Source organism: Pseudomonas sp. P105 (assembly GCF_032614175.1).
Classification (GTDB): domain Bacteria; phylum Pseudomonadota; class Gammaproteobacteria; order Pseudomonadales; family Pseudomonadaceae; genus Aquipseudomonas; species Aquipseudomonas rhizophila.
Genome location: NZ_CP126693.1, coordinates 4,148,844 through 4,206,093 on the forward strand (window position 1 = coordinate 4,148,844; position 57,250 = coordinate 4,206,093).

Below are 57,250 nucleotides of genomic sequence, written 5' to 3' on the forward strand. Positions count from 1 at the left end.
CTGGCCACCAATTTCGCTGGCCGAATCGAACAGCGTCACCTGATGACCCCGTTCGGCCGCCACGGTAGCAGCGGACAAACCGGCCGGACCGGCACCGACCACAGCGATTTTTTTCACCTGGGTGACCGGCAAGTAATTGAGCTCGGTTTCATGGCACGCCCGCGGGTTCACCAGGCAACTGGTGAGCTTGCCGCCAAAGGTATGGTCCAGACAGGCCTGGTTGCATCCGATGCAGGTATTGATTTCATCCGCGCGCCCGGCGGCAGCCTTGTTGACGAATTCCGGATCAGCGAGGAAAGGCCGCGCCATGGACACCATATCGGCGTCGCCTTCGGCCAGGATCTGCTCGGCCACTTCCGGGGTGTTGATGCGGTTGGTGGTGATCAGCGGAATACTCACTGAGCCGCGCAGTTTGGCTGTGACCTTGCTGAACGCCGCCCGCGGAACCTTGGTGGCGATGGTAGGAATCCGCGCCTCGTGCCAGCCGATACCGGTGTTGATGATCGTCGCCCCGGCCTGCTCGATGGCTTTGGCCAACTGAACGATTTCATCCCAACTGCTGCCACCTTCCACCAGGTCGAGCATCGACAGGCGAAAGATAATGATGAAGTTGGGGCCGACCGCCTCACGCACCCGACGCACGATTTCCACCGGCAGGCGCATGCGGTTTTCATAGCTGCCGCCCCAGCGATCGGTGCGGTGGTTGGTATGGGCCGCCAGGAACTGGTTAATGAAATAACCTTCCGAGCCCATGATCTCGACACCGTCGTACTCGGCTTTCTGGGCCAGGACCGAACAGGTGACAAAATCACTGATCTGCTTTTCGATGCCCTCTTCGTCCAGCTCCTTGGGCTTGAACGGGTTGATCGGTGCCTGGATCGCGCTCGGCGCCACCTGCTTGGGGCTGTAGGCATAGCGCCCGGCGTGGAGAATCTGCATGCAGATCTTGCCGCCGGCCTCATGTACGGCACGGGTCACAATCTGGTGCTTGAGGGCTTCTTCCTCGGTGGTCAGCTTGGCCGCGCCGGAGTAAACGCCGCCCTCGTCATTCGGCCCGATTCCGCCGGTGACCATCAGCCCCACGCCGCCACGCGCGCGCTCGGCAAAATACGCCGCCATGCGCTCGAAACCACCGGGCTTTTCTTCAAGACCCGTGTGCATCGACCCCATCAGGGTGCGATTGCGCAACGTGGTAAAACCCAGGTCCAGCGGGGCCAGCAGGTGCGGGTAATGAGGGGTGGTCATCGATAACTCCACAACGGGCGATCACGGAAAAAATGCGGAGGCTCTGCGGCTTCCATCAGTCATGCCAGACAGCCTAAGAGCGGGAAGCTGCGTGCTCAATGGCCGTAACTGACAACTTAATGATCCAAATGCGCAACGCCCCTTGGCAACACCCCATCGTGGGCCCTACCCTAGTCAGCGAATCCGCACACGGCCGCTGACTGTTCCCCATGCGCAAATTTCTGTACCTGCTGTTGTCACTGGCTTTGATTGCCGCCCTGATCACCTACGCACTGTGGACGGTGGATCGTCCGGCGGGTCATTACCTGTCAGACCTTCGCATCAACCTGGCGGTGAACCAGGGCACCCCTGCCGATCAAGGCAACTTACTGGGCATCCAGCCCGAACTGTTCCCCACCGACTACCAGAGCCCCGAACGCCTGCACCGCAAACTGGCGGCCTATCTGCAAACCGCTCGTGACCTGGGCTTGCTCAATGACAAAACCGTGGTGGTCTTGCCCGAGCACATTGGCACCTGGTTGATGGTCGCCGGGGAAAAAGACGAGTTGTATCAGGCCGCCACGTTGAAGGAAGCGATGAACTGGCTGGCGGTCAGCAACCCGCTGGCGTTCATCCAGGCGCTGGTCAGCGCAAAAGGTGACAACCGGCTGGACGATGCTTACCTGCGCATGAAAGCCGACACCATGGCCCGTGACTACCAGGCACTGTTCGGCGGACTCGCCAAGGAGTTCGGCGTGACGCTGGTGGCCGGCTCCATCGTGCTGCCCGAGCCAAGCGTCAGCGATGGCCAACTGAAAGTGGGCCGGGGCCCGTTGTACAACAGTAGCGTGGTGTTCGGCCGCGACGGTCGGCCGCTGGGCCAGCCACAGCGCCAACAGCACCCCATGTTCGAGCAACAGGGCGTGCTGGGGCCAGACCATCCGGACACAATCAGCGTCGTCGACACCCCTGCCGGTCGCCTGGGCGTGCTGATCGGCAGCGACAGTTGGTACCCGGTTCATTATCGGCAGTTGAATGAACAGGGGGCGCAATTGGTGGCAGTGCCGGCCTTTGTCAACGGTCGCCATACCTGGGAAAAACCCTGGGGTGGCTATAGGGGCCTGTCCACACCGAGCGAAGTCAGCCTCAAGCCTGGGGAAGTGAGTGAAGGCCAGGCCTGGCATCGCCTGACACTGACCAGCCAGCCGCCCAGCAGCCAGGCCAGGGGCGGCGTCAGTGTCTTCCTGCGCGGTCAGTTCTGGGACAACGGTAGCGCCGGGCAGAGTTTCATCAGCCATGACGGCGAGCATTTTCCCGACGGTGAAGCTCGTGGCGCCCGTCTGCTGAACCTGTGGCTGTAACACCATGAAACCGCAACCGATGCGACTGGGAGACTTGTCAGTCAGCTTCGTCCATAGCCTGGCCGATGCGGTTGCCAGCCATGGCCACGATCCCCAGCCTTTGCTTGAACAATACGGTCTGGATGCGGCACGCCTGGCCGAGCCCGGTGCTCGTCTGTCGATCCCGCGCTACATGCGCCTGGGGCACGCCGCCATCCAACAGACCCAGGACCCTGCCTTGGGTTTGCGCATGGGCCAACTTAGCCGCTTGAGCCAGGCCGGGCTGGCAGGCGTGACGGCGGCCCAGGCACCGACGGTGCGCGAAGCCGCGCGGTGCATGATCCGCTTCGAGCCGCTGTACGGCTCCAACTATCGCGGTCAGTCGAGTTTTCATGAAGATGCCCGAGGCGCGTGGCTGCGGTTCTATTCCATCAGCCCCTATAACGCCTACAACCGCTTCGTCGTGGATTCGATCATCGCCGGCTGGCTGGCGCAGCTGTCCTGCGTGAGTGCTGTCGCGTTGAGGGCTGAACGGGTGGAAATCGAGTTCGAAGCACCGGCATACCTGGAGGCCTATCGCGCGCTCGGTGACTGCCCGATCCAGTTCGGTGCCGAACACAATCAGCTACGCCTGGGACTCGACAGTCTCGCCCAACGCAACCCCCAACATTGCCCCGGCACCTGGCGACACCTGGTTCAGCTGTGTGAACGGGAGCTGGAGCAATTGACGCGCACCCGCAGCCTGCGCGAGCGCATCATCCAACTGCTGGGGCCCTTGCTCAACGGTGGTCGGGAACCCGACCTGGAAGAAGTGGCGGCGCGTCTGAAGCTGCCGACCTGGACACTGCGTCGCAAACTGGCCGAAGAAGGCACGCAATTTCGCGCAATCCTCAACGACACTCGCCGCGACCTGGCCATGACCTACATTCGCGACACTGAACTGGCGTTTGGTGAAATCGCGTACCTGCTGGGGTTCGCCTCAGCGGAAGCCTTTCAACGCGCCTTCAAGCGCTGGAACAATCAGACTCCGGGCGAGTTTCGGCGCAGTCGTAGAAGCAGTTAGGCTGCAAACCTGCCGCTGATAACGTGACGTTTTTAGCGGATTTACAGCTCTGTCGCATCCTCGGCGGGTTCCAGGGGATCAAGCTCATACGCCTGATATTCCAGCAGCTCTTCCTGATAATCATCCATCTTGAATCCTTCCCATAACGTAACGTTGAAACCGATGCCTGATGGCGCTGGAATCAGCATAAAGCCGCTTTATGAACAAAACATGAAGCAAAAGCTTCATGAATTAAACGTAGCACAGCGCTGGGAAATTACTGCGTGCAGGTGTGGCAAGGGATTTCCACCCTTGCCACTGAGCATCAAGAGGCGGGAAGCGGCTGGATCGGCTCGGAGGGGGCCGGCAAGGCGCTGGAGGGTGGCGGTGTAATGGCTTGCGTCGACGACTCCGGCTCTGATAGTTGAGGCTCGCTGGGTGCGATGGGCGCGGGCTCTGCCGGCGGCGCGACCGGCTCCGAACTGGCCGGAGAAGTCTCGGCAGGCGCGGGCGTGGCCTCCTCCACCGGCGCGACTGGCGCTGGTGCCGGTTCGGGAGCCGATTCGGGAGCCGGCTCCGGCTCTGGAGCAAGAGCAGGTACAGGAATCGGTGCCGGCTCTGGTGCAGGAACAGGCATCGGTGTCGGCTCTGGAGTAGAAACCGGTGACAACGCCGTCGGCTCGACCTGGGGTTCCGGAACGCCAAGCTCAGCCTTGGGTTTTTCGGTTTCTTCCACGGGTTTCTTCGCCTCGGGAGGCAGGAACAACTCCACGAGGGCAAAGAAACGCTCATAGAACTTCGCCGACGACACGGTTTCGCTGGCGACCTTGACCATCGAATCATCGGACGAGCCGATCGGCATCGACACCGATCCCAGCACCCCCACGCCCAAGCTGGCGGAGTTGTTGGTTTTCTTCAGCGCATAACGGTCCTGCAAGGCGTTGGCAAACATGGTCGCACGGTGTCCGGGACCACTGTCTTGCGCACAGACCAGATTGAAGCTGATCTCCATATGGGTTTCGCCGGTCTGCTGAAAACTCTTGTGACCGCTGACCAGCTTCGGATCGCTGCTGGTAATGATGTAGCCCTGGCTGAGCAATGCCCGGCGCCCGGCTTCGCAGGTCGCCGCATCATTCACTGAATAGGAACGCGAGAACGTACCAGAGTCATCGAAGTTTTCATGCTCGTAGATAGCGGTTTTCTTCGACGAGCAACCGGCTGCAGCGGCCAGCACCAGTGCCAGCCCGACGGTGCGCATAGGGAATGATTTGAACATTGAACATCCTGAGGAAAACGATCCGGGGCGTATTGTGCAACAGAACGCTGCCAGGCCGCGTGGCTAATCTTGTCTCAAACGGGTTACAAGTCTACTGGGGGTTATTTGCGGGAAAAAGACGCGAATTCGGTGGAACGACGAAGATACTGCCCGATGCAACAAGCAGACACAAAAAACCCGGCCTTTCGGCCGGGTCGTTGTGGGGCAAACATCAGAGCACTTAGAAGCGCTCGATGTCCGCCTCACTCTCCAACTGCTTGCGATAGGCAGCGAAGTCCTGCTGGCCGACACGAGAAGCGAGATAACGGCGGTATTGCGCCTTCTCCTCATCGCTCGGCGCCGCCGCTTCGTTTACGCCGTTCAAACGCACGATTACCAGACTGCCGTCGGGCAACGTCACACTGCTGAACGTCGGCTTGTCTTTCGATTCGGGCTTAGGCATCCGGAACAATGCCTGCAACACCGCCGGATCAATCCCTTCCTGGCTTCGAGTCGCCGCTTCGATGACCTTCCAGTTCTGACCGTCGACAGGTTGATCCAGGGCCGTCTTGCCGTCGCGCAAACCGGCAATCAACTCCTCGGCCCGGGTCTTGGCCGCCGCACTGGCATGTTCCTTCGCCAGCTGAGCGCGAATGGCCCCGTCCACGCTTTCCAGTGGCATTTGCTCAGGTTTGCGGTGCTCCTTGGCACGCAACACCACCACGGTTTCCGGGTCCAGTTCTATGGCGGTGCTGTTTGCACCCTCATCCAGTACCTCCGGGCTGAACGCGGCGGTCACCACGGCGCGGTTGGCCGCGATCCCCTCCCCACCCTCACGGCCGAACGGCGCCGAAGTGTGGACGGTCAGTTTCAGGTCCTGAGCCGGCTGTGCCAGGTCGGAGGCTTCGAAAGAGGCATCCTCCAGTTGCTTGGTCGCCTCCACGAAACGCTGCTCAACCTGCTGGGTTTTCAGCTCGCGAACAAGCTTGTCCTTGAGGCTGGCAAACGTTGGCACTTCAGGCGCTTCGACTCCCAACAACTTGATCAGGTGAAAACCGAAATCGGTACGCACCGGTGCCGATACCTGATCCTTGCTCAACGCATACAGAGCCTTTTCGAACTCCGGATCATAGACACCCGGACCGGCATAACCGAGATCGCCGCCGCTGTTCGCCGAACCTGGGTCCTGGGAGAACTCCTTGGCCAATGCTTCAAACGATTCGCCTTTGGCCAAACGAGCCTGAATCTCTTCGATCTTCGCCTTGGCCTGGGCTTCGGTGACCTTGTCGTTCACTTCGATCAGGATGTGCGCAGCACGACGCTGTTCGGACAGGTTCGCGATTTCTTTCTGATAGGCCGCTTGCAGGTCTTCATCCTTGACGCTGACCTGATCGAAGAAAGAAGCCTTCTTCAGCTCAAGGTAGTCGATGACCACCTGGTCGGGCGTCATGAATTCCTTGGCATGCTTATCGTAGTAAGCCTTGACCTCATCATCGGTCAGTTTGACCGTCGACGAGTCGGCCTGGATATTCAAGGTGGCGAAATCCCGGGTCTGTTTTTCCAGACGGGCGAAGGCCAACACTTGGGCGTCGGTGACAAAACCACTCCCCGCCAGACCTGCGCGCAACTGGCCGATCAGCATCTCCTGAGCCAGCATCTGACGAAATTGCATGCGGCTGTAACCCAGCTGGCGGATCACCTGATCGAAACGCTCGGCGCTGAATTTGCCATCGACCTGAAACTCAGGCGTTTGCAGGATCACTTGATCCAGCGCGGCTTCGGAGAAGGCGAATTTCGAATCTTGCGCGCCTTGCAGCAACAGCTTGCGATCGATCAGGCCTTTGAGCGCTGAGTCGCGCAGCATTTTTTCGTCCAGCAACGAAGCGTCGAAATCCTTGCCCAGCTGTTGCATGAGCTGGCGGCGTTGCATGTCGACCGCCTGGCTCAGCTCGTTCTGGCTGATCTCTTCGCCGTTGACCTTGGCTGCGTCATTACTGTTGGTGGTAGCTTGAAAAATGGCATCGAAACCGGTCAACGCCATCAATACGACGATGACCCCGATGATGGTTTTGGCAATCCAGCCTTGTGAATTGTCCCTGATATTCTGCAGCATGCGTCCCCCAGAAACGGTTGAACTTCAAATTTAGGCAACCGTGGAGCGTGGGTAGAATCCGGATAGAAGAAAGGCGCATCCGAGGATGCGCCTTCTCGTAACTGGCGGAGCGGACCGGACTCAAACCCGCGAGTCCTGGCGTGACACACCGGCTACAAACCGGCTGTATGACCGCTCCGCTGCCAAGCCAGGCATGACCCCGACCCGGATAAACTCGGTGAAACCTTAGTCGTTAACAGCTTCTTTCAATGCCTTGCCAGCTTTGAAACCAGGCTTTTTGGCAGCAGGGATTTCCAGCGTTTGGCCGGTCTGCGGGTTGCGGCCTGTACGCGCTGGGCGATCAGTCACGGAGAAGGTGCCGAAACCAACCAGAACTACGGAGTCGCCGGCCTTGAGAGCGCCAGTGACGGATTCGATTACAGCGTCCAGCGCACGGCCAGCAGCAGCTTTCGGGATATCAGCGGATGCAGCGATAGCATCAATCAGTTCCGACTTGTTCACTCTAAGTCCCCTTATATCTATTTGAGATGATTCTAAGTTTTTTTGGTGAAAGCAAAAACGAGTGCTGAATGGCCTACAGACACTTAAGAGCCGCTTTATAACAAGGGCTCTAAAAAACTGTCAAGGAAGCCCCCCAGGCAAATGCGTATTAATGCGTGCTAATTCTTTCCTTAGAGTCAGACTCTCGCTTGTCTTCCTTCGCGACTATCTCCGGAGCCACATCCGGCAAGGGCTCCGGCGCGTATTGCAGCGCAATTTGCAGGACCTCGTCAATCCATTTAACCGGTTTGATCTGAAGATCCTGCTTAATGTTGTCGGGAATCTCCTTCAGATCGCGGACATTCTCCTCGGGAATGATCACGATCTTGATCCCGCCACGGTGAGCCGCCAGCAGTTTTTCCTTCAGACCGCCGATGGCCAATACCTGGCCACGCAGGGTGATTTCACCCGTCATGGCGACGTCGGCGCGCACAGGAATGCCGGTCAGCGCGGATACCAGGGCCGTGCACATGCCTACGCCGGCGCTCGGGCCGTCCTTGGGCGTAGCCCCTTCAGGCATGTGGATATGGGTGTCGCGCTTCTCGTGGAAGTCCAGGGGGATGCCCAGGCTCCGGGCGCGGCTGCGCACGACCGTCAGCGCTGCGGTGATCGACTCGACCATCACATCGCCCAGCGAACCGGTCTTGATCAGTTGACCCTTGCCCGGTACTACGGCCGCTTCGATAGTCAGCAACTCGCCACCGACCTGAGTCCACGCAAGGCCAGTCACCTGACCAATCTGATCCTGCTGCTCGGCGAGGCCGTAGCGGAATTTGCGAACACCCAGGAAGTGCTCCAGCAGGTCCGAAGTAACCTTGACCGCGAAGCGTTTTTCCAGCGCATGCTCTTTGACCGCCTTGCGGCAGACCTTGGCAATTTGCCGCTCCAGACCACGCACACCCGCCTCGCGAGTGTAGTAGCGGATAATGTCGCGAATCGCTTCCTCGTCAAATTCCAGCTCGCCTTTTTTCAGGCCGTTGGCCTGGATCTGCTTGGGCGAAAGGTATTTGACGGCGATGTTGATCTTCTCGTCTTCGGTGTAGCCCGGCAGACGGATCACCTCCATCCGGTCCAGCAGTGCTGGCGGAATGTTCATGGAGTTGGAGGTGCAGAGGAACATCACGTCCGACAGGTCGTAGTCGACCTCCAGATAGTGATCGTTGAAATTGTGATTCTGCTCCGGATCGAGCACTTCGAGCAGCGCAGAAGCGGGATCGCCGCGCATATCGCTGCCCATCTTGTCGATTTCATCCAAAAGAAACAGCGGATTGCGCACGCCAACCTTAGTCATCTTTTGAATCAATCTTCCTGGCATCGACCCGATATAAGTGCGGCGATGCCCCCGAATTTCCGCTTCATCGCGCACGCCACCGAGGGCCATGCGCACGAATTTACGATTGGTCGCGTGGGCAATCGACTCTGCCAGCGATGTTTTACCGACCCCGGGAGGCCCCACCAGGCACAGTACCGGCCCGCGAATTTTCTTCACGCGTTTTTGCACGGCGAGGTATTCGAGGATACGTTCCTTGACCTCTTCCAGACCGTAATGGTCGGCATCGAGAATATCTTCGGCGCGGGCCAGGTCCAGACGGACCTTGCTTTGCGCCTTCCAAGGCACCTGAACCAGCCAGTCGATATAGGAGCGCACCACAGTGGCTTCGGCAGACATAGGCGACATTTGCTTGAGCTTGTTCAGCTCGGCCTGGGCCTTGGCAAGTGCATCCTTGGGCAGGCCGGCGGCATCGATGCGCTTTTTCAGCTCTTCGATTTCGTTGTGCCCTTCGTCACCATCGCCAAGTTCCTTCTGAATGGCCTTCATCTGCTCATTCAGGTAGTACTCGCGCTGGCTACGCTCCATCTGCTTCTTGACGCGACCACGAATGCGCTTCTCGACCTGCAGTAGGTCGATTTCGCCATCCAGCAGTGCCAGCACATGTTCGACACGGGCAGACAAATCGATGATTTCGAGAATTTCCTGCTTCTGCTCGATCTTGAGGGCCATGTGGGCCGCCATCGTATCGACCAGCCGTCCAGGTTCGTCGATGCTGTTAAGCGACGACAGGACCTCAGCAGGCACCTTCTTGCCCAACTGCACGTATTGTTCGAACTGCGACAGAAGACTGCGGACAAACACCTCAGACTCACGCTCGGGCGCGTCCACTTCGTCGATCAGCGACACTTCGGCCCGGCAATGGCCGTCCACTTCGCTGAAACGCTCGACCGTGCCACGCTGCTCACCTTCGACTAGGACCTTGACGGTGCCGTCGGGCAACTTGAGCAGCTGCAGAACTGTTGCAATTGTGCCTACGCGATAAAGTGCGTCTTCGCCGGGATCATCGTCAGCAGGATTTCTCTGCGCCAACAGAAGAATCTGCTTGTCACCCGTCATCGCAGCCTCGAGGGCTTCGATAGACTTCTCGCGCCCCACGAACAGCGGGATAACCATGTGCGGATAAACCACGACATCACGCAATGGCAGGAGAGGCAATTCGATGGTTGTCTTCATGATTTCGCCTCTACGGCGGCCACAAGGCCGGAAACAGATGGAAGTAAGCTTGAAACCAAGATGGGGGCAGCCTTGAAAAAAAACAAGCGCAAAGACACGTCTAAAACGCGCAAAAAGCAAAGGGGCCCGAAGGCCCCTTCTTTATTCCGGCACCGGGACGCTTAAGCGTCCGGCGCGGCCTTGGCAGCCGGCTCTTTGTTTTCGTAGATATACAAAGGCTTGGACTTACCTTCTATAACGCTTTCATCGATCACGACTTTACTCACCTCAGACTGCGAGGGGATCTCATACATCGTGTCGAGCAATACGCCTTCCAGAATCGAGCGCAACCCACGGGCACCGGTTTTACGCTCCAGGGCTCGTTTGGCAACCGATTTCAGCGCGTCGGAACGGAACTCCAGGTCTACACCTTCCATTTCGAACAGCTTGGCATATTGCTTGGTCAGGGCATTCTTCGGCTCCGTCAGAATCTGCATCAATGCAGCTTCATCCAACTCGTCCAGCGTCGCCAGGACCGGCAAGCGACCCACGAATTCCGGGATCAGACCGAACTTGACCAAATCATCAGGTTCGACTTCACGCAGGGATTCACCGACCTTCTTACCCTCTTCCTTACTGCGCACTTCGGCGTTGAAACCAATGCCGCCACGGGTGGAACGGTTTTGAATAACCTTTTCCAGGCCGGAGAACGCGCCACCGCAGATGAACAGAATGTTACGCGTGTCGACCTGCAGGAACTCCTGCTGCGGATGCTTGCGACCACCCTGAGGCGGAACGGAAGCCACGGTACCTTCGATCAGCTTGAGCAAGGCCTGCTGCACGCCCTCACCGGAAACATCCCGGGTGATGGACGGGTTGTCGGACTTGCGGGAAATCTTGTCGATTTCGTCGATGTAGACGATACCCATCTGGGCCTTTTCCACATCGTAATCGCACTTCTGCAGCAGTTTCTGAATGATGTTCTCGACATCCTCACCCACATAACCCGCCTCGGTAAGGGTGGTTGCGTCGGCGATGGTGAACGGAACGTTCAGCAAACGGGCCAGGGTTTCGGCAAGCAGGGTTTTACCCGAGCCTGTCGGGCCGATCAGCAGGATGTTGCTCTTGCCGAGTTCGACCTCGTCATTCTTTTTGTCACGTTGGTTCAGGCGCTTGTAGTGGTTGTACACCGCTACGGCCAGTACCTTTTTCGCGCGCTCCTGACCAATGACATATTGATCAAGGATGCCGCTGATTTCTTTAGGCGAAGGCAACTTATGCGCGCTGCTTTCGGCCTGGGCTTCCTGCACCTCCTCGCGGATGATGTCATTGCACAGGTCGACGCACTCGTCGCAAATGAAGACCGAGGGGCCGGCAATCAATTTGCGTACTTCATGCTGGCTTTTGCCACAGAAGGAGCAATAAAGCAGTTTGCCGTTGTCCTCGCCGTTGCGGGTGTCAGTCATTCGATCGATCCAAATCCGATAGGCTTGCAACACAAGATGAAGGCAATTGCGGGCTTTTTCAAGCCCGCAGGCGGCCGGTCATCCCAACCACCTGCATTTTGAGCGGCTTAGGCAGGCATTTGACGCTTGTTGATCACGGAGTCGATCAGGCCATATTCGGCCGCACGCTCAGCGCTCATGAAGTTGTCACGCTCGGTGTCACGCTCAATGGTTTCGAGGTTTTGGCCGGTGTGATGGGCCAGCAGCGAGTTCAGGCGCGAACGAATGTGGAGGATTTCCTTGGCATGGATGTCGATATCCGACGCCTGCCCCTGGAAACCACCCAACGGCTGGTGAATCATCATGCGCGAATTAGGCAGGCAGTGACGCTTGCCCGCTGCGCCACCGGCGAGCAGGAATGCGCCCATGCTGCAGGCCTGGCCGATGCAGATGGTGGAAACGTCAGGCTTGATGAACTGCATGGTGTCGTAGATCGACATGCCTGCTGTCACCGAGCCACCAGGTGAGTTGATGTACAGATGGATATCCTTGTCCGGGTTTTCCGCTTCAAGGAACAGCAGTTGCGCCGCAACCAGGTTGGCCATGTAGTCTTCAACGGGGCCGATCAGGAAGATGACGCGTTCCTTGAGCAGACGCGAGTAGATGTCATAGGCACGTTCGCCACGGGCAGACTGCTCGATAACCATCGGGACCAGGCCGCCTGCGGCTTGGATGTCAGAGCTCTGCTGATAAAAAGAATTGCGGGACATGTCTCGCAGTCACTCCCAAATAGTTATGTCTTGAATACGCATAAGCCAGCGCGAAGGCTGGCTTATGGGTGTGTATTTCTTACCGCAGAACGATCAATCGGCTTGTGGAGCTTCCACCGGCTTGACCGCTTCTTCGTAAGAGACCGCTTTATCGGTCACGCTAGCTTTCTGCAGAACAGTATCCACAACTTGTTCTTCCAGCACAACCGAACGGACTTCGTTCAGTTGCTGGTCGTTCTTGTAGTACCAGGACACGACTTGCTCAGGCTCCTGATAGGCCGAAGCCATTTCCTGGATCAGCTCGCGAACGCGGGCTTCGTCAGGCTTGAGTTCGAACTGCTTGACCACTTCAGCAACGATCAGGCCCAGCACAACGCGGCGCTTGGCTTGCTCTTCGAACAGCTCAGCGGGCAGCTGGTCCGGCTTGATGTTGCCGCCAAACTGTTGAACAGCCTGTACACGCAGACGGTTCACTTCGTTGTCCAGCAAAGCCTTTGGCACTTCGATCGGGTTGGAGGCCAGCAGACCGTCCATGACCTGGTTCTTGACCTTGGACTTGATGGCCTGACGCAGCTCACGCTCCATGTTCTTGCGAACTTCGGCGCGGAAACCTTCCAGACCGGTTTCCTTGATGCCGAACTGGGCGAAGAACTCTTCGTTCAGCTCTGGCAGTTTCGGCTCGGAAACGCTGTTGACGGTCACGGTGAACTCGGCGGTTTTACCAGCCAGGTCCAGGTTCTGATAGTCCTCAGGGAAGGTCAGGTTCAGAACGCGCTCTTCACCGGCCTTGGCGCCAACCAGGCCATCTTCGAAGCCAGGGATCATGCGGCCAGAGCCCAGCACCAGCTGAGTAGCCTTGGCGGAACCACCGGCGAACACTTCACCGTCGACCTTGCCGACGAAATCGATGTTCAGTTGATCTTCGTTCTGGGCAGCACGATCGGCCACTTCGAAACGGGTGTTCTGCTTGCGCAGGATATCCAGCATCTTGTCCAGGTCGGCATCCGAAACATCGGCGCTCAGACGCTCGACGGAGATGGACTCGAAACCGGCAACCGTGAACTCAGGGAACACTTCGAACGTGGCGATGAACTCCAGGTCCTTGCCCTTTTCCAGCACTTTAGGCTCGACGGACGGAGCGCCGGCCGGGTTCAGCTTCTGCTCGACGACCGCTTCGTAGAACGAAGACTGGATCACATCGCCCACGGCTTCCTGGCGTGCGTCAGCTTCATAACGCTGACGGATCACGCTCATTGGCACTTTGCCTGGGCGGAAACCTGGGATTTTGGCCTTTTGGGCAGTCTGCTGCAGACGCTTGTTGACCTGAGTCTCGATGCGCTCAGCCGGCACGGTGATGCTCATGCGGCGCTCAAGAGCAGAAGTATTTTCAACAGAAACTTGCATGGATATTCCTCGTTGCACAGACGTTGGCCGGGCGTTTCCGACCCCAGAATCAAGGGCATGCATTCTAGTAGGTCAAACTCAAGAAGTCACCCTACTGAAAAAGGGCTGGAAACAGGCGCCGAATTTAGGAGCGGACATACGGTCATGCCTCGCCCGGATTGCAAATACAGTCGATCACTGCAAGGCTCTGGGTCAATGCTTCTATATATAGGAGCAGCAAACCCGCGCGCCCGGCATCCGGTCTCGCGAGGAGACCAACGGGCATGCCGCGCATCATCAGGAAACACAATCGTGACGACCCGGGCACCCCGCACAACCCTGAACCAGGGTCGGCGACAAAAAAATCATGAATACAAAAACGGCGCAGCCCTCTTCAGGTACTGCGCCGTTCTCTGCTATTTAAATAGCGACTTGTATGGTGCGGACGGAGAGACTCGAACTCTCACACCTTGCGGCGCTGGAACCTAAATCCAGTGTGTCTACCAATTCCACCACATCCGCGTATCAAGCTTTTAAAGCAAAGGCGCCAGACTGTTAATCTGGCGCCTTTCTAGAATATGGGGTGGACGATGGGGATCGAACCCACGACAACGGGAGTCACAATCCCGTGCTCTACCAACTGAGCTACGCCCACCATATTGCCTTGTTGCCTTACTTGTGCCAAAGCTGCCTAATTGGCGCACCCGGCAGGACTCGAACCTGCGACCATCCGCTTAGAAGGCGGATGCTCTATCCAGCTGAGCTACGGGCGCCTTTTTAATCTGTATTCTTGGACGATTACAAACTAAGTGCTTTCAGTGTTACCGAGTTAAACCAACCAACTCTGCTCCACCTTCTTAACCAGTGCTAGGCTGTGCCCGACAAGTGCGACGAATGTTATAGACGGCCTGATAGGTCGTCAACTCTTTTTTAAAAAAAATTCATTTAATTAAAGGGGTTAGGGGAATTTGCAGACCAAGCGCCTTTGCCCTCACGCCTCGGCATGCGAGAATGCGTTCTCTTTTTTTCCCCTCTCGATGGTTAACCACGCGCAATGACTGCACAACTTATCGACGGCAAATCGATCGCCGCCAGCCTGCGCCAGCAGATCGCCCAACGAGTCACCGAGCGTCGCCAGCAAGGCCTGCGCACGCCCGGCCTGGCGGTGATCCTGGTCGGCAGCGATCCTGCCTCTCAGGTTTATGTCTCGCACAAGCGTAAAGACTGTGAAGAGGTCGGCTTCCTTTCCCAGGCCTACGACCTGCCTTCCGAAACCACTCAGCAAGCATTGGCTGATCTGATTGATCGCCTGAACGACGACCCGAACATCGACGGCGTTCTGCTCCAACTGCCTCTGCCTGAACACCTCGACGCCTCCAAACTGCTGGAGCGCATCCGCCCGGACAAAGATGTCGACGGCTTCCATCCTTATAATGTCGGTCGCCTCGCCCAGCGTATCCCGCTGCTGCGCCCCTGCACCCCCAAAGGCATCATGACGTTGCTGGAAAGCACCGGCGTGGACCTGTACGGTCTCGATGCCGTGGTGGTTGGCGCGTCCAACATCGTTGGCCGTCCGATGGCCATGGAGTTGCTGCTGGCCGGCTGCACCGTCACCGTGACCCATCGCTTTACCAAGGACCTGGCTGGACACGTCGGCCGCGCCGACCTGGTGGTCGTTGCCGCCGGCAAGCCTGGCCTGGTGAAGGGCGAGTGGATCAAGGAAGGCGCCATCGTCATCGACGTGGGCATCAACCGCCAGGACGATGGCAAGCTGGTCGGTGACGTGATCTACGAAACCGCCCTGCCTCGTGCAGGCTGGATCACTCCAGTCCCTGGCGGCGTAGGTCCGATGACCCGTGCCTGTCTGCTGGAAAACACCTTGTATGCGGCGGAAACGCTGCATAGCTGATACGCCTTTTCAGCGCAGTTCCAATCCCTGTGGGAGCGAGCCTGCTCGCGATAGCTTTGTCTCAGCCTTCATCCATGCTGACTGACACACCGCTATCGCAAGCAGGCTCGCTCCCACAGGAGTTTTTGCGCCCTTCATTAAACTTTATTTAATCGCAAGCTCCGGCGGTACAGGCATATGGCGCTGTCGTCGCCCATACTCATAAAATGCAGCGCATTTTTAACAAGCCATTGCTGCACGGCACCTTCAACTCTATCGAGTCTACTCGCGTGAAAATCCGTCTTTCTATCCTCAGCCTGTTCTTCGCTTTCACAGGTACCTTTATCACGCAGAATGTCGAGGCGCAGGAAACTATCGCCACCCCGCGAGACACCTCAAAACTGCAAGTCGCCTCGGGCAGCGCGATACTGCTGGACTTGCAGACGAATAAAGTCGTTTATGCCAGCAATCCCGACGTAGTGGTGCCCATCGCTTCGGTGACCAAATTGATGACCGGTCTGATCGTGCTGGATGCCAAGCAGGATCTGAATGAATACATCTCCATGACCATCGCCAATACACCGGAGATGAAGGGGGTATTTTCCCGGGTCAAGCTCAACAGCGAACTGTCACGCCGGGACGTGTTGCTGATTGCCCTGATGTCGTCGGAGAACCGCGCCGCCGCCAGCCTCGCCCACCACTACCCGGGCGGGTACGCAGCGTTCATCGCGGCCATGAACGCCAAGGCAAAGGCGCTGGGCATGAGCAGCACCCACTATGTCGAGCCCACAGGCCTGTCGATTCACAACGTATCCACCGCCCGGGACCTGACCAAACTGCTGATCGCGGCACGCAAATATCCATTGCTGAGCGAACTGAGTACCACCAAGGAAAAGACCGTAACCTTCCGCAAACCGGTTTATAGCCTGGGCTTTCGCAATACCGACCACTTGGTCCATAAGGCTGGCTGGGACATCCAGCTGACCAAGACCGGCTTCACCAATCAGGCCGGCCACTGCCTGGTACTGGTGACGAAAATGAGCAATCGACCGATGGCCCTGGTGGTGCTGGATGCGTTTGGGAAATACACCCACTTCGCCGATGCCAGCCGGATCCGTAGCTGGGTGGAAACCGGCAAAAGCGCCAGCGTCCCTGCCGCGGCCCTTCAATACAAGGCGGCCAAGAACCTCAAGAGCCGCCAAACCGGTGTAGTCGAGGCGTCGAATTAATTAACCTGGCAAACAAAGCCCCGATTCATCGGGGCTTTGTTTTATTCAAGGTTTTAGATCACCCAACGGGTCATACGCTCTGGAATCGGGCTCCTCCTGCTCATCCTCTTCGTCCAGAGGCGCCTTGGCGGGGCCTATCGGATCGACTTGAGGATCGCCAAGATCCGGCGAGTCGGGATCAAACCCCAAATCATCGCCAGAAGAATGTTCGGAAGAATGTGGCCCCGTAGGTGTTTTCGACTGTGCCATGCTTTTCTCCTCGCAAGCATGGGCCGGATATTCCGGCCCTGAGGTTAGGAGCCTCTGGCATGGCGGGTGGTGCCCGACAAGTGACGAACGGGGGTGAGATCAGTGTGGGCTGCTCAGGGCTTGAGTCGCCCGGGCCGCTGCCTGCTCCTGCCCTGCCCCGGCCAGTTCGCCCGCAGCTTTCAGCCAGCGCTGAGAGTCTACCTTGGCCGGGAGCTGCGTAGGTCGCTGGACCAATACCGCCCAGCCTCCAGCATCCTTGAGAGCCGACTCAAACCCACTGAAGCTCATCAGCAGCCGCCGGTTCATCCCTGATCGCAGCAAGACCGTCTGCTTTTGGCGGTCATAACCGACGAGAATGCCGTACCTGGGCCCAGACCAGAAAGCCGACCCCTCCGTATAGCGCACCAACACGGGATAACCTGCCGCGACTTGCTCCAACAGTGCCGGCAGTTCGCTGTCGAGGGGGTACACCACCAGCCCATATTCTCGCGCCAGGGTCTGCAGGTTCTGCTGCAAATGAGCCTCGCCTTCCGGCAGATGCAGAGGCTTCTCCAGCAGCCCCGGGGTGATTACCGTGCCTTGCAGCGTCAAGAGGCTGGCCAGCGACTGGGGGCCACCCTGGTACATCTCACCGCGAAAAAACGGCACGCTGTTGAGTTCCACCCGCTCGGGCAGGCGCTGAATCTGCGGCGACACACTGCCTGCGCAACCCGCCAGGGCCGCCAGGCAGGCCGTCACCAGTACCAGTGATCGAAAAGAGGAAATTACCGGAAACATTAGGACTCTCTTGTTAAGGCACCCGACATCGGGCCAGGCAAGGGCCGTCGATCATAAGGTGCAGACAGACGTGGGTATAGCCTTAAACAGCAGTCCCATCGCGGCGATAGAACGAAGCGGTCCGTCTGTCATCAATACCGATCGATTCCCTGCAACACTTTAGCGACTAGACTGTCCATTGTAACGAGTGCGTCGCCCTGAACTTGGGCAGAAGGAGGCACAGATGAGCCTGACCACAACAATCCTGATGCTGATATTCGGCTGGTTAAGCGTCGCCACAGCCATGCTGTGGGGCGTTTTGCGCATTGCACGCCGCCATCATCCTGCGCCACGACCAGCGCGGGCGGAAAAAGCACCAAAACCGGCCAGGCGCCACGCCGCCGCACACTGACCGTCCCGCCGCCCTTCAAAAATCCAAAAAAAAGCCGCCCGGGCATGGACCCGGGCGGCTTTTGAGTGCCTGTAATCAGGCTTTGTCAGCCAACGCCCTTTGCTGACGACGACGCGACATCATGTTCAACACCTCGATCGCTGCCGAGAACGCCATAGCTGCGTAGATATAGCCCTTGGGCACATGAGCACCAAAGCCTTCGGCGATCAACGTCATGCCGATCATGATCAGGAAGCCCAGCGCCAACATGACCACTGTCGGGTTGTCGTTGATGAACTTGGCCAGCGGCTCGGCCGCCAGCAACATCACCAACACCGAGATCACGACGGCGATGATCATGATCGGCAGATGCTCGGTCATGCCCACGGCGGTAATGATGCTGTCGATGGAAAATACCAGGTCCAGCATCAGGATCTGACCGATCGCAGCGGCAAATCCGAGGGTCACGCCGGAGGTGGCGGATTTCGGATCATTCGGTGCCGGGTCCATGCTGTGGTGGATCTCGGTGGTGGCTTTCCACAGCAGGAACAGGCCGCCGGCGATCAGGATCATGTCCTTCCAGGAGAATGCCTGACCGAGGATTTCGATAACCGGCTCAGTCAACTGCACGATGAAAGCAATGGTACTCAACAAGCCCAGGCGCAGGATCAGCGCCATGCCAATGCCGATACGCCGCGCCTTGGCGCGGTGCTGTTCGGGCAGTTTATTGGTCAGGATCGAAATGAAGATCAGGTTATCGATGCCGAGCACGATTTCCATGACGACCAGAGTCGCCAGCGCGATCCATGCAGTGGGGCTGGCAGCGAGTTGTAAAAGATAATCCATGGGTCAGTCCTGACTCGATATGACGGGGTTAAATGGTTTGGGTGGAGGTTTCGGATTCTTCAGCCTCATCCGCCGGCTTCTTCTTGGGGCTGATCAACCCGCCAGTGGCCTCGCTGATCGCCTGTTCCGCAGCCTTATGGGTGTCATCGATTGCCTGCTTGGCCGTTTCCGCGGCTTGCCCCATCAACTGCTGGGCACTTTTTTCGGCCTGTTCACAGCCAACGAGGGCGATTGAAGACACTGCCAACAAGGCCGCCAAACCCAGGGTTTTGTACGTCATGGATAAATGCCTCTCAGGGTTAAACAGAGCACCAAAGGTGGCTCACCGATGGCCCGGCATTCTAGAGAGGTGAATACTTCAGGAAAATTCGTATTTTCAGCGGTTATACTTCGATTTTTACGAATCGGTGTGCCTTATGCTCAATTACCGACAGTTGCATTACTTCTGGGTGGTGGCCAAGACCGGCAGCATTGTGCGGGCCTGCGAGCAACTGAACCTGACACCACAAACCATCAGCGGGCAGATCTCGCTGCTCGAGCAAACCTTTAACATCAAGTTGTTTCGCCGCGTCGGGCGACAGTTGGAACTGACCGAGGCTGGCCGCCAGACGCTGCCCTATGCCGAACACATGTTCCAGTTGGGTGGCGAACTGGAGCTTATGCTCCGGGCCCAACCCAATGAGCAGCAGACGCTGTTCCGGGTCGGGGTGGCAGATGTGGTGCCCAAGTCCATCGTCTATCGGCTGCTGGCGCCGACCATGGAGCTGAGTGAGCCGCTGCGCATCACTTGCCGCGAAGACAAACTCGAGCGGCTGTTGGCGGACCTGGCGATCCAGCGCCTGGACCTGGTGATTTCCGACAGCCCGATGCCGACCCACCTGGACATCAAGGGTTATAGCCAGAAGTTGGGAGAGTGCGGGATCAGCTTCTTTGCCACCGCTGCGCTGGCCGAGCGCTATGGGCAGGATTTCCCCCGCAGCCTGAATGACGCCCCGCTGCTGATTCCAGGTGCCGAAACCGTGGTACGCAGCCGCTTGCAACGCTGGTTCGCCGAGCAACAGATCCAGCCACGCATCGTCGGCGAATTCGACGACAGCGCGCTGATGCAGGCCTTCGGGCAATCAGGCAGCGGAATTTTCATCGGCCCGAGCGTGATCGCCGAAGAAGTTCAGCGTCAGTACGGCGTACAGGTGATCGGCCAGACCGATGCGGTCAGCGAGTCGTTCTATGCCATTTCCGTGGAGCGCAAGGTCAGCCATCCGGGCATCGTCGCCATCGCCGAAGGTGCCCGACGCGAGCTGTTCAGCGCTTAGGACTGCGCGCAGGCGGCACGGGGCTTGAAGGTCATCAGCAACAACGCCAGCAGGATCGATATGAGGATGAACCCGGACGCGGCAAAACCAACGCTGCCCAGGCCCAGGGTATCGATGACGCGCCCACCGACCATCGCCCCCAGGCCGATTCCCAGATTGGCCCCGGCGATGTTCAGCGATGCGGCAAAGGCTGGAGCCTCAGGCGCGGCCTTCATCAGTCGTACATGACTGACCAGGAACAGGGCCGCCTGGGTCACTCCCCAGATGCCCATCGCTGCCGCCAGCCCGACGGTCGAATGAATGCTCGGCACCAGCGCCACCATGCCGCCGATCAGGAACAGACAAAACACCATCGAGGCGATCAAAGGGTGTCGGTCCACCGCGCGGCCGCCCAGAGAGTTACCCACCAGCCCCACGGCCCCGAAGCCCATCAGGCACCAGCCCACCAGTGTGCCGTCGAACCCGGCCAGGCGCTCGAGGATATCGGCCAGGTAGGTGTACGCGGTGAACATGCCGCTGAACACCAGGATCGACAGCAGCACATGGCCCTGCATCAACGGGCTGCGCAATATCTTGAGTTGCGAGCGCAAACTGACCTGGTGCTGATGCAGATTGGTTTTGGGCAGGTAGACAAACAGCAGCAAGGCCTTGGCGAACGCAACGAACGCCAGGATGGCAAAGGCGCTGCGCCAGCCGAACGCATCAGAAATCAGCGTGCCTACCGGAATACCGAACACCGTGGCACAGACAATGCCGAACCCGATCCGGGCGATGGCCCGCCCGGCAAACTGCGGCCCGACAATGTCCACTGCCGTTTCGCTGGCCAATGCCCAGAACACCGGTAGCCCCAAGGCTGGGATCAATCGGGCGACGGCCATTACGCCGATATTGGGGGCCAGCGCCGCCAGTGTGTTGGCCAGACCAAACATCACCAACACGCTGATAAACAGCTTGCGCCGCTCAAAGCGGGCGAACCAGGCGGTCAGGAACGGCCCGAATGCCGCCACGGTAAATGCAAACAGCGTGACCAGCAGCCCGGCCTGGGCAATCGTGACTTGCAGGTCGCGGGCGATGGATGGCAACAGGCCGACGATAATGAATTCGGTGGTCAGCACTGTAAAACCAGCCGCCGACAACAGAAAAACAGACAACATGCAGAACTCCAGCAAAACAACGACACCAGCGTCAGCCCAAAAGGGTCGCTGGCAGAGTAGAAAGGGGATTGGCCCAAAGCCTAACAGAATGCGCCCCTCAGACAAACGCGTGTGAACGCCCAAGCGACGGATCGTCACAGGTCCGTCAGGTTTTTCCGCGGGCTGTGATAAAGTCCGCGGCCTGCAAACGCTGTACTTTCTTTTCGGTCCCGCTCACGTGGCCTGCCCGCCTGTTGCCCTGAGGGGTCGACCGTTGCACACAAAAAAAATCAGAGATGCCGTTATGACTGCTTTGTCTCCTTCCGTTCTACACCGCCTCAAACGCACCGGCCTGGTGACGCAAATCGTCATCGGTCTGATCGCCGGCATCATCCTGGCGTGGCTGGCACCGGACCTTGCCAAGTCCACCGCTTTCATCGGTAAGGTCTTTGTGTCAGCGCTCAAGGCCGTGGCACCGATCCTGGTGTTCGTGCTGGTCATGGCGTCGATCGCCAACCACAAGCACGGTCAGGAAACCCATATCCGGCCCATTCTCTTCCTGTACCTGCTCGGCACTTTCGCCGCCGCAGTGGTCGCGGTGGTTGCCAGTACCCTGTTTCCGTCCAGCCTTGTCCTGGTGTCCCATGACGTCGCCGTCACCGCCCCCGGCGGCATCGGCGAAGTACTGCAGAGTTTGATGCTCAGCGTGGTGGACAATCCGGTCAGCGCCCTGATGAATGCCAACTTCATCGGCATTCTGGCCTGGGCCATCGGCATGGGCATTGCCATTCGCCATGCTGGCGAAACCACCCGTACCGTGCTCGGGGATCTGTCCAACGGCGTGACCGTGATCGTGCGCGTGGTCATCTGCTTCGCCCCGCTGGGGATCTTCGGCCTGGTGGCCTCGACCCTGGCAACCTCAGGTTTCAGCGCGTTGCTGGGCTACCTTCACCTGTTGACCGTGCTGATTGGCTGCATGCTGTTCGTGGCGCTGGTGATGAACCCGCTCATCGTGTTCTGGAAGCTGCGTCGCAACCCGTACCCACTGGTCTTCACCTGCCTGCGCGAGAGCGGCATTACTGCGTTCTTCACCCGCAGTTCGGCGGCGAATATCCCGGTGAACCTGGAACTGAGCAAACGCCTGGGCCTGCACGAAGACACCTATTCGGTATCGATCCCGCTGGGCGCTACCATCAACATGGCCGGCGCCGCCATTACCATCACCGTACTGACCCTGGCGGCGGTGCATACCTTGGGTATCGTGGTCGACGTGCCGACCGCCGTGTTGCTGAGCGTCGTCGCGGCCATTTGTGCCTGCGGCGCGTCCGGCGTGGCCGGTGGTTCGCTGTTGCTGATTCCCCTGGCATGCAGCCTGTTCGGTATTCCCAGCGACATCGCCATGCAGGTGGTCGCCGTGGGCTTCATTATCGGCGTCCTGCAGGATTCGGCGGAGACTGCGCTCAATTCCTCTACCGATGTGCTGTTCACCGCGGCGGCTTGCTTGGGTGAGGAAGAGAAGCGCGAACGCGTGGCCTGACAGCGGCGCTGGAGGTATGACCGTCATCGCGAGCAGGCTCGCTCCCACAGGGTTTGTGGCAGATACAAATCCAATGTGGGAGCGAGCCTGCTCGCGATAGCGATGGCACAGCCACCGTGTAAACAGACCTGTCTAGTCCTGAAATAGGTTTACACCTGTTTCAGTCTCAAAACGCCCGATGCACCGCATCGGGCGTTTTGTATTTCAGGGCCAAATGAGGTCGCTTACGGTTATAGATTTCTATCGATTCCTCAACCATGCGCTTGGCTTGGGCGAGGTCTTTGGGACGGTGTAAAAGAAATTCTGTTTTCAGAATCCCATTCACTCGTTCCGCTAGGGCATTCTGGTAGCAGTCGTAGCCATCCGTCATCGAACACCTGACGCCATGCTTGGCGTGCAGCTTTTGGTAGAGATCAGAGCAGTATTGCGAGCCCCGATCGGAGTGATGTACCAGTGGCTGATTGGTTCTTCGGTGTCGAAGAGCTTTCGTCATCGCCCGGATGACTGACTCGGTATGCAGGCTTTCATGCACATGATGGCCGACTATTTTGCGCGAGAACGCATCAGTGACCAGACTTACGTAAGCGACGCTTTGCTCGGTCGGTAAATAGGTTATATCCGCCACCCACACCTGTTCCGGGCCGGTGGCAGTGACTTGGTCAGGGCCGGGCTTGAGCCGATTCGGATGTCGACGGAAGCGATGATGACTGTCGGTAGTCTTGTGATAAGCGCGTTTGCGTGGGACCAGTTGTCGATGGTCTCGCAGAATATCGAACAATCGATCTCGGCCTACCGTTTGCGTTAGTTCAGGTTCGGCTTGCATTAGCCCATGCAGCTTACGGGTGCCCAACCGAGGCATTTCAAGGCGTGCCTCCAGCACAAATCCCAGCACCTTTTGCGCATGGCTAGTTTGCGCGTCGTAAGCTCGATTGCGCTTGTAATACGCCTGCCGTGAGATGCCCAGAAACTGGCAAGCCCTGGTGACACTCAGGCCTTCGATTTGCCCTTGGCTGAGGACTTGCCGGATCGCTTTTTTACGACAGAAACACCGTAATCGTTTTTCAGCACGTCAACGACAGCTTCAAAAAATTGGGCTTTCTGGTTGGCAAGGGCCAGCTTTTCTTCCAGCTCCTTGATTCGCTGCTCTGGTGTCAGCGGCAAATTTGGCTCGGCCATCGGTCGGTTCCTCTGGGCACGAATGGAGGCGCCTTGGCTCCAGTCCTGCCGCCCATGCTTGCGTAACCATACCAACACAGTCGACCGGCCCTGAATCCCATAACGCCGTTGAGCCTCTTTATAACTCAGTTCGCCCTTTTCAACCTGATCGACAACCGCCAATTTAAAGCCCAGCGTGTAATCACGCTGACTACGCCTTCTTCCTGAATCCATTGGTTCCTCCTGAGGAGAGGTCAGAAGGTGTAAACCTTATTCAGGACGAGACAACCGCCACAAAAAAGCCCGGGACGGCCCACACCGTCCCGGGCTTTTTCATGCTGGCGGGTTTAGAACGCGCCCATGTAGTCGCGTTTGCCCACTTCCACGCCATTGTGGCGCAGCAGCGCATAGGTGGTGGTGACGTGGAAGAAGAACTGCGGCAGACCATAGGTCAGCAGGTAGTTCTGGCCGGTGAAGCGTTTTTCCTTCGGCGTGCCCGGACGGGTGACGATTTCGATGCCTTCCTTGCCGTCGATCTGCTCGGGGCTGATGCCGTCGATGAACGCCAATACCTTGGTGATCAAGGCTTGCAGTTCGGCAAAGGTGGTTTCGCTGTCGTCATATTTCGGCACTTCAAGCTCGGCCAGACGCGCGGACACGCCTTTGGCGAAGTCCACCGCGATCTGCACCTGGCGTACCAGGGGGAACATGTCAGGGTACAGGCGGGCTTGCAGGAACGCGTTAGGGTCGATGTTTTTCGCAGTGGCGTGGGCTTCAGCCTTGTTCAGGACATCACTCAGGGCGTTGAGCATCTGCTTGAAAACCGGGATGGAAGCGGCGTACAGGGAAATAGTCATGGCGATCTCATGCAGGTGGCAGGAAAGGACAAATCAAACGGGTGCGATTATAGCCACGCCTTGTTGCGCACCTTGTCTTTTATTGCGCAAGGATTAGGCTAGGCGGCTTCCACAGCATAGGGAACGCGCGATGAGTATCGAAGAACAAAGCCCGGCCGAAGAACCGCGGCTCAACAGCACGGAAATCCGCATTCTCGGTGCGCTGGTCGAAAAGCAGGCCACCAACCCCGAGACCTACCCGCTGACGCTCAACGCCCTGGTGCTGGCCTGCAACCAGAAGACCAGCCGTGAGCCGGTCATGAACCTCAATCCGGGCCAGGTCGGCCAGAGCCTGCGTGCGCTGGAAGGTCGCGGCTTTACCAAACTGGTGATGGGCAGCCGCGCCGACCGCTGGGAGCATCGGGTCGACAAGGCCCTGGAGCTGGTGCCGGCCCAAGTGATTCTGATGGGGTTGCTGTTCTTGCGCGGCCCGCAGACAGTCAATGAACTGCTGACCCGTAGCGGGCGGATGCACGATTTCGAAGACACCGAACAGGTGGTGCATCAGCTTGAACGGCTGATCGCCCGTGGCTTGGCGCTGTTGGTGCCGCGCCAGCCAGGCCAGCGGGAAGACCGTTACATGCACGCCATGGGCGACCCGGCGGATATCGAAGCGATCCTCGCCGCCCGCCAGCATCCCGTGGAGCGTGGTGCCGGCAGCGGCGTGTCGCTGGAGCGCATCGAAGAACTCGAAGCGCGGATCGCGGCGTTGGAAGAACGGCTGGCGCGACTGGAGTAATCAGGATCGAGCGAACGCCACGGCCTTCTTGAATTGTTCCGCGCTGGGCCGCACGCCTGTGTACAGGACAAACTGCTCCAGGGCCTGGATCGCAATCACTTCGAGCCCGGTGATGACCCGTTTGCCCTCAGCCTGGGCGCGCACGATCAGCGACGTTTGCGACGGGATCGCCACCACATCGAACACCGTCTCGGCCGCTGCGATGGTGTTGGGCTCGAACGCCAGTTGATCGGCTTCCGGGCCACCGGTCATGCCGATCGGCGTGACGTTGATCAGCATCTGCGGCCGTCGCTGCCCCAGTTCAGCCTGCCACTCGTAACCCAGGGAGCCGGCCAAGGCTCGCCCGGCGGTTTCGTTGCGGGCCACGATCAAACCGTTTGAGTAACCACCGTCGCGCAAGGCGCTGGCCACGGCCTTGGCCATGCCGCCGCTACCGCGCAGAGCAAAGGTTGAATCCTTGGGCACCGCATGGGTTTGCAGCAATTGGGCGATCGCGATGTAGTCGGTGTTGTAGGCCTTTAAATGGCCATCGGTGTTGACGATGGTATTGATGGACTGGATCGCGGCGGCGGAAGGATCGAGTTCGTCGACCAGGGCGATGCAGTCTTCCTTGAACGGCATCGACACCCCGCACCCGCGGATGCCCAAGGCGCGGATGCCGCCTACAGCACCGGGCAAGTCCTGGCTGCTGAATGCCTTGTAGTAGAAATTCAGCCCCAGTTGCTCATACAGGTGATTGTGAAAGCGCAGGCCGAAGTTCCCAGGGCGCGCCGATAGTGACATGCACAGTTGAGTGTCTTTGTTGGGGTTGATCTGCATGCGTGACTCCTTGCAGTAAAGAAACCGCTACAGACCTTACACAATATTTACCCAACGGCACGGCAAATTCTGAAAAAATCGCTGTCAGAGCAAGTATCCCCGCGACCCTCATTCGGGTCTGTTGCAGACCACAGGCGCCGGGGCCAAAACGAGGAATCGTTATGAACCGTCAACTCCCCATCATCGCCCTGCTCATGGGGGCACTCGCGGTCACCGGCCAGGCATCCGCCCATGGTCGAGGTGGTTGGGAGGGGCCCGCCGTGTTTGGCGCAATCGTTGGTTCGGCCATCGTCGGCTCAGCGATCATCAACCGTGATCGTCCGGTCTACGTGCAGCAACCGGTGTACGTCCAGCCACAACCGGTTTATGTGCAGCAGCCGCCACCGGTCTACTACCAGCCACAGCCGGTCTACATCGAGCGCCCTGTCTACTATCGTCCGGCGCCGGTGTATTACGGGCCACCACGGGGCTATTACTACGGCCCACCGCGCGGTCATTACGGGCGCTGGTGATCAGTCTCTGAGGCAAAAAGAAAGGCCTGTGATCCTCGATCACAGGCCTTTCTTTATTAAGAGACATAAAGCCGAGCAAGCGCCGTCGTCACGAGGCTAGACGTGCTCGCTGCTTTTCAATCGTACCGGGCCATGCTCTACCGGTGCATGGGCTGCCTCCGACACCACCGGAATCTCGTTGCCATCGCAGTCGTGCAGCTTGCCGTCACTGAAGTAGTCGCCTTCACGCAGCGCCGCCAGGTCCTGATAACGCAACACCCGCTCGGTACCGGCGGCGAATACGGACTGTTGATCCGAGTTACCCCGGGTGAAGTGATTGAAGGCCAGGTTCAGCACGATTGCCATGATCGCCGAAGAGCTGATGCCCGAATGGAAGATCGTCGCGAACCAGCTCGGGAAATGATCGTAGAAATTCGGCGCGGCGATGGGAATCATGCCGAAACCGATAGAGGTGGCGACGATGATCAGGTTGACGTTGTTGCGGTAGTCGACTTTTGACAGCGTGCGGATGCCGCTGGCAGCCACGGTGCCGAACAGCACGATACCGGCACCGCCCAATACCGAAGTCGGCACCGCCGCGATCACTCGGCCCATGAACGGCAGCAGCCCGAGCACCACCAGAAATACCCCGCCAGTTGCCACCACGAAACGGCTCTTGATCCCCGTCACCGCCACCAGCCCGACATTCTGGGCAAAGGCGCTCTGGGTGAAAGAGCCAAAGATCGGCGCGATCATGCTCGACAGCATGTCGGCCCGCAAGCCGTTACCCAGACGCCTGGAGTCGACTTTGGTGTCGATGATCTCGCCCACCGCGAGGATATCGGCGGACGTTTCCACCAATGTCACCATGATCACGATGCACATCGACAGAATGGCCGCGACATGAAAAGTCGGCATGCCAAAGTGGAAAGGTGTGGGGAAACCGAACATCGGGCCTTGGCTGACGGATGAAAAGTCCGCCATGCCCAGGAATACGGCGATGACCGTGCCAATGACCATTGCCAGCAGAATCGACAGCCGCGAGATCGTCGCGCTGCCCATTTTGCTCAGCAGCAGCACCAGGACCAGGGTGACGGCGGCCAAACCGATATTGGCCATGCTGCCGAAATCGGCGGCGTGGCTATTGCCGCCCATCGCCCAGCGAGCGGCTACCGGCATCAAGGTCAGGCCAATGGTGGTGATGACGATGCCAGTGACCAGCGGCGGAAAGAACCGGGTGATTCGCGAGAACACTGGGGTAATCAGCAAGCCGATCAAGGACGCGGCGATCACCGCTCCGAGGATGGCCTGGAACCCCCCTTCTCCGCCGCTGCCGACGATCGCCACCATGGTCGCGACCCCGGAAAACGAAACGCCCTGCACGAGAGGCAACTGACAGCCGAAAAACGGCAGGCCAAGGGTTTGCAACAATGTTGCAAGCCCCCCCGCGAACAATGACGCCGCGATCAACAGGCCGATGTCCGCCGGTGACAAACCGGCGGCCTGACCGATGATCAGTGGCACAGCGACGATGCCACCGTACATGGTCAACACATGTTGCAGGCCGTAAGCCATATTCGCGCCGACGCCAAGGTTTTCGTCCTCGGGCCGTGGGAGTGAAACATGGGGCGTTTTCATGGTTCGGGAGTTCCCTGTTTTTTGTTATGCGCACACTGTATTCAAAACTCAGGACAAATGTCCATAGAGTTGTATACAACTTGTTGCGCACAGCCATCCTCTCCCGCGGATCCTTGCGCCTCCCCTGCTACCCCACTTCGTTACAGAAGCCCAACCACGGCGGGCCGTAAAAGCTCACGTGGCGGTACGCGCAGACCAAACTCGTTTTCCAGCAGGTCGATCAGTTCGTCGGCGTCGGTGATTGTCCGGCGCTCGCTTTGCTCGCCTATCCGGTGCAAGGCATAGCTGTTGCCGTTCAGGGTCTTGCGCAATCCATCGCCAGTGCGAGCCACCATCAACCGGCCCATGAATGGCGACTCGGGGTGGTTGCTGACGTACCAATTGCCGACGGTGTAGTCGATGTCTTCCTGGCGCTGCAGATCGAACAGGTACATCGGCCGCCATTCGTCGGCCACGCAGGCACGCAGCAGATAGCCGTCCGGGTGAGCCTCGATGCGATAGGGTTCGTGGGGAGTGGCCTGGGTGTCACGGCTGTCCAGCAGCAGCGGCGCAGTAGGCACCATGCCGCCGAAGCCGACATCGGTGGTGTAACGCACGCCGTCAAGCGTCACCAGGCTGAGGCGGTGGGTGCGGGCGGGCCAGGCACCCTCGGGGGCATTCATCACCACCCGTCCGGTGATGCCTCGGGCTTCGAAGCCCAGTTCCAACAGCAGCGCCAGGAACAATTGATTGAGCTCATAGCAGTAGCCGCCGCGGCCTTGTTCGAAGACTTTTCGCTCCACTGATTCGAGGTCGATGGGGACGGGTTGGCCCAGCAGCGTCGAAAGGGTTTCAAAGGGGAACTCGGCGGTGTGGCGTCGTTGAAGCAGGCGCAAGGTGTCGAGGGTCGGGGCTGGCGGTGTGTCGAAGCCCAGGCGTTGCAGATAACGGCCCGAATCGTTCAGTCGGGTTTGGCTCATGAGGATGTCCTTTCCTGTCCAGTGCAGGGCTTACAAAAAGCACGCTGCTGGGGTGCAGATATAAGGCATTCGCCTTGGCGAGACAATAACCGGCCAGGAGACCTCGCTCCCTCACCGACGTTTTCGCGAAGCGAGCCGGATCCAGGTCGGAGCATGGTCGCTGGGATGCGGTTGATTCCTGACCCATGCGTCCACGCCCGCCTCGCTCAGATAAGGACTGGCCGCCGGGTTGAGCAGCAGGTGATCGATGCGCAGCCCGGAGTTCTTTTGCCAGTGCTGACGGAAATAATCCCAGAAGGTGTATACCCGCTCGTCCGGGTACAGGTGGCGCAACGAATCGGTCCAACCCTGGTCGAGCAACCTTTGGTAGCACTCGCGGCTTTCGGGTTGCAGCAGTGCATCCTTGAGCCAGGAGCGCGGATTGTAGATGTCCAGGTCGGTGGGCACCACGTTGTAGTCACCCGCCAGCACCACCGGATGATCGCTGGCCTGCAGCCCCTGGGCATAAGCGATCAGCCGTTCGAACCAGGCCAGTTTGTAATCGAATTTGGGCCCAGGTTGCGGGTTGCCGTTAGGCAGATAAAGACAACCCACCAGCACGCCATGCACCGCTGCCTCCAGGTAACGACTGTGGCGGTCATCGTCGCCACCGGGCAAGCCACGGCGGCTCTCCAGCGGTTGCGCATCACGGGCCAGGATCGCAACGCCATTCCAGGACGCCTGGCCGTGCCAGAGCGATCCGTAACCAACCGATTCCAGCTGCGCTGTGGGGAAATCCTTGTCCGCTGCCTTGAGTTCCTGCAAGCAGACAATGTCGGGTTTCTCCCGCTCCAGCCACTCCAGCAGATTGGGCAGTCGGGCCCGGATACCGTTGATATTGAAGGTCGCTATGCGCAGGTTTTTCATCGGGCCAGGGCTCCAGATCCAGGACACTAGCTGTGACCGACAAGCCACCGTGGTGGTTGCAACGACTTACGATCTCCCGGCCATCGATTTTGATGATTTCTGCGACCTCAACGATCCGAGCGCGCCAGCGTATCAAACCCGTCTTCCATCGATAACGCCGCCACTCGGTTGCGTCCGCTGTGCTTGGCCTGATAAAGCGCCGCATCGGCCCGCTGGAGGAACACTTCAATGCTGTCCAAACTGCTGGGCACGAACGCGTAGCAGCCCAGGCTCACCGTCAAGTAGCCGGTAGGAGAGCCGGCATGGGTGATGTGTTGGTCGATAACGCTGCGGCGGATCTGCTCGGCCAGGGCTAAGGCCCCTTGCAGGTTGGTATCGGGCAGCAGCACCGCGAACTCCTCGCCGCCATAACGCACGGCAAGGTCAGCCTTGCGATGACAGCAGCCCTTGAGCACCTTCGCCATTTCTGCCAGGCAATGATCCCCGGCCACGTGGCCGTAGGTGTCGTTGTAACGCTTGAAGAAATCGATATCGAGCATGATCAGGCTCAATGGGCTGCGCTGGCGGGCACCCCGGCCGAACTCGATGTCCAGGGCCCGCTCGAACAGCCGACGGTTCGCAAGCCCGGTCAGGCTGTCATGGGTGGCAATCAGTTCCAACGCTTCCTGGGCCTTGCGCAGGTCCGCTTCGATCCGTTCGCTGTTGCGCACCTGACGCACGAACACCCAGCCGAACAGGCAGATACCTAATACCACCACCGCTACGATGAGACTGGATTTGAAGGCTCTGTCGTGCCAACCCGCCAGGATCGCCTGTTCGGACATCGCGGCGGTCACCACCAGCGGATAGGCCTGTAAATGCTGGTGGTCATAGAGCCTGAGGACGCCATCGGCAGCGGAGCGGATGGTCGCGGTACCGGCGCTTTCGCTGTACAACTCATGCTGAAAGACCGGTTCCTCAGCCAGGGATCGACCGATTTTCGCCTCGTCGAAGGGGCGCCGGGCCAGCAAGGTCCCGTCGGACAAGGCCAGGACCATCTCGTCTTGATCAGCGAGGCTGAAGCTTTCGAAGAATCGATCGAAGTACGACATCTTGATCCCGGCCAACAATACGCCCTGGAAATTGCCGTCCTGATCATTCAAGCGCCGCGACACCGGGATGATCCACTCGCCATTTTGTCGACTGCGGATAGCCGGCCCGATATGAGCGATCAGGGCGGTGTTCTGCTGATGGAACGTAAAGTAGTCCCGATCTGCTACCCCTGGGCCCCTGTGCAGTTGTTCAAAGGACGTAATGACCCAATGACCGTGCTTATCGAACAGGAACAGGCCATGCAATTGCTCCAGGGCTTGCACGCGCCGGGCAAAGGTTTTCTGCAGACGTGGTTGCAGCGCCGGACCGAAACCGTCGCTCTCTATCCAGTCCGCCAGGCTGGTCAGGACCAGGTCTGTCTGCTGGAACGTGTCCTGAGCCTGTTGGGCCATGGCCCGGGTGAGGTTGGCTGAGGCGGTGCGCGCCGACTCCAGATCGTAGCGACGAGACTGTTCCAGTTGCAAAAAAAGCAGGCCACACAGGCACAGGCAGACCGCCGCGATAAACGCCACCGCTGCCTTGAGCAACGGCAGGCGCTTGAGGGCACCGCCGGGGACATGGAACGGATCAAAATGGGGGATAGGCAAGCGAATTCCTGAGGGGGGCAAAGCATGAGCGAAACCCTCAAAGCCCCCAATATTCGTGAGCTTAGCCTACCGCCTGGGGGGGCGGCAATTTGCCGGTGTGGCATAGCCGATGGGTGGCTCAATGGATCCAAAATCCTGCGCATGGCCCTGTCAAATTCACCCGTTCTGGCCGGAAAATCCCCCCCAATGGCGACAATCCCGGAAAGCCGGTTTTTTTCATGAATCGCTTTGCCAGGGCTATCAAAATTGCGTAACGCCCCATAACGTAGGTCGCCTTTGCCATCCAAGCACCGGCCGACCATGAATAAACCCATCCCGACCGTCGACGACCCGTTGTCCAGCCCCTCGGCCATCAGCTTGCGCGAGGCGTTCTGGTTCTGGCTCAAGCTGGGCTTTATCAGTTTCGGTGGGCCGGCAGGACAAATCTCGATCATGCACCAGGAGTTGGTGGAGCGCCGACGCTGGATTTCCGAACGACGCTTTCTGCATGCCCTCAATTACTGCATGCTGCTGCCAGGCCCCGAGGCGCAGCAATTGGCGACGTACCTGGGCTGGCTGATGCACCGCAGCTGGGGCGGGATCATTGCCGGGGCGCTGTTCGTGCTGCCTTCGCTGTTCATTCTCATCACATTGTCCTGGCTGTATGTCGCCTTTGGCGAAGTGCCGGTGGTGGCCGGGATTTTTTATGGCATCAAGCCAGCCGTGACCGCGATCGTCGTGCATGCCGCCCACCGGATAGGTTCGCGCGCGCTCAAGAACAGTTGGCTGTGGGCCATCGCCGCCGGCTCGTTCACCGCGATATTCGCTTTCAATCTCCCCTTCCCGCTGATCGTGCTGGGAGCGGCGGTCATCGGGTACTTCGGCGGCCGCTGGGCACCGGAAAAGTTCAGCCTGGGCGGCCACAACGCCACGCATCAATCCTTTGGCCCGGCATTGATCGACGATGAAACCCCGCCCCCGGAGCATGCCCGCTTCAGCGCCTTGCGACTGGCCCGGCTGGCGATCATCGGCGCCCTGCTGTGGGCCTTGCCGATGGGTGTGTTGACCCTGTTGTTCGGCTGGGAAGGCACCCTGACGCAAATGGCCTGGTTCTTCACCAAGGCGGCCTTGCTGACGTTTGGTGGCGCCTATGCGGTTCTGCCCTATGTGTATCAAGGCGCTGTCGGACATTTCGGCTGGCTGACCCCGACACAGATGATCGATGGTCTGGCCCTCGGCGAAACCACTCCCGGCCCGTTGATCATGGTGGTCGCTTTCGTCGGCTTCGTCGGTGGCTACGTGATGCAGGTGTTCGGCCCTGAACAGGCCTTCCTCGCTGGCGCGGTTGCCGCCACGCTGGTGACCTGGTTTACGTTCCTGCCCTCATTCCTGTTCATCCTCGCGGGTGGGCCATTGGTGGAGTCGACGCATAACGAGCTGAAATTCACCTCACCGCTGACGGCGATTACTGCCGCCGTGGTCGGGGTGATCCTCAACCTGGCCTGCTTCTTCGGTTACCACGTGCTTTGGCCCAGCGGTTTTTCCGGTGCGCTGGACTGGCCGTCGGCAATCATCGCGCTCGCCGCCGCCATTGCGCTGTTTCGCTACAAACGCGGCGTCATCCAGGTGCTATTGGGATGCGGACTGACCGGCCTGGCCGTGCATCTACTCCGTTAGATGAGGCATTTGCTCAGGTAGGCCGCCGAGGCCGGGCACAATGATCTGAATTGGGCCGTTTCGCTGATCGACATCGGCGCCAGCGAACGGTCACGCGGCTGATACCCCTGGGCGACAAAGAAGCTGGCAGCACTGGCAGTGAGCAGGTGAAGGCGCTCCACACCTTGGTTTTTCGCAAAGTCTTCCAGAGCGACCAGTATCGCTGCACCTATGCCGCGCCCCCGCAGCCCCTCAGGGACCACCAGAGAGCGTAACAATCGGTCCGCGCCCTCCCCCTCGATCCCGCCAAATGCCGTCTGAGCGTCTGCTTGCTTGAAGCTGAAAAAACGTCGGCCCTGCTGGTTCAGGTCGTCCACTGGCAGACCCGCCAGGATCAGCGCCTGGCGCAACGGTTCCAACTCCTCATTGCTCAGTTCGGTCATGTGCATGGCATTGCTCTGACAGAGGTTCTGCCCAGGAAACTACGCCGCCAGCACTCTCCTACGCAACTGCTCGCGCAGAACAAAATTGAACGGCCCGTGCTTTGCGCGAACTAACCAGGTTCATGCCCTGCCCAGGTTCTCACACCAAAGTCGGCAAGGGCCAAAACCTGAACAGCAATGGCACAGGTGACCGTTCACATGGACTCAAGCTCTCTTCAGTTCCTTACCGATACCCAATTACTCGGCATCTCCATCGCCAACTGGCTCCTGGCCCTGGGTGTGATGGTGGTGAGTTTTATCATCGTCAGGGCCGGCATCGGCTTGCTGTTGAGAAAAGTGCAGGCCCGGGCACAGAAACCCGATGCGTACGTCAGCCACATCGCCGTCGAAGTCCTGTCCAGCACCAGCAATACGCTGTTGTTACTGGCCTCCATCCTCATTGGCGTCGGCGTCCTGGACCTGCCGGAGCGTTGGCTGGACCGGGTCAGCAGCCTCTGGTTCGTGGTCGCAGCCTTGCAGGTGGGGCTCTGGGCCAACCGGGCAATTGCCCTGGCGTTGCTGCACTATTTCGCCCGCCACAGCCACTCCGACATCCACCAGAAAAGCGCGCTGGCCACCCTGAGCCTGTGGGGCGCGAAGGTGTTTCTCTGGGCCGTGGTGCTCCTGGCGATGCTCTCCAACCTGGGCGTGAACATCACCGCCTTTATCGCCAGCCTCGGGGTCGGTGGTATCGCCGTGGCGCTGGCGGTGCAGAACATCCTCGGTGATCTGTTCGCCTCGCTGTCCATCGCCGTGGACAAACCGTTCGAGGTCGGCGACTTCATTGTCGTGGGGTCCCTGGCCGGCACCGTGGAACATGTCGGCTTGAAAACCACGCGGATCCGTAGCCTGGGTGGCGAGCAGATCGTGATGGCCAATGCCGGAATGATCAGCACCACCATTCAGAACTACAAACGGCTTCAGGAACGACGGATCGTCTTTGAATTCGCCCTGCCCCATGACTGCTCGACAGAACAGCTAAGGCAAGTGCCGGTCATCGTCGAAAACATCATCAAGGCTCAGGAAAAGACCCGCTTCGACCGCTCGCACTTTCGCGGTTTCGGCGAGAGCGCACTGGAATTCGAAACGGTGTACATCGTGCTGGACCCCAGCTACAACGTTTACATGGATGTCCAACAGGCGATCAACCTGGGCATGATGGAAGAATTCGCCAGAATCGGTGTGCGATTTGCGATCCCGGCCCGTACCGTTCATGTCGCCTCGCTACCCGATACGCAGGGGCAAACGTCCAAGGAAAACGCTCACAAGACCTCGCTGGAAGCCGCGCCGGAATATCGCTCGCAGCATTAACCTCCAAGCATTTACCCTGTGGGAGCAAAGCTTGCTCGCGATGAGGGCGCACACGCAAATGGGCGCCCACTCGTATCAAATAAAACTGACAGACCGCGAATTAGCTGGCGGATTGAGCAACGCATTGGCGCCGGTCTCAATCGCCGGCGACCTGTTTTCCACCGTTGGTTTCCCTACGAGAAGGCTCAACGCGTTGTCGATCTCGTCGGCCGCCCCTTGTGCGTACTGTGCGTTTGCCCAGCTCCAATGGTGTTCAAACATCAACCCGCCCACCGCCTGCGCGCACAGTTCATCACTGCAGACCCCCATCTTTCCCGCCGCAGCGATCACGGCCATAAGGGCTTGCTCCAACTGGAAAATTCGCTCGGTAGTCACACTGACCCACTCGATAGGTAACGAGCCCCTAGCCTACCAATATATCAATGTGCCACCAACCGCAGGCGCTCAACGGTCATCTGCTCAAACGGCCTTGGCTTGCGCCCGGGCGCGGATGTCTGGGCAATCCCGAACCGCGGCCCGTGCAGCCAGGATGCCGAGAACGGCTGCACCACCCAGCACAACCGCGCTGGCTTCGAAAGTCGCCTGATAGCCGCTCAGATCGAAAAGGATGCCGCCCACCGTGGCACCCGCCGCAATCGCAAGCTGAATGATCGCGACCATTAATCCACCCCCTGCTTCGGCATCATCTGGCAGCGTTCGCGCCAGCCAGGTCCACCAGCCGACGGGGGCAGCGGTGGCCACTAAACCCCAAAGCCCCAGCAGGATAATCGTGATGGTTGCCGACGCCCCGAACCCCACCAGGGCAAGTGCAATCGCTGCCATCAGCAACGGGATGACGATGAGCGTCCGGTACAGGCCATTTTTCAAGAACGCACCGATCACAAAGGTACCGAGCAAACCGGCCACGCCAATCACCAGCAATGCAAATGAAAGCAAAGACACGCTCATCTGCGTCACCGTTTCAAGGAACGGTCGTAGATAGGTGAACAACATGAATTGACCCATGAAGAATGCGCTGGCAGCCAGCATGCCCAAGGCTATGGGGCCCCGCGCCATCAATTTGAACACGTTGGCGCTGCCCTGCTTCGTCTGTGCCGGCATGGAGGGCAGGCGTAACAGCAGCCAGACCAAAGCGGTGGCGGCGACAGGCACAATGCAAAAGAACGCGCCACGCCAACCGATTATCTGCCCAAGAAAACTGCCCAGCGGCGCCGCCACCACAGTCGCCAACGCGTTACCGCCATTGACGATCGCCAGAGCCCGTGGGATCTGGTGATCCGGCACCAGCCGCATGGCCGTGGCGGCTGACAACGACCAAAAGCCGCCAATCGCAACGCCGATCAGTGCGCGTCCGGCCATGAATACCGCGTAATTGGGTGCCAATGAGACCACCGTTCCAGAAATGATCATCAACAGTGTCAGCAGCAGGAGCAAACTTTTACGGTCCACCCTAGCGGCAATCGATGCAATGAACAGGCTGGTAATCAGGGCAAAGGCGCCAGACACGGCGATGCCTTGACCGGCCTGCCCTTCGCTAATGTGAAGATCGGCCGCAATGGGCGTGAGCAGGCTGACCGGCATGAACTCCGATGCAACGAGGGCGAACGCAGCGAGGGACATGGCAAGCACCGCGCTCCACGTGGGGCGGTCTTGGGAGATGGGCAATACGCTATCGGTCATGGGATATGAATCCTGTGTTTCTTGAGCGTCGGGTCCACTGAAGACTCGAGGGGACGAACTGCGGCAACGAAGATCGCTGCCGCAGGACAAGAGGTGCCAAGTGATGGCGTGATTGAGGGAGTTACTTCAGATTGTTGCGAAAGAACCCGGCCAACTTGTCGAACGGGATCAGGTTCACCCGGTCGTAAAGGTCCACATGGTTGGCTCCCGGGATGATGAGCAACTCTTTGGGTTGCGCGGACCGCTTGTAGGCATCTTCACTGTACTCACGCGAGTGCGCCTCGGAGCCGGTGATAAACAGCAAAGGACGCGGCGAGATGCTTTCAATGTCATCGAACGGGTAGAAGTTCATGAACTTGACGTTGCTGGACAGCGTGGGCATGGTCGTGGTCTGCGGCGAAGCGCCGGCGGGAGTGACTTCGCCACGCGGGGTCCGGTAGAAGTCAAAGAACTCATCCGCGATGGCATCGCCCGTCAATTTCAGCGGTGAGCCAGAGGTGTACGCGGTTTTCCCACCGATAAACTCCACATAGCGCTGCTCGGCTGCCGTGGCCAGGAACTGTTTTTTCTGTTCCGCCGTTGTCGAGTTACCCAGGCCTTTGCGGTACAAGTCGCCATGGTTGTACATGCTGACCGTCGCGATGGCCTTCAGGCGCGGGTCTATCTTGGCTGCGCTGATGACGAAAGCGCCGCTGCCGCAGATACCAATGATGCCGATGCGCTCGCGATTGACGAACGGCCGGGTGCCGAGAAAATCCACCGCAGCGCTGTAGTCTTCTGCGTACATGTCCGGCAACACCGCATTGCGCGGCGTACCCTCACTCTCCCCCCAGAACGACAAATCCAGGGAGAGCGTAACAAAACCCTGCTCGGCCATTTTGGTCGCGTACAGATTGGAACTCTGCTCCTTCACCGCGCCCATGGGATGACCCACGATGATAGCGGCGCTTTTCGCCTTCGGGTCCAGTCCCTTTGGGACAAACAGATTACCTGCCACCTCCATCCCGTATTGATTCTTGAAGGCGACCTTTTCCACTGTCACCTTGTCACTTTTGTAGAAGTTGTCAGCACCGTTGGACATATCAGCCCCCATGGATGAGCAAGAGACGATAAGCAGACCGAGGGCAAGCAGCATTCTTTTCACTGGATAGTCCTTCTGTTTGAGTGATTCGAGGGGTGTCGCCCGCGTAGGCTCGAACATGCATTGAGTAATGATCTCCTGAGTCAGGTCGGATCAAATTTTCAGCGCCCAACCCGGATTTCAGGTAGCGCATTACGCTGCTTTTCTTGCCCGATCCTATGAGTTCGCCCACTTCATGTAGGCAGCGCTTCGCTTGGCGAGTTAATGTTCTGCCTATAGCTATCAGCCCTGGACAACCCCCGAACCCGCCATGACCACCCAACGCAAATCCCTGCAAGAGACGCTCGCCGGAATCATTGACGCCCGGACCCCACAGACGGGGGACTTTGATATGCCGGTGGCCGGCCTTAGTTTCTTTCGACGTGAAGCCCCGGCGCGTCCCGTCATCTGCATGATCGAACCGAGCATCGTGCTCGTGGCCCAAGGCGTGAAACAGGTATGGGTAGGTGGCAAGGCGTATGGATACGACACCACACGATTTCTCATCACTTCGCTGGACATCCCCGCCAATTCTGAAGTGATGGTGGCAAGCCCGGAGCAACCTTGCCTGGGCCTGGTCTTCAAGCTCGACTTGCGCATGGTCGCCGATCTGGTCGCCCAGAGCGGCATGACGCCGTATCGAGACCGGCCCATCGGAATTGGCGCAGGCATTGGTACAGCAACACCTGAGCTTCTGGCGCCGTTCGCACGCTTGTTGGCGCTGCTGGATGAGCCTGACGCGATCCCTGTACTGGCGCCGCTGATCCAACAAGAAATTCATTATCGGTTGTTGATGAGCGACCAGGCTTCGCGGCTGCGTCAGATCGCCTCCGTGGACAGCCAGGGCTACCGGATCGCCAAAGCCATCGACTGGCTGAAATTGAATTACACCGAACACATCCGCGTAGAGGAGCTCGCGGCGCGTGTGCAGATGAGCCCCCCCACCTTCCACCATCACTTCCGCCAGCTCACCGCGATGAGTCCGCTGCAGTACCAGAAGTGGCTACGGTTGAACGAAGCGAAGCGCTTGATGCTCAATGAGCATATGGACGTGGCGAGTGCGGCCTTCAAAGTGGGCTATGAAAGCCCCTCGCAGTTCAGCCGTGAGTACGGCCGTTTGTTTGGCATGCCGCCCAAGCGGGATATTGCGACGTTGCGCGGGCCAGCCGATCACACCAAGGCTGTTTGATTCATTGTGGCTTACCCCATTGTGACGAGGGAACTCCCTCGCCACGGCTCAGCTACATCTTTCAAATCGTCGCAACGTTGTCCGGGCTTTTCAGGCCCCGGCGCTGTTCAGTCCGAGGTCCATCAGTTCCTGGCGCCGTAATACTGCGCCATGTAATCCACAAACACTCGAACCTTGGCCGGCAAATTCCGCGCATGCGGGTAAAGCGCATAGTAGTGCCGCTGCCCAAGCGTGTACTCAGGCAGAATCCGCACCAGTCTTCCCGTCAGCAAGTCATCTTGCACCGTCGCCAGGGTAAACGCGGCAATGCCCCCGCCCGCCAGAGCGCAGGCGTGCAAGGCGGTGATGGTGTCCGTATGAAAGCTGCTGGCGCAATCCACCGTGCTCGACTCCCCTGCTTCCCCCACCAGCACCCACTGCGTGGCCGAGGCATACGTCAGCAGCCGATGGTCGTTGAGTTCAGCAACGCCGCGAGGCAGCCCGCGCTTGAAGACATAGGCCGGTGCCGCCACCAGAACCAGCGGCGAAACGCTGAGCAAGCGCGCGACAAGACTGCTGTCGGCCAACGGCCCGCAAATCCGTAATGCCACATCGAACCCATCGGCTACCAGATCGACAAGCGGATCCGAGCAGGACAGATCGACCTGGATGTCCGGATAGCGCTCCTGGAACCCCGGCAACCAACGGGCCAGCTCCAGCGTACCGATCACCAGCGGTGAACTGATGCGCAGCAGCCCGGAGGGCCGTTCCTGTTCCAGGGTCACCGCCTGGGACGCGGCATCAACGCGATCCAGAATATCCACGCAAGCGGCGTAGTAGCGCTCGCCTGCTGCCGTAAGGCTCATGCGTCGGGTATTGCGATTGATCAGACGCACGCCCAGCACAGACTCCAATTGCTGCAAGTTGCGCGACACCGACGAATGAGTGGTGTCCAGTCGTTCGGCCGCGGCTGAAAACCCCTGAGCCTCTACGATGCAGCGAAACACGCGCATGGCGAGCATCTGATTCATATTTTCAGCGTACCGGCAGCTTGATGATTTGGGCGGTGGTCATCACATCACCGAAAGTATCCTCGACCTCGGCCAGTGCAGCCTTGTGCAAGGCGTCCTTGTCGATCGCTTCGCCACTGACCCGGGTGATCGCACGGGTAGCCGATGCATCGGAGGCGACCAACACATTGTAGCCAAGCGGCGCCGCATCACGGGCAGCACCGGCCACGCACGCGTGGGTCATGAGACCGGAGATGATCAGGTTTTCGATACCAGCGCTCTTCAAACGCTTGTCCAGGTCGGTACTGCCGAAGACGCTGACAGTGGTCTTTTGCAAGACCACATCCTGGGCCCGGGGCTGCATGTCCGGATGGAATTTCACGGTTTCGCCACCCTCGGCAAACACCGCCGAACCGGCCGGCGCAATGTGCTGGATATGGAACACCGGCATGTGGTGATCATCGGCGAAATCAATCAGTTCGCGAGTATTGGCCAACGCAGCAGCGCCGTCAGGGATGGGCATTTTGCCGGTGAAATATTCGTTCTGAAAATCGATTACCAGTAACGCGGTTTTACCGGCCGGAAGTTGGTTGACCGGCTCCGCGCCAGCCATGGCTCGAATGGTGGGATGGGTATCAGCCAATGCGCCGGTGCTGGCGACAATACCGGAGAACGCACAAGCGGCGAGCAAACGACGGGTAAAACGTTGCATGAGGGATTCCTTCACAAGTGGTTGAGTGAAGCAATCCTAGGGGGATAGTTCAGGCCGGAACACAGTGCGGCTGGAACAGGACTTGTTTGTGTTTAGCACAAATAAACCCTCTTCCTCGGTTGGGTCAGAAAGAAACCGCCGGTTCCTCGAGCATCTGGCACTGCCGATGGCAAACGACCCGGTTGCGCCCGCCGGTCTTGGCCTCGTAAAGCGCCTGGTCGGCGTCGTTGAGCCAGAGAGTGGCGTCGCCATAGGCCGGGTTGAAGGCGGCCAGGCCAATGCTCAGACTGCCCTTTAGCGCGGGGGCCTGCTCGTAGCCGAGCAGGGCGAACCGCTCACGCAGGCCCTCCATGGCCAGCACGGCATTGTGCAACGTCAGGTCCGGCAGAATCACGCAGAACTCGTCCCCCCCATAACGTCCGACAATGTCGGTGGCCCGCAGGTTTTGCTTGAGCATCTTGCCCAGCTGACGCAACACGATGTCACCAGCGCCATGGCCATAGGTGTCATTGATGGCTTTGAAGTGGTCGATGTCCATCAGCGCAATCACGCCGTGACCAGCCCCATCGTGTGGCTGTCGCAGGCAGCGCTGGAACTCCTCGTTAAGCCGGTCCTTCCACGCCCCATGATTGAGCAGACCGGTCAGGCTGTCGGTACGGCTCAGGGCCAACAACTCGCGCTTTTGCCGGCCCAGGATGGCGGTCTGGCGAAAACAGATCCAGCCCAACGCCAGCGGATATATGCACAACAGAGGCAAACTGGCATAGAGCTGCGCCGAACTGGTCATCGGCACACTGGTCAACGGGAAGATCGCCAGGCCCAGGGCGATGCCCGTCACTTGGACCGCCGCCCCGGCGAACAGAAAACGCAAGCCCCCGATGGAGACGTTGTTCATCGCCATCATTGCCAGCGTAACGGCCGTGGGCAGCGGATTGAATTGCATCGCAACGACCCAGAAACCGCCAAGAAAGGCGTCAATCAGCAAGTTTCGGCGTTCAGCCTGGTACGGCTGCGCCGCGCGACGGGCCCACTGATAGGCCACATGCGGCCATAACAAGCCGTTGAACAGCATGGCCCACCAGACCCAAGGTGCCGGGTCAAGGGGATAGACGGCGACACTCACCAACAACAACCCTAGCATCAGGCCCAGGATTCGTGAGGTGTAAAGCCTCCTGGCCAATGACAGTCCCTTTCGTCCCGTTCTTTGCATAGAGGCCTCTGCACCGAGGGCTTCCCGGGTTGTGGGATAGGGTTATTTGGAGTCTATCAGGGCAGCATCAAATAGCCACCATCGATGAAGGGTTATTTATTCGCCATCAAATGCACGGCTCCGCTCGGATTTTGGCTATACATGACAAAGGGAATCGGCAACCACCACCAGAAAGGAGGCCCATGCGCAGCTATCAGGTGTTGATCATCGGCAGCGGGTTCGGGGGCCAGTGCGCGGCAATCAATCTCCTCAAAGAGGGCATAACGGATTTCCTGCTCTTGGAGCGACGGAATTTCTTCGGCGGCACTTGGTGCCAGAACACCTACCCCGGCGCGGCGGTAGACGTGCCGTCGCCCTTGTATTCGCTCTCATTCGCCGCTTACGACTGGAGCCGGATGTTCGCCAGCCAGGAGGAGCTGCACCGCTACACCCGGCACGTGATAGAACGCTTCGCCCTGCAGGACAAGGTACAACTGGGCGCGAATGTGCAGCGGGTGGCATGGGACGACAATGCCCGACATTGGATCGTCGACACCGCCAGCCAAGGGACCTTTCATGCGCAATTCCTGATCAATGCCACAGGCCCCCTCAGCCAACCGGTGATCCCTGATTTCGAAGGCCGGGATCGCTTCCAGGGCAAGACGTTTCACACCAATGATTGGGACCACACCTACGACTATCGCCACAAACGCGTTGCCATCGTCGGCAGTGGCGCCAGCGCCGCCCAAGTCATCCCGGCCATTGCGCCAGAAGTCGCCCATCTGCACGTGTTCCAGCGTACGCCTCACTGGGTATTGCCACGCCGCGACCGCACGTTCAACCGTCTCGAACGTTGGTTACTGAGCCTGGCGCCGATGCGCACCCTGTTGCGCTGGTCGATCTACTGGCAATTCGAAACCCGGGTGATTGCGTTCAAATATTCACGGCCGGCGGTTCGCATGGTCCAGCGCCAGGCCCTGAACATGCTTGAGCGCCAAGTGCCGGATCCGGTTCTGCGTCGTCGCTTGACCCCTGACTACCTGATCGGCTGCAAGCGCGTCATCCTGTCCAGTACGTTGTATCCGGCCCTGTGCCGGGCCAACGTCAGCGTGCATGGCCAGGAGCACGGCATCGCCGCCCTCGATGAAACCGGCATCATCACCCGGGACGGCCAGCACATCCCGCTGGACCTGATCATCTGGTCGACAGGCTTTGACGCCACCGACGGGGTGATTTCCTATCCCGTCACCGGCCGCAACGGCACCCGACTGCACGACGTCTGGGCCCAATACCCGCGCGCCTACCTGGGTACCAGCCTGCCGGACTTCCCCAACCTGTTCATCGTGACCGGGCCCAACACCGGCATCGGTCACACCTCGGCACTGTTCATCATCGAGTCGCAGATGAACTACATCCTGGACTGCATCCGCACCTTGAACCGGCAAAACCTGCGCAGCATCGAAGTGCAGCCTGCCGCCGAACAGCGCTACACCGAAATGATCCACCGGGAAATGCAACGCACTGTATGGAAATCCGGCGGCTGTCACAGCTGGTATCAAAGCAAAAGCGGCCACGTCGTCGCGATGTTCCCCGGTTTCAGCTTCACTTATCACTATCTGACTCGTCGGCTCCGGTTGGCCGATCACATTCTGTCCTGACCCTGGAGGGCAAAGCATGTTGGTGTTGTGGGTAGTCCTCGCCGTGTTTATCGCCTGGAGCTGGCTGACGTATCCAGGCATCGGCCATGTGCTGTACGACATGGGCATGGCCCTGGAAGCGCGTCTGTACCGACTGCACAAGATCACGGTGCCCATCAGCGAGATGACCGTGTCGACCTGGCAAGGCGGGCCCTACGAAGCGTCCGGCAGCATATTGATGCTGCACGGCTACAGCGCCGACAAGAACCTCTGGCTGCGTTTTGCCCGGCATTTTGTCAGCGACTACCGGGTGGTGATTCCTGACCTGGCCGGTCATGGCGAAACCGGCTTCAAGGCCGGCGGCGGTTATGACATCCCGACCCAGGCCCGACGGGTGATCGAACTGCTGGATGCCTGCGGCCTGGACAAGGTCCATGTGATCGGCAACTCCATGGGCGGTCATCTCGCCGCCTGGCTGGCGGCGACATCCCCGGACCGGATACTCACCCTGGCCCTGATCGACCCGGCCGGCGTCACCGCGCCCGAACCCAGCGACATGGAGCGGCACCTGGCAGCCGGCCACAACCCGTTTCTGGTGCGCTCGCGGGACGACTTCGCTCCGTTCTACGCGATGACGATGGCCTCGCCGCCGTGGGTGCCGAGTGTGGTGCTGGCGGCGCTGGCCGAGCGTTATGAGCAGCGCCGGGATGAACTGGAAGAGATCTTCGTGGATTTTCGCGCCAGCCCGCCGATGGAGCCGCGCCTGCCCGACATCCGCGCGCCTTCGCTGCTGCTCTGGGGTCGCAAGGACCGGCTGATTGACGTCAGCAGTGTGCCCGTATGGAGCAAGGGCATCGCCGACTTGCGTGTGGAAATCTGGGAGGGGGTAGGCCATATGCCCATGGTCGAGCGCCCCGGGAGAACCGCCGCGCTGTATCGCGACTTTCTCAAGGGCCTGGGCCAGTGACCTTGATGCCGCTCTTCAAGGCTTGCCTGAGCCACGGTGAAGGAGGCGGATCAGTCCCTGACAGAATGAAGTCCTGAAGATTCTTCGTTTGTCGACGCTGGTGAAGGCTGCGATCTTTCCTTCCACTTTCCCACAGCTTGCGCCAGGAATTCTCACAATGAGCTTCGTCAGTCCCGACCTGATCCGCCAACGCTTCTCCAAGGCGATGTCCGACATGTACCGCGACGAGGTGCCGCTGTACGGGGCACTGATGAACCTGGTGGAACAGACCAATGCCCAGGTGCTGGTCAACGACCCGCACTTGGCCGAACACTTGCGCAGTACCGGTGAACTCCAGCGTCTGGACCTGGAGCGCCACGGCGCGATCCGTGTCGGCACCGCCGCAGAACTGGCAACCCTGGGGCGTCTGTTCGCGGTCATGGGCATGCAGCCAGTGGGCTACTACGACCTCACGCCCGCCGGGGTGCCTGTGCATTCCACGGCATTTCGAGCCGTGCATGAAAGCGCCTTGCAGGTCAGCCCGTTCCGGGTGTTTACCTCGTTGCTGCGTCTGGAGCTGATCGAAAACGCCGAGCTTCGGGCCTTTGCCGAATCGGTACTGAACAAGCGCCAGATCTTCACCTCCACGGCGCTCCAGCTCATCGACCTCGCTGAACGCCAAGGGGGTCTGACCGAACCACAGGCTGATGACTTCGTCCTGCAAGCCCTGGAAACCTTTCGCTGGCACCACAGCGCCACCGTCACGGCCGAGCAATATCGGCAACTGAGCGCCCAGCATCGGCTGATCGCCGACGTGGTGGCTTTCAAGGGCCCGCACATCAATCACCTGACGCCACGCACCCTGGACATCGACATCGTGCAGGCCCAGATGCCCGTGCACGGCATCACCCCCAAGGCAGTCGTCGAAGGCCCGCCCCGTCGGCAGTGCCCGATCCTGCTGCGGCAGACCAGCTTCAAGGCGCTCGACGAACCTGTAGCGTTCACCGACCAGCCCCACTCCCAAGGCAGCCACAGCGCCCGCTTCGGCGAAATCGAGCAACGGGGCGCCGCCCTCACCCCGAAAGGTCGCGCACTCTACGATCAGTTGCTGAACGCCGCTCGGGATGCGCTGGGGGCGTTTCCCAACGAAGCCAACGCCGAACGCTATAACGCACTGATGACCGAGCATTTTGCCCAGTTCCCTGATAACCACGATGAGCTGCGTCGACAGGCATTGGCGTACTTTCGCTATTTCGTGACGCCAAAGGGCCTCGCTGCCAAAGGCACGATCAAGCAACCGGTCTCGCTGGAACGCTTGCTGGAAGCGCAATACCTCCACGCCGAACCCCTGGTGTACGAGGACTTCCTGCCAGTGAGCGCCGCCGGCATCTTCCAGTCGAACCTCGGCGATGCCGCTCAAATTCACTACGCCGGACAGTCCAATCGCCAGGCATTCGAGCAAGCGCTGGGACAACCGACCATCGATGAGCTGCAGTTGTATGCCGAAACGCAACAGCGCTCGATGGATGAGTGCATGTCCGCCCTGGGAATGTAGGAAAACCGGAAAGCCGAATGCGTAAGAAATTGCGCATCCGGCTTGCCAACTACGCAACTCCTCGCGCGCATTCCTCTGTAGCCGGAGCGCTCATGGACTGGCGATTAATCCCAACCTATTGATATACATAGCTTTTATAGAAGCTGGCATAGCTCTTGATAACCGTCAGGCCACCTGGGGACGATTCCCTTCCCAGGTCCCTTTAGTTATCCCGCAAGGAGAGCATCCATTGGCTACCCCCGCTTACATGTCCATCGAAGGCACCAAACAAGGTCTGATCACTGCCGGCGCCTTTACGGCCGACTCGGTGGGCAACACCTACCAGGAAGGTCACGAAGATCAAGTCATGGTGCAAGGCTTCGAGCACCAGGTCATCATCCCCCGCGATCCTCAGTCGGGTCAGCCAACCGGCCAGCGCGTGCATAAACCCCTGGTCATCACCAAGGTGTTCGACAAGGCCTCGCCGCTGCTGCTGGCGGCCCTGACCTGCGGAGAACGCCTGACCAAAGTCGAGATCCAGTGGTACCGCACCTCGGCGGCCGGCACCCAGGAGCATTACTACACCACCACTCTGGAGGACGCGATCATCGTCGATATCAAGGACTACATGCTCAACTGCCAGGACCCGGCGAACGCGCACTTCACCCATCTGGAAGATGTGCACTTCACCTACCGCAAGATCACCTGGACCCACGAAGTCAGCGGCACGTCGGGCTCCGATGACTGGCGTTCACCGGTCGCTGGATAATCGTCGATAGATATTGATTCAGGATGGTGTTCGCCCAGTGCGACGGCCTCGGCATTCCATGCACTGGTAAAGAGCCTGACACTGGGCGAACGGGCATAATAATAGTGGAACTTGCAAAATATGTCCGGGAGCTTGTTTAAATAATTATTTATCTTTAGTCGTCATTATTAACGCCCAATCAATAACAGCTATACAAACAGCTATACAAAATCCAACAGCAGTATAAAAAAAACATATCCGCTACGCCGAACAAGACCGGGCAAGTAAAGCAGCATTAACAAATGCGTTTTCAAGACCGCGCGGTCTATCAATCCTCAGCCCTGTCGCGCGGTCTTTTGTGCATCCGTCTCCCCCGCTTCAGTATCGCCTTCCTGCTGTTTGCGTTTAGCCGGATCGTTGGGGCGCAGGGCGTCGTTGTCACGCTCCACCTCACCCGGCATCGCCGGCTCGTCTGGATTGTGCGACGTTTGATCACTGGGTTTCATGGCGAACTCCTTGGTTTTTCGGGCCTGCGCGTCAGGCGTCAGGATCGGCGACTTCTTCAGCGACGTTGGCGTCGGGTGAACGATGGTGCAGTTGTTCGGCCTTGGCCTTGAGTTCCTGCCACTGTGCCAGGTCGATAGCGCCCTGGCCGAACAGGTCATCGGCCACCCGCATCAGCTCGGTGAAATGGACGTCGGGCGACTGCTGCCAGTAGGTCTTGTCGTCGAACAAGCGCTGCCAGTCGGCCAGCGAGGGAAGTGTGAGGTCATCGCTCATGACGGACTCCTCAGAGGCATTCATAAGGTATGAGGGTCGAGGTTCCCGGGGAGTTCCGGCGATTCTCAGTAGCCCGTCATTTCCAGGTAACCGTTGCCGCCGTGGCTGCCGCTCAGGTGCACCGGCCCTTCCCAATAGGGAATGCGCAGGTTCATCCAGGCGTTGGGGTTCAAGGCATCGGTGGTGATGTCGAGTCGCTTGCCGGGGATTTTGATCGTCCAGCGCACCGGCATCGAGCGCCCGGCAACCACGGCGGTGTCCAGTGGTTCAAGGCTGATCTGCCCGGCATGCAGGGTCTGCGCCTGGCCTTGGGCATCGATCCAGGTGCCCGTGAGGTATGGCGCCCCCTCCTTGTGGCGCATGCGGTAGAGCATCACATGCTCGCCGCTGTCCAGGTGCAGGGAAAACCAGTCCCAGCCCGTCTGGTTCGCAGTCAGTGGCTGGCTGCTCCATTCGCGGTCGAGCCAGGCCGGGCCGCTGACCGTATAACGCTGGCCATCGATTTCCACATGGCCGCTGGCCTGGAAGAACGGTTGGCTGTAGTAGTACGACGCCTGGCCCTGTTCGGATTTCTGGCTGAACCCCTTATCGCCCTGTAGCACCAGCGGACGCGTCGACGTGAGGCGCAACTCATAACTGAAGTGTGGGCCACTGGCCTTGAGCTGCATGTCCGCCAATGGATCGGTCCCCGACGCTTGTGTAGCGAACCGCCAGTCATCGATCCAGGCGTCGAAAGGAGTCGTCTGCACCCCGGCCTGCCCCACTGCGCCCCGTGCATAGCGCTCGGCGGCATGGTGGACGGCGCTGGAAGTGACCGCGGCATGACCGAGCCAGATCGTCTGGTTGCGCCAGCCGCTGGCCTGGGGCGCGGCGTTCAGGGCGCTGCGAAACAGCGTCCATTGCACACCGTAATCGCGGCCCTCAGCATCCTTGAGATTGGCAGTGACGTACCACCACTCGATGCGAAACCCCTCATGAACACCATGATCGACGGGAAAACTGAATACCCGCCCCGGCACCACGGGCGTGAATGCGCCGGCCTGCTCACCCAGGCCGGCGAAGCCCTTCGGCGGCGGTTGCCGGTTATCACAACCGCAGAGCAGTAGCGCTATCAGCATCAAGCCCAGTTTAATCTTCATGGGCAAAGGTCCTCAGCAAATCCGCCGGTTGCGTGCGGTACAACGCATACAGCGGCCAGGCCGATGCCAGCAGCGTGGCAAGCATCGCCAGGCCCAGCAACTGCGCCAATTGCCACGGGAATACCCGCAACGGCAGGCGCCAGCCGAAGGCCTGCACATTGATTACCGCGTCCAGGCACCAGGCCAAGGCGATGCCCAGTGGCAAGGCCAGTACCAGGGTCAATAGCGCCAACAGCCAGGTCTGGCCCAGATTGAGCAACATCAACTGCCGGCGCGTTACCCCCAGCGCCCACAGCGGCGCCAACTGGCCGAGGCGGCTTTGGCTCTGGGTCAGCAGGCTGATGAACAACGCCACCCCGGCCACCGCCAGCGTCAGGCTATTGAGGGCGGCGGTGGCGGCGAAGGTGCGTTCGAATACTTGCGTCGACCAGCCCTTGAGCCGCGCCTGATCGACAATTCGGCTGTCATCCAGGCTGAACCGGGCCTGCAACGCCGTCAGCAACGCAGGGATCGCGGAGGGTTCGATGCGCAGGTTGAAGCGGTTCGGCGTCAGTTGCGGCCAATGCCGCAGCAAGTGGTCGGCATTGACCAGCACATGGCCCTTGGGGTTGCCGTAGTCGGCATAGATCCCGACGAGGCGCGGCGTCCAGGGTCCCTGGGGCGTCGGGATCGTCAATCGATCGCCAATATTCACGTTGAGACGCCGGGCCAGTTGTTCGCTGAGCATCAACGTGTCACCCCCGGCCAGTTGCTCCCAAGGCTTGTCGGAAACCGACTCCAGCAACGGCCAATGCTGACGATAGGCGCTGTGATCGATGATGCCGTAGATGTCCGTCGGCCAGCCTTGCAAAGGAATCGAGACCTGCCAGTTGGGCAATATCGTGCTGATCGCCGGCTGCTCCTTGAGCCAGACGTGCAGCTCGCCCGCCTGGGCCGGGGTTTGCGGATTGATGTACAGCTCGGCGGTCAGCCGTTGCTCGAGCCAGTCACTGAAGGTCTGGCGAAAACCTGCGGTCATGCTGCCGGCACCGATATTCGCCGCCAGAGCCAGTAGCAACGCCATCAGTGCCAGGCTCAGCGTCGGCAATTGCTGACGGCAGTCGGCGAGAAACCATTGCCCAAGTACCGAACGACTGCGGCGCAACAGCAACTTCAGCGTGCCACTGAGCAACACCGGTAAAGCCAGGGCAGCGCCCAGCAACAACGCCGTCATCAAGACAAAACCGCTGCCCAGGCTGTCACCCCAGATCAACGCCGATACCGCGAGCAACCCCGCCAATGTCGCCACCCACCCCTGGCGCCGCAGCCAGCGGGCATGGGCCTGATGCCAGGCCTGGGGATTGGCCAGCGCCAACAGCGGCAGGCGCGCCGCCCGCAGCAAACTGTCGGCGCCGGCCAATAACGCACCGAGCAAGCCCAAGCCCACGCCGCTGAGCCACCACCACGGGCTGAGGTTCAGGTGGCCGGCCACTTCGGCGCCGTACAAGCCGCGCAGGCTCGCCGCGACATCGGGCAACAACAGACTCGCCAGCCAGTAGCCGCTGAGCACTCCTGCGATTGCGCCGAGCAAGGCCAAGGCGCCCAGTTCGAGGGCCAGACTGGTGACCAGCAACCGCGCACTGACGCCACAGGCCCGCAAGGTTCGCAGCAAGCTGCGGCGTTGTTCCAGCGCCAGGCCAATGGCGGCGTGAACGATGAACAACCCCACCACGAAGGACAGCACCCCCAAGGCGTCGAGGTTCAGGTGAAAGCTTTCGGTCAGGCGTGACAGATTGTTTTCTTCATCGGCGCGCTTGAACTGCAGCCGGCCGTTGAACGCCGTCGGCAAGGGCGCGTTGAACGTGGCAGGCAATAGCAAGCGCGACAGCTGGTCCGGCCGTCCAAGCACCTGCTGGGCGAAGCCGATGTCCATCAGCAGCACGCCGGGCGCCATGTCCGCCTGGACAAACAACGGTGGCAGGGATTGTCCATCGACCGTCCGGGGCCGGTCCCCCTCGCTCAGCCCCAAGGCCTGCAAGGTCTGCGCAGCGATCCAGGTGCGGCCAGGCTCAGTGAAAAACTCCACCACGTCTGCCATCTCCCGGACCTGCCCCGCCACTGCCGCTCCGGGGGGCAAAGACACCGGGTCGATGCCCATTAACTGCAGGCGCTGATCCTCGTGCCCCTGCAGCGTCACCCGAGCCTGCAACACGGGAGACACCGGCCATCCCAGGCGACGCAGATCGACAAACCATTGTTGGGTAAAGGTGCCGCCGCCGGGCGCACTGAGGCTGGCCTGGGGTTCGCCACCAATCAGTTGGCTGGCTCGAGCGTAACTGTCCCGGGCCTGACTGTTGAGCGCCTGCACGCCAGTGAGCAGGCTGGTGGCGAGCCAGAGCCCGGTCAGGACGCTGAAAAACTGCACCGGGTGCTGGCGCCAATGGCTGAGCAAGGCCTTGAGCGTCTGGCGAAGGATCATCACCCTTGGGCCACCTGCGCCAGACGTCCGCCTTGCAAGACCACTCGACGGCTCAGACGGGCCGCCACCCGGGGACTGTGGGTCACCATCAGCAGGCTCGTCGGGCTGCCGTCCAGCAACTCCAGCAACAGTTGCAACACCTCGTCGCTGGTGGCTTCGTCGAGGCTGCCGGTGGGTTCGTCGGCCAGCAACAAGGGCGGCCGGGAGGCCAGTGCCCGCCCCAATGCCACCCGTTGCTGCTGGCCGCCGGACAGTTGTTCGGGATAGCGGTGCAGCAGTTGCGAAAGGCCGAGCCGTTGCACCAGATGGGTCTGCCAGGCAGGGTCATAGCGACCGCACAGACGCGCCTGGAACGCCAGATTATCCTCCACCGGCAAGCTACTGATGAGGTTGAACTGCTGGAACACCAGGCCGATCTGTGTACGTCGCCAGCTTGCCAGTTGGCTTTCGCTCATGCCGTCGAGCCTGCGCTCGCCAAAGCGAATGCTGCCACGGTCGACCTTGTCCAGACCGGCAACCAGATGCAGCAAGGTGCTTTTCCCGCTGCCGGACTCACCCATCAGTGCCAGGCTGTCGCCAGGGGCCAACGTCAGGTCGATACCCTGCAGCACCGGCAATGGCCCTTGCGGCGTGGCATAGCTCTTAAATACGTCGCGAACTTCAAGCATGAAAAGGCTCATGGGTAAACGTGAGGCTCAGGATAGCGGAGTTGGGTGACGGGCAGACCAAGGATGCGCTCAGGCGACGGGCAAACACCGCTGGTCGTCTGCCCCGCCTGGTTTTGCCCGACGCCTTGCAAAGCATAAATTTCCAGCTATCAATCAATGACTAATACGTGCCGTTTACATGAAGTCGGCCCATTCGTCATAAACATGACGCACCTGGATTGCCTCCTATTCAAGGACGATCGCCGACATGCCTCAAACAAAATATCGCCTCGATATCGATGGGCTTCGCTGTATTGCAGTGCTGGCCGTACTCATCCATCACCTCAACGCCGACCTGCTGCCAGGCGGGTTCGTGGGGGTCGATATTTTTTTCGTCATCTCGGGTTTCCTCATCACTTCCCAGGTGTTTTCCGAGATCAAGGGCAACACCTTTTCGCTCAAGCGCTTTTATCAGCGGCGCATCAATCGCATCGTGCCCGCACTGGTCACTGTGTTGTTGGCGAGCGTGATCGCAGGGGCCTTCATCCTTTCCCCCGCCGACCTGACGCGGCTCAACGTCAGTGCGCTGTTCTCCCTGCTGGGGGTCTCGAATATCTATATCTGGATGAAGTACGGCAACTATTTCGCCGCCGATGCCAGCGAAGCGCCGCTGCTGCATACCTGGTCCCTGGGGATTGAAGAGCAGTTCTACGTGATCTGGCCGCTGCTGATCCTGATGCTCTATCGCCTGACACCGCGTTATGTCCTGCCGGTGTTGGCCGTCGGTATCGTGGCGGCGGTGGGGCTTTCTGAATACGCCACGAACGTCTTCGTCACGGCTTCCTATTACCTGCTGCCCACACGGTTTTTCGAGCTGATGCTGGGCGGAGCACTGGGTATCTATCTTTATCAGCCACGTACACTCGGCAGGATAGAAGTGCTGGCTTATACAGCGGCGGGGTATGGGCTGATTAGTTTTTCCTTGTCTGCCCTGAGCCGGGACACCCCCTTCCCCGGCGTCAATGCGCTGATACCTTGCCTGGGCGCGGCACTGCTGATTCTGGCCGGCAGCGGTGAGGCTCGCTCCCGCCTGCTGACCAACCGGCCCATGGTGTTCATAGGCCTGATTTCCTATTCGCTGTATTTATGGCACTGGCCGTTGATTGCCTACCTGAATTACCTGGGCATCGAGATAACCCTTTCTGTGGGCATGTCACTGGTGCTGGTGTCGATTCTGTTGTCCTGGTGGTCCTGGCGGTATGTCGAAATTCCCTTTCGGCGCACTGGCGCGCAATTGCAGTTTCCCCGCGTACTGGTCCGCCGATTCATGGTCCCGGCCCTGGGGCTGGCCGTCCTGGCGACCTTGAGCCTGCAATGGAATGGCTTCCCACAGCGTTTTGCGCCTGAAGTGTCGAGGCTCGAGGCCATGGCGCTGAGCAAACCGAACAGGCTTCGCAGCGGTTGCCATATGCCCAGTGCGCGGTACAGCGCCGAACCTGATCCGGATTGCCAGCTCGGTGCACACAAGGAGCAACTGGACGGGATGATGGTGGGTGACTCGTTCGCCAATCATTTCACGGGCATGGTCGATATCCTGGCCAAACCCAACGGCATCAGATTAATGGACTACACACTGGACGCCTGCCCGCCGATTTTCGGCTATGCCACCGAGGTGTCCGAGGCGTATGGCGACCGTTGCATGGCGCGCAACGACCGGGTGTTCGAGCTGATCAAGCAGAATCACTACCCATACGTCGTGCTGGCCGGCGCCTGGCCCAGAGATGCGTCGGCTGCGCACATTATCGAAGCGAGCATCAAGCACGTGGCGAACAACACCGGCCAGGTCATCGTGATTCTGCGCAACCAGAACATCGACAATGCAGCGACCTGCCCCGTGCGCCGCTTGATGTTCGGCACCGATCGCCCATGCTCGGCACCGCTGGACGTCACCGCGCCGTATTGGGAGGGGATACGCGCCAGACTGCCCCAGGTGCGCTTTATCGACCCCAATCAAGTGATCTGCCCAGCGGGGCTATGCAGCCCGATCATGGACGGGCAGTTGCTGTACCGCGATGACGCACACTTGAATGACGTGGGCTCACGCTTCATCGGCCGCACATTGCGCGAGCTGGGATTCTCCCTACTGCACGACCCGGCCCGACTCGGCCCGATCGCCACAACCCAGTGAGCCCCCTCCCCGCAGGGTTGTGGGGTATGCAAGGTCTGCGGACAACTCGGACTACTGTGGGAGCGAGCCTGCTCGCGATGACGGCGGCACATTCAACATCGATTCCGACCGACACACCGCCTTCGCGAGCAGGCTCGCTCCCAAAGGGATTTGCGGCGGCATGCAAGACCTGCGGACAACTCGGACTACTGTGGGAGCGAACCTGCTCGCGATGACGGCGGCACATTCAACATCGATCCCGACCGACACACCGCCTTCGCGAGCAGGCTCGCTCCCACAGGGATTTGCGGCGGCATCCAAGACCTGCGGACAACTCGGACTACTGTGGGAGCGAACCTGCTCGCGATGACGGCGGCACATTCAACATCGATCCCGACCGACACACCGCCTTCGCGAGCAAGCCCGCTCCCACAGGGGATTTGCGGCGGCATGCAAGACCTGCGGACAACTCGGACTACTGTGGGAGCGAGCCTGCTCGCGATGACGGCGGCACTTTCAACATCGATCCCGCCTGACCCGCCGCCATCTCGGCCTGAACCGGGCCTGGTGTGACAATGTGCTTGAGGTCGATGTGTTTCCATTCAGGCATCGCCCCCAGCCGCGCATTGAAGCGGTAGTTGAAGGTAAAGGCGTCTTCGGTCGGCTGGCTCAGGGATTTCCCATAGGTCGCTTCAACACCGGCCGGGTCGTACCCCATCAACTGCAACAGCGTCGGGAAGATGTTGTAGTGGCTGGAGCGGTCCTTGTTCTGTGCCCATGCCCGCTGCCAATCCAGGGTCTGCAAGCGCGCGCCTTCTATGACCACCAGCGGCACAAGCCCTTCCTCCGCCACCGGATCACCGCCGCAGTGGGTATTGAGCCCAGGGTTGCCGCGCTCGTGAAGGTCCTGGCCGTGGTCGGAGGTGTAGATCAGCACGGCGTTGCCTAAATCGGCCTGCTGGAAGATCCGCCTGAAGAACTCTCCGACATTCCACAGCAAAGTGTTCTGGTAGGCATTGCGGTACAGCTCCCAGTCATGGGTCCGGCCATCAAAACCGTCACGCTGGCCGGTATCGGCGACTTCGAGAAAGCGCCCACGCGGCAGTGCGGGACGATAGCTCATGAACTCATCCGGGTATTTGTCATGCACGGGAAAATGCGCACCGAGCTTGTTCACCACCACCAGCTCGGCCCGGTCATTGCCCAGCCGCTCGATCAGTTGCGCGGCAACCGCCATGTCTCGCTCGAACACCGGGGTGCGGTCGAACTGCACGAAGTCGTCGATATCGTTTTTTTCGGTGTCGGTCATCAGGTTCTGAAGGTGACCACCGGTACGCTGGGCGTCGATATAGACCGTGCGCAACCCGGCGTTTTTAGCGTACTGCCAGATCGACGGCAACGTGCTGTTGATGCGCACGTAATCGGCCCGGGTGCCGCCGTAACGCAAGGTGACGTTGGTGTCGGCGCTGCAGTTGGCAATGGAAGCCGCGTAGCCGAAATTGAACACCTGCACCCCATCGGGCGGGGTCTTGAGGCCGGTGTGCACGCCGAACGGCGTATTGATATCCAGATAATTCCCAGCGACGCTTTCATCGATAATCAGCACAATATCATGCTCGATCGGCGATGTTGGCCGCGTCAGGCGGATCGGCTCCCGAGGACCGACGGTGTTGTGCAGGGCTTCGTAAACGAACAGATTCAGATAGGCCAGCGGTGTGTACATCACCGGCAACCCCCGTGCGCCCTCGCCCGCCCGGACGAACAGAACACCACTGAGCAACAACACACCCAACACAGGTGCGGCGATTGGCAAATAACCGGGCAATGACACCGACCGCCGAGGCTTGAGACCCAGTCCCAGCAGCAGCAACAGGCCACCGGTGGCGGCGCTGACAATCACTTCGCGGTACTGCGAAGCCGCCTCCCCGATAAAACCACCCGAATACACCAGCGACACAAACTGGCTGTACGTCAGATAGCTATCGGTCACCCTCGTGTAAACCTCGAAAAACACCGCCGAACCAAACATCGCCAAGGCAAACAAGTGGCGCACGAAGGTCTGGCGGATGTACGCACTCATCCACAGCGCCACCACCAACACCACGAACATCGCGCCGAACAGCAACGTGGCAAATCCCAAACCCAAGGCATTCAGACGATCAAGGTAATAGTCATATCCCCTGATCAAGTACAGCACCAGCAACAGTTCCTTGAGGTATCGGAGCATGTGTTTCTCGGCGATAGGGCGGCGTTGGATAGAGGGTCGTTTTCTGCACGTTAGCAGCGGCTTTGCAAAGCGCAAGAAAAGGGACGAACGGCCAATGCGTCAAAAAAAAGTTAGCCCAAAAATGACACACTTGAAGCCAGTTAAACGTAAAAATCTATGGATAAATACCGTTCATCGCCTAGTTAAAAGCCGTTACAGCCCTTTAAAAACGGCACTTTTCTAAACCAGTCAATGACTTGATATCAAAAGGCCAAGTTCTGTCGAGTTTGCCAACAGTGACAACTGTCATTTTGCTGACACGCTTTTCTGAAGCTGCGCTATACCCCTCTAAACAGTTTCATCCGAGTTACATCAACCGTCTTGCGAGGCACGCCAAAAATGGATGTGAGCGTATTTGGTACGGGGTATGTGGGATTGATTCAAGCGGCTGCGTTGGCTG

52 protein-coding genes and 3 tRNA genes (2 of these 55 only partly in view) are annotated in these 57,250 nt (G+C 59.5%); 18 read left to right on the top strand and 37 right to left on the bottom strand.

From position 1 onward, the window contains the following. Positions 1-1,245 carry the 5' portion of an NADPH-dependent 2,4-dienoyl-CoA reductase gene (locus QOM08_RS18535; protein ID WP_316911967.1) on the bottom strand. It extends 795 nt beyond the left edge of the window, so only the first 1,245 of its 2,040 coding nucleotides appear in the window; the start codon lies at positions 1,243-1,245; its stop codon lies beyond the left edge, outside the window. Positions 1,246-1,454: 209 nt separating this feature from the next. On the opposite strand from QOM08_RS18535, the gene QOM08_RS18540 reads away from it, so the two are divergent. Continuing rightward, positions 1,455-2,585, top strand: coding sequence for a carbon-nitrogen hydrolase family protein (locus QOM08_RS18540; RefSeq protein ID WP_139049594.1), 1,131 nt, complete (start codon positions 1,455-1,457; stop codon positions 2,583-2,585). Between the two features lie 4 nt (positions 2,586-2,589). After that, on the top strand, positions 2,590-3,627 hold the full coding sequence (locus QOM08_RS18545; RefSeq protein ID WP_047228493.1) for an AraC family transcriptional regulator: 1,038 nt from the start codon (positions 2,590-2,592) through the stop codon (positions 3,625-3,627). A gap of 41 nt (positions 3,628-3,668) precedes the next feature. Here QOM08_RS18545 and QOM08_RS18550 read toward each other — a convergent pair whose 3' ends face one another. The 11 genes from QOM08_RS18550 to QOM08_RS18600 form a co-directional block, all read right to left on the bottom strand. Then, positions 3,669-3,815, bottom strand: a complete 147-nt coding sequence (locus QOM08_RS18550; protein WP_171061343.1) for a hypothetical protein — start codon at positions 3,813-3,815, stop codon at positions 3,669-3,671. 116 nt (positions 3,816-3,931) lie between these two features. Next, positions 3,932-4,882, bottom strand: coding sequence for a DUF2242 domain-containing protein (locus tag QOM08_RS18555; RefSeq protein ID WP_316911968.1), 951 nt, complete (start codon positions 4,880-4,882; stop codon positions 3,932-3,934). A gap of 220 nt (positions 4,883-5,102) precedes the next feature. Further along, positions 5,103-6,974, bottom strand: coding sequence for a SurA N-terminal domain-containing protein (locus QOM08_RS18560; protein WP_316911969.1), 1,872 nt, complete (start codon positions 6,972-6,974; stop codon positions 5,103-5,105). 225 nt (positions 6,975-7,199) lie between these two features. Further along, a complete protein-coding gene (locus QOM08_RS18565) occupies positions 7,200-7,475 on the bottom strand; it encodes an HU family DNA-binding protein (RefSeq protein WP_047228496.1) in 276 nt (91 codons plus the stop codon). A gap of 148 nt (positions 7,476-7,623) precedes the next feature. Beyond that, the gene (gene lon / locus QOM08_RS18570) at positions 7,624-10,020 is read right to left on the bottom strand and encodes an endopeptidase La (RefSeq protein ID WP_076383967.1); all 2,397 of its coding nucleotides are present in this window, start codon (positions 10,018-10,020) and stop codon (positions 7,624-7,626) included. A 161-nt stretch (positions 10,021-10,181) separates the two neighbouring features. Next, positions 10,182-11,465 carry an ATP-dependent Clp protease ATP-binding subunit ClpX gene (gene clpX / locus QOM08_RS18575; protein WP_047228498.1) on the bottom strand — a complete coding sequence of 428 codons (1,284 nt, stop codon included), beginning with the start codon at positions 11,463-11,465 and terminating at the stop codon, positions 10,182-10,184. Between the two features lie 107 nt (positions 11,466-11,572). Further along, entirely contained in the window at positions 11,573-12,214 is a 642-nt protein-coding gene (gene clpP, locus QOM08_RS18580; RefSeq protein ID WP_316911970.1) for an ATP-dependent Clp endopeptidase proteolytic subunit ClpP, read from the bottom strand. Positions 12,215-12,307: 93 nt separating this feature from the next. Further along, positions 12,308-13,618: a trigger factor gene (tig, locus tag QOM08_RS18585; protein WP_092400570.1), complete on the bottom strand. Its 1,311-nt coding sequence runs from the start codon at positions 13,616-13,618 to the stop codon at positions 12,308-12,310. A gap of 416 nt (positions 13,619-14,034) precedes the next feature. Next, positions 14,035-14,119, bottom strand: a tRNA-Leu gene (locus QOM08_RS18590). 57 nt (positions 14,120-14,176) lie between these two features. Beyond that, positions 14,177-14,252, bottom strand: a tRNA-His gene (locus tag QOM08_RS18595). 41 nt (positions 14,253-14,293) lie between these two features. Further along, a tRNA-Arg gene (locus QOM08_RS18600) sits at positions 14,294-14,370 on the bottom strand. A gap of 281 nt (positions 14,371-14,651) precedes the next feature. Here QOM08_RS18600 and folD point away from each other — a divergent pair. Further along, a complete protein-coding gene (gene folD / locus QOM08_RS18605) occupies positions 14,652-15,506 on the top strand; it encodes a bifunctional methylenetetrahydrofolate dehydrogenase/methenyltetrahydrofolate cyclohydrolase FolD (RefSeq protein WP_047228500.1) in 855 nt (284 codons plus the stop codon). Between the two features lie 269 nt (positions 15,507-15,775). Beyond that, positions 15,776-16,714 (top strand): D-alanyl-D-alanine endopeptidase, encoded by a 939-nt coding sequence (pbpG, locus tag QOM08_RS18610; RefSeq protein WP_076386598.1) that lies wholly within the window; start codon positions 15,776-15,778, stop codon positions 16,712-16,714. Between the two features lie 45 nt (positions 16,715-16,759). Here the strand turns inward: pbpG and QOM08_RS18615 are convergent, their stop codons facing one another. Both QOM08_RS18615 and QOM08_RS18620 read right to left on the bottom strand, forming a co-directional pair. Next, a complete protein-coding gene (locus QOM08_RS18615) occupies positions 16,760-16,963 on the bottom strand; it encodes a DUF6021 family protein (RefSeq protein WP_316911971.1) in 204 nt (67 codons plus the stop codon). Between the two features lie 99 nt (positions 16,964-17,062). Then, on the bottom strand, positions 17,063-17,740 hold the full coding sequence (locus tag QOM08_RS18620) for a peptidase C39 family protein (protein ID WP_316911972.1): 678 nt from the start codon (positions 17,738-17,740) through the stop codon (positions 17,063-17,065). 223 nt (positions 17,741-17,963) lie between these two features. Here QOM08_RS18620 and QOM08_RS18625 point away from each other — a divergent pair, with 223 nt between their 5' ends. After that, on the top strand, positions 17,964-18,131 hold the full coding sequence (locus QOM08_RS18625) for a hypothetical protein (RefSeq protein WP_171061342.1): 168 nt from the start codon (positions 17,964-17,966) through the stop codon (positions 18,129-18,131). A gap of 75 nt (positions 18,132-18,206) precedes the next feature. Here the strand turns inward: QOM08_RS18625 and QOM08_RS18630 are convergent, their stop codons facing one another. Together QOM08_RS18630 and QOM08_RS18635 are read right to left on the bottom strand one after the other, a co-directional pair. Beyond that, a complete protein-coding gene (locus QOM08_RS18630) occupies positions 18,207-18,956 on the bottom strand; it encodes a TerC family protein (RefSeq protein WP_047228502.1) in 750 nt (249 codons plus the stop codon). 28 nt (positions 18,957-18,984) lie between these two features. Continuing rightward, the gene (locus QOM08_RS18635; protein WP_107322275.1) at positions 18,985-19,236 is read right to left on the bottom strand and encodes a hypothetical protein; all 252 of its coding nucleotides are present in this window, start codon (positions 19,234-19,236) and stop codon (positions 18,985-18,987) included. A 136-nt stretch (positions 19,237-19,372) separates the two neighbouring features. Here QOM08_RS18635 and nhaR point away from each other — a divergent pair, with 136 nt between their 5' ends. Beyond that, positions 19,373-20,269, top strand: coding sequence for a transcriptional activator NhaR (gene nhaR / locus QOM08_RS18640; protein ID WP_076383964.1), 897 nt, complete (start codon positions 19,373-19,375; stop codon positions 20,267-20,269). On the opposite strand, the gene QOM08_RS18645 is transcribed toward nhaR, so the two are convergent. Beyond that, positions 20,266-21,423 (bottom strand): MFS transporter, encoded by a 1,158-nt coding sequence (locus QOM08_RS18645; protein ID WP_047228505.1) that lies wholly within the window; start codon positions 21,421-21,423, stop codon positions 20,266-20,268. The genes nhaR and QOM08_RS18645 overlap by 4 nt on opposite strands. 283 nt (positions 21,424-21,706) lie before the next feature. Here QOM08_RS18645 and sstT point away from each other — a divergent pair, with 283 nt between their 5' ends. Continuing rightward, on the top strand, positions 21,707-22,939 hold the full coding sequence (gene sstT, locus QOM08_RS18650; protein WP_047228506.1) for a serine/threonine transporter SstT: 1,233 nt from the start codon (positions 21,707-21,709) through the stop codon (positions 22,937-22,939). Between the two features lie 166 nt (positions 22,940-23,105). On the opposite strand, the gene QOM08_RS18655 is transcribed toward sstT, so the two are convergent. Next, positions 23,106-24,328 (bottom strand): IS3 family transposase gene (locus QOM08_RS18655; protein WP_316911973.1). Its coding sequence is split into 2 segments (ribosomal slippage): positions 23,106-23,977 and positions 23,977-24,328, totalling 1,224 coding nucleotides; the frame shifts between segments, so codons are not numbered across the junction. Positions 24,329-24,441: 113 nt separating this feature from the next. Beyond that, positions 24,442-24,951, bottom strand: a complete 510-nt coding sequence (locus QOM08_RS18660) for a DUF1993 family protein (protein WP_047228507.1) — start codon at positions 24,949-24,951, stop codon at positions 24,442-24,444. A 130-nt stretch (positions 24,952-25,081) separates the two neighbouring features. Between QOM08_RS18660 and QOM08_RS18665 the strand changes: the two genes are divergently transcribed. Continuing rightward, positions 25,082-25,729, top strand: a complete 648-nt coding sequence (locus tag QOM08_RS18665; RefSeq protein WP_047228508.1) for a YceH family protein — start codon at positions 25,082-25,084, stop codon at positions 25,727-25,729. Here the strand turns inward: QOM08_RS18665 and QOM08_RS18670 are convergent, their stop codons facing one another. Then, positions 25,730-26,548, bottom strand: a complete 819-nt coding sequence (locus QOM08_RS18670) for a shikimate 5-dehydrogenase (protein WP_316911974.1) — start codon at positions 26,546-26,548, stop codon at positions 25,730-25,732. It abuts the gene before it with no gap. A 161-nt stretch (positions 26,549-26,709) separates the two neighbouring features. Between QOM08_RS18670 and QOM08_RS18675 the strand changes: the two genes are divergently transcribed. Continuing rightward, the gene (locus QOM08_RS18675; RefSeq protein WP_047228510.1) at positions 26,710-27,060 is read left to right on the top strand and encodes a hypothetical protein; all 351 of its coding nucleotides are present in this window, start codon (positions 26,710-26,712) and stop codon (positions 27,058-27,060) included. A 96-nt stretch (positions 27,061-27,156) separates the two neighbouring features. Here QOM08_RS18675 and QOM08_RS18680 read toward each other — a convergent pair whose 3' ends face one another. From QOM08_RS18680 to QOM08_RS18695, 4 genes are all read right to left on the bottom strand, one after another. Next, the gene (locus QOM08_RS18680; RefSeq protein ID WP_047228511.1) at positions 27,157-28,677 is read right to left on the bottom strand and encodes a nucleobase:cation symporter-2 family protein; all 1,521 of its coding nucleotides are present in this window, start codon (positions 28,675-28,677) and stop codon (positions 27,157-27,159) included. A 140-nt stretch (positions 28,678-28,817) separates the two neighbouring features. Then, complete coding sequence (locus QOM08_RS18685) at positions 28,818-29,636, bottom strand: arylamine N-acetyltransferase family protein (RefSeq protein WP_047228512.1); 819 nt, start codon at positions 29,634-29,636, stop codon at positions 28,818-28,820. A gap of 111 nt (positions 29,637-29,747) precedes the next feature. Continuing rightward, entirely contained in the window at positions 29,748-30,542 is a 795-nt protein-coding gene (gene xth / locus QOM08_RS18690; RefSeq protein WP_047228513.1) for an exodeoxyribonuclease III, read from the bottom strand. Between the two features lie 107 nt (positions 30,543-30,649). Beyond that, complete coding sequence (locus QOM08_RS18695) at positions 30,650-32,221, bottom strand: GGDEF domain-containing protein (RefSeq protein ID WP_139049589.1); 1,572 nt, start codon at positions 32,219-32,221, stop codon at positions 30,650-30,652. Positions 32,222-32,521: 300 nt separating this feature from the next. On the opposite strand from QOM08_RS18695, the gene chrA reads away from it, so the two are divergent. Then, the gene (gene chrA, locus QOM08_RS18700) at positions 32,522-33,877 is read left to right on the top strand and encodes a chromate efflux transporter (protein WP_316911975.1); all 1,356 of its coding nucleotides are present in this window, start codon (positions 32,522-32,524) and stop codon (positions 33,875-33,877) included. Here chrA and arsN2 read toward each other — a convergent pair. Next, positions 33,874-34,305 carry an arsenic resistance N-acetyltransferase ArsN2 gene (arsN2, locus tag QOM08_RS18705; RefSeq protein WP_274090728.1) on the bottom strand — a complete coding sequence of 144 codons (432 nt, stop codon included), beginning with the start codon at positions 34,303-34,305 and terminating at the stop codon, positions 33,874-33,876. The genes chrA and arsN2 overlap by 4 nt on opposite strands. Positions 34,306-34,497: 192 nt before the next feature. On the opposite strand from arsN2, the gene QOM08_RS18710 reads away from it, so the two are divergent. Next, positions 34,498-35,649 carry a mechanosensitive ion channel family protein gene (locus QOM08_RS18710; RefSeq protein WP_047228517.1) on the top strand — a complete coding sequence of 384 codons (1,152 nt, stop codon included), beginning with the start codon at positions 34,498-34,500 and terminating at the stop codon, positions 35,647-35,649. 75 nt (positions 35,650-35,724) lie between these two features. On the opposite strand, the gene QOM08_RS18715 is transcribed toward QOM08_RS18710, so the two are convergent. The 3 genes from QOM08_RS18715 to QOM08_RS18725 all read right to left on the bottom strand — a co-directional run bounded on the left by QOM08_RS18715 (position 35,725) and on the right by QOM08_RS18725 (position 38,473). Next, complete coding sequence (locus QOM08_RS18715; RefSeq protein WP_177500506.1) at positions 35,725-35,985, bottom strand: hypothetical protein; 261 nt, start codon at positions 35,983-35,985, stop codon at positions 35,725-35,727. Between the two features lie 123 nt (positions 35,986-36,108). Next, the gene (locus tag QOM08_RS18720; protein WP_139049586.1) at positions 36,109-37,329 is read right to left on the bottom strand and encodes an MFS transporter; all 1,221 of its coding nucleotides are present in this window, start codon (positions 37,327-37,329) and stop codon (positions 36,109-36,111) included. 121 nt (positions 37,330-37,450) lie between these two features. Continuing rightward, positions 37,451-38,473 carry an alpha/beta hydrolase gene (locus QOM08_RS18725; RefSeq protein ID WP_076386596.1) on the bottom strand — a complete coding sequence of 341 codons (1,023 nt, stop codon included), beginning with the start codon at positions 38,471-38,473 and terminating at the stop codon, positions 37,451-37,453. Positions 38,474-38,720: 247 nt separating this feature from the next. Between QOM08_RS18725 and QOM08_RS18730 the strand changes: the two genes are divergently transcribed. Then, the gene (locus QOM08_RS18730; protein ID WP_316911976.1) at positions 38,721-39,638 is read left to right on the top strand and encodes an AraC family transcriptional regulator; all 918 of its coding nucleotides are present in this window, start codon (positions 38,721-38,723) and stop codon (positions 39,636-39,638) included. 122 nt (positions 39,639-39,760) lie between these two features. Here the strand turns inward: QOM08_RS18730 and QOM08_RS18735 are convergent, their stop codons facing one another. From QOM08_RS18735 to QOM08_RS18745, 3 genes are all read right to left on the bottom strand, one after another. Next, positions 39,761-40,648: a LysR family transcriptional regulator gene (locus tag QOM08_RS18735; RefSeq protein WP_274090733.1), complete on the bottom strand. Its 888-nt coding sequence runs from the start codon at positions 40,646-40,648 to the stop codon at positions 39,761-39,763. Between the two features lie 4 nt (positions 40,649-40,652). Next, positions 40,653-41,339, bottom strand: a complete 687-nt coding sequence (locus QOM08_RS18740; RefSeq protein WP_173406758.1) for a cysteine hydrolase family protein — start codon at positions 41,337-41,339, stop codon at positions 40,653-40,655. Between the two features lie 124 nt (positions 41,340-41,463). Further along, positions 41,464-42,549 (bottom strand): diguanylate cyclase, encoded by a 1,086-nt coding sequence (locus QOM08_RS18745; RefSeq protein WP_316911977.1) that lies wholly within the window; start codon positions 42,547-42,549, stop codon positions 41,464-41,466. 182 nt (positions 42,550-42,731) lie between these two features. Between QOM08_RS18745 and QOM08_RS18750 the strand changes: the two genes are divergently transcribed. From QOM08_RS18750 to QOM08_RS18765, 4 genes are all read left to right on the top strand, one after another. Further along, a complete protein-coding gene (locus QOM08_RS18750; RefSeq protein WP_316911978.1) occupies positions 42,732-44,186 on the top strand; it encodes an NAD(P)/FAD-dependent oxidoreductase in 1,455 nt (484 codons plus the stop codon). 16 nt (positions 44,187-44,202) lie between these two features. Further along, positions 44,203-45,132 carry an alpha/beta fold hydrolase gene (locus tag QOM08_RS18755; RefSeq protein WP_274090734.1) on the top strand — a complete coding sequence of 310 codons (930 nt, stop codon included), beginning with the start codon at positions 44,203-44,205 and terminating at the stop codon, positions 45,130-45,132. A gap of 157 nt (positions 45,133-45,289) precedes the next feature. Next, on the top strand, positions 45,290-46,666 hold the full coding sequence (locus QOM08_RS18760) for a VOC family protein (protein ID WP_316911979.1): 1,377 nt from the start codon (positions 45,290-45,292) through the stop codon (positions 46,664-46,666). Between the two features lie 229 nt (positions 46,667-46,895). Beyond that, positions 46,896-47,414, top strand: coding sequence for an Hcp family type VI secretion system effector (locus QOM08_RS18765; RefSeq protein ID WP_047228526.1), 519 nt, complete (start codon positions 46,896-46,898; stop codon positions 47,412-47,414). A 314-nt stretch (positions 47,415-47,728) separates the two neighbouring features. Here QOM08_RS18765 and QOM08_RS18770 read toward each other — a convergent pair whose 3' ends face one another. The 5 genes from QOM08_RS18770 to QOM08_RS18790 all read right to left on the bottom strand — a co-directional run bounded on the left by QOM08_RS18770 (position 47,729) and on the right by QOM08_RS18790 (position 52,438). Next, complete coding sequence (locus tag QOM08_RS18770) at positions 47,729-47,899, bottom strand: hypothetical protein (protein ID WP_171061341.1); 171 nt, start codon at positions 47,897-47,899, stop codon at positions 47,729-47,731. Positions 47,900-47,930: 31 nt separating this feature from the next. Further along, the gene (locus QOM08_RS18775) at positions 47,931-48,173 is read right to left on the bottom strand and encodes a hypothetical protein (protein ID WP_047228527.1); all 243 of its coding nucleotides are present in this window, start codon (positions 48,171-48,173) and stop codon (positions 47,931-47,933) included. 65 nt (positions 48,174-48,238) lie between these two features. Then, the gene (locus QOM08_RS18780; protein WP_316911980.1) at positions 48,239-49,312 is read right to left on the bottom strand and encodes a lipocalin-like domain-containing protein; all 1,074 of its coding nucleotides are present in this window, start codon (positions 49,310-49,312) and stop codon (positions 48,239-48,241) included. Continuing rightward, complete coding sequence (locus QOM08_RS18785; RefSeq protein WP_316911981.1) at positions 49,302-51,770, bottom strand: ABC transporter permease; 2,469 nt, start codon at positions 51,768-51,770, stop codon at positions 49,302-49,304. Before QOM08_RS18785 ends, QOM08_RS18780 begins: the two co-directional genes overlap by 11 nt. Then, on the bottom strand, positions 51,770-52,438 hold the full coding sequence (locus QOM08_RS18790) for an ABC transporter ATP-binding protein (protein WP_047228530.1): 669 nt from the start codon (positions 52,436-52,438) through the stop codon (positions 51,770-51,772). Before QOM08_RS18790 ends, QOM08_RS18785 begins: the two co-directional genes overlap by 1 nt. 247 nt (positions 52,439-52,685) lie before the next feature. On the opposite strand from QOM08_RS18790, the gene QOM08_RS18795 reads away from it, so the two are divergent. Further along, a complete protein-coding gene (locus QOM08_RS18795; protein WP_316911982.1) occupies positions 52,686-54,605 on the top strand; it encodes an acyltransferase family protein in 1,920 nt (639 codons plus the stop codon). A gap of 454 nt (positions 54,606-55,059) precedes the next feature. On the opposite strand, the gene QOM08_RS18800 is transcribed toward QOM08_RS18795, so the two are convergent. Then, complete coding sequence (locus QOM08_RS18800; RefSeq protein ID WP_173406753.1) at positions 55,060-56,811, bottom strand: sulfatase-like hydrolase/transferase; 1,752 nt, start codon at positions 56,809-56,811, stop codon at positions 55,060-55,062. A 378-nt stretch (positions 56,812-57,189) separates the two neighbouring features. On the opposite strand from QOM08_RS18800, the gene QOM08_RS18805 reads away from it, so the two are divergent. Further along, a protein-coding gene (locus QOM08_RS18805; RefSeq protein WP_047228533.1) for a UDP-glucose dehydrogenase family protein crosses the window boundary here: on the top strand, positions 57,190-57,250 show its 5' end (the start). It continues 1,304 nt past the right edge of the window; 61 of the gene's 1,365 nt are visible here — the first part of the coding sequence; it begins with the start codon at positions 57,190-57,192; the stop codon falls past the right edge of the window.

Coding starts and splice junctions, on each gene's coding strand:
- sstT (WP_047228506.1), top strand. CDS start 21,707: ATGACTGCTTTGTCTCCTTCCGTTCTACACCGCCTCAAACGCACCGGC.
- QOM08_RS18740 (WP_173406758.1), bottom strand. CDS start 41,339: ATGCAACGTTTTACCCGTCGTTTGCTCGCCGCTTGTGCGTTCTCCGGT.
- folD (WP_047228500.1), top strand. CDS start 14,652: ATGACTGCACAACTTATCGACGGCAAATCGATCGCCGCCAGCCTGCGC.
- xth (WP_047228513.1), bottom strand. CDS start 30,542: ATGAAAAACCTGCGCATAGCGACCTTCAATATCAACGGTATCCGGGCC.
- QOM08_RS18670 (WP_316911974.1), bottom strand. CDS start 26,548: ATGCAGATCAACCCCAACAAAGACACTCAACTGTGCATGTCACTATCG.
- QOM08_RS18680 (WP_047228511.1), bottom strand. CDS start 28,677: ATGAAAACGCCCCATGTTTCACTCCCACGGCCCGAGGACGAAAACCTT.
- QOM08_RS18770 (WP_171061341.1), bottom strand. CDS start 47,899: ATGAAACCCAGTGATCAAACGTCGCACAATCCAGACGAGCCGGCGATG.
- QOM08_RS18540 (WP_139049594.1), top strand. CDS start 1,455: ATGCGCAAATTTCTGTACCTGCTGTTGTCACTGGCTTTGATTGCCGCC.
- tig (WP_092400570.1), bottom strand. CDS start 13,618: ATGCAAGTTTCTGTTGAAAATACTTCTGCTCTTGAGCGCCGCATGAGC.
- QOM08_RS18775 (WP_047228527.1), bottom strand. CDS start 48,173: ATGAGCGATGACCTCACACTTCCCTCGCTGGCCGACTGGCAGCGCTTG.
- arsN2 (WP_274090728.1), bottom strand. CDS start 34,305: ATGCACATGACCGAACTGAGCAATGAGGAGTTGGAACCGTTGCGCCAG.
- QOM08_RS18710 (WP_047228517.1), top strand. CDS start 34,498: ATGGACTCAAGCTCTCTTCAGTTCCTTACCGATACCCAATTACTCGGC.
- QOM08_RS18660 (WP_047228507.1), bottom strand. CDS start 24,951: ATGACTATTTCCCTGTACGCCGCTTCCATCCCGGTTTTCAAGCAGATG.
- QOM08_RS18665 (WP_047228508.1), top strand. CDS start 25,082: ATGAGTATCGAAGAACAAAGCCCGGCCGAAGAACCGCGGCTCAACAGC.
- QOM08_RS18715 (WP_177500506.1), bottom strand. CDS start 35,985: ATGGCCGTGATCGCTGCGGCGGGAAAGATGGGGGTCTGCAGTGATGAA.
- chrA (WP_316911975.1), top strand. CDS start 32,522: ATGAATAAACCCATCCCGACCGTCGACGACCCGTTGTCCAGCCCCTCG.
- QOM08_RS18730 (WP_316911976.1), top strand. CDS start 38,721: ATGACCACCCAACGCAAATCCCTGCAAGAGACGCTCGCCGGAATCATT.
- QOM08_RS18750 (WP_316911978.1), top strand. CDS start 42,732: ATGCGCAGCTATCAGGTGTTGATCATCGGCAGCGGGTTCGGGGGCCAG.
- QOM08_RS18760 (WP_316911979.1), top strand. CDS start 45,290: ATGAGCTTCGTCAGTCCCGACCTGATCCGCCAACGCTTCTCCAAGGCG.
- clpX (WP_047228498.1), bottom strand. CDS start 11,465: ATGACTGACACCCGCAACGGCGAGGACAACGGCAAACTGCTTTATTGC.
- QOM08_RS18800 (WP_173406753.1), bottom strand. CDS start 56,811: ATGCTCCGATACCTCAAGGAACTGTTGCTGGTGCTGTACTTGATCAGG.
- QOM08_RS18645 (WP_047228505.1), bottom strand. CDS start 21,423: ATGTTGTCTGTTTTTCTGTTGTCGGCGGCTGGTTTTACAGTGCTGACC.
- QOM08_RS18550 (WP_171061343.1), bottom strand. CDS start 3,815: ATGCTGATTCCAGCGCCATCAGGCATCGGTTTCAACGTTACGTTATGG.
- nhaR (WP_076383964.1), top strand. CDS start 19,373: ATGCTCAATTACCGACAGTTGCATTACTTCTGGGTGGTGGCCAAGACC.
- QOM08_RS18545 (WP_047228493.1), top strand. CDS start 2,590: ATGAAACCGCAACCGATGCGACTGGGAGACTTGTCAGTCAGCTTCGTC.
- QOM08_RS18675 (WP_047228510.1), top strand. CDS start 26,710: ATGAACCGTCAACTCCCCATCATCGCCCTGCTCATGGGGGCACTCGCG.
- QOM08_RS18685 (WP_047228512.1), bottom strand. CDS start 29,636: ATGAGCCAAACCCGACTGAACGATTCGGGCCGTTATCTGCAACGCCTG.
- QOM08_RS18620 (WP_316911972.1), bottom strand. CDS start 17,740: ATGTTTCCGGTAATTTCCTCTTTTCGATCACTGGTACTGGTGACGGCC.
- QOM08_RS18790 (WP_047228530.1), bottom strand. CDS start 52,438: ATGCTTGAAGTTCGCGACGTATTTAAGAGCTATGCCACGCCGCAAGGG.
- QOM08_RS18555 (WP_316911968.1), bottom strand. CDS start 4,882: ATGTTCAAATCATTCCCTATGCGCACCGTCGGGCTGGCACTGGTGCTG.
- QOM08_RS18615 (WP_316911971.1), bottom strand. CDS start 16,963: ATGGCACAGTCGAAAACACCTACGGGGCCACATTCTTCCGAACATTCT.
- QOM08_RS18720 (WP_139049586.1), bottom strand. CDS start 37,329: ATGACCGATAGCGTATTGCCCATCTCCCAAGACCGCCCCACGTGGAGC.
- QOM08_RS18745 (WP_316911977.1), bottom strand. CDS start 42,549: ATGCAAAGAACGGGACGAAAGGGACTGTCATTGGCCAGGAGGCTTTAC.
- QOM08_RS18630 (WP_047228502.1), bottom strand. CDS start 18,956: ATGGATTATCTTTTACAACTCGCTGCCAGCCCCACTGCATGGATCGCG.
- QOM08_RS18780 (WP_316911980.1), bottom strand. CDS start 49,312: ATGAAGATTAAACTGGGCTTGATGCTGATAGCGCTACTGCTCTGCGGT.
- QOM08_RS18795 (WP_316911982.1), top strand. CDS start 52,686: ATGCCTCAAACAAAATATCGCCTCGATATCGATGGGCTTCGCTGTATT.
- QOM08_RS18560 (WP_316911969.1), bottom strand. CDS start 6,974: ATGCTGCAGAATATCAGGGACAATTCACAAGGCTGGATTGCCAAAACC.
- QOM08_RS18755 (WP_274090734.1), top strand. CDS start 44,203: ATGTTGGTGTTGTGGGTAGTCCTCGCCGTGTTTATCGCCTGGAGCTGG.
- QOM08_RS18735 (WP_274090733.1), bottom strand. CDS start 40,648: ATGAATCAGATGCTCGCCATGCGCGTGTTTCGCTGCATCGTAGAGGCT.
- QOM08_RS18625 (WP_171061342.1), top strand. CDS start 17,964: ATGAGCCTGACCACAACAATCCTGATGCTGATATTCGGCTGGTTAAGC.
- clpP (WP_316911970.1), bottom strand. CDS start 12,214: ATGTCCCGCAATTCTTTTTATCAGCAGAGCTCTGACATCCAAGCCGCA.
- QOM08_RS18635 (WP_107322275.1), bottom strand. CDS start 19,236: ATGACGTACAAAACCCTGGGTTTGGCGGCCTTGTTGGCAGTGTCTTCA.
- lon (WP_076383967.1), bottom strand. CDS start 10,020: ATGAAGACAACCATCGAATTGCCTCTCCTGCCATTGCGTGATGTCGTG.
- QOM08_RS18785 (WP_316911981.1), bottom strand. CDS start 51,770: ATGATCCTTCGCCAGACGCTCAAGGCCTTGCTCAGCCATTGGCGCCAG.